This is a genomic window from Streptomyces sp. NPDC037271 (genome assembly GCF_055603605.1).
Genome location: NZ_JBVJVN010000004.1, coordinates 206,871 through 264,541 on the forward strand (window position 1 = coordinate 206,871; position 57,671 = coordinate 264,541).

The 57,671-nt window shown below is 71.1% G+C and carries 50 protein-coding genes (2 of these 50 cut by a window edge); 29 read left to right on the top strand and 21 right to left on the bottom strand.

All coding sequences use genetic code 11. From position 1 onward, the window contains the following. Positions 1–13, bottom strand: partial view of an anthrone oxygenase family protein gene (locus tag ACZ7G3_RS10765; RefSeq protein ID WP_470924741.1) — the 5' portion only. The gene continues 464 nt to the left of window position 1, outside the view; 13 of the gene's 477 nt are visible here — the first part of the coding sequence; the start codon lies at positions 11–13; the stop codon falls past the left edge of the window. 163 nt (positions 14–176) lie between these two features. On the opposite strand from ACZ7G3_RS10765, the gene ACZ7G3_RS10770 reads away from it, so the two are divergent. Beyond that, positions 177–809 carry a nucleoside/nucleotide kinase family protein gene (locus ACZ7G3_RS10770; RefSeq protein WP_470924743.1) on the top strand — a complete coding sequence of 211 codons (633 nt, stop codon included), beginning with the start codon at positions 177–179 and terminating at the stop codon, positions 807–809. Between the two features lie 269 nt (positions 810–1,078). Here the strand turns inward: ACZ7G3_RS10770 and ACZ7G3_RS10775 are convergent, their stop codons facing one another. Beyond that, complete coding sequence (locus ACZ7G3_RS10775; protein ID WP_470924745.1) at positions 1,079–2,206, bottom strand: magnesium and cobalt transport protein CorA; 1,128 nt, start codon at positions 2,204–2,206, stop codon at positions 1,079–1,081. 339 nt (positions 2,207–2,545) lie between these two features. On the opposite strand from ACZ7G3_RS10775, the gene ACZ7G3_RS10780 reads away from it, so the two are divergent. After that, positions 2,546–3,340 carry a methyltransferase domain-containing protein gene (locus ACZ7G3_RS10780; RefSeq protein WP_426598282.1) on the top strand — a complete coding sequence of 265 codons (795 nt, stop codon included), beginning with the start codon at positions 2,546–2,548 and terminating at the stop codon, positions 3,338–3,340. A gap of 180 nt (positions 3,341–3,520) precedes the next feature. On the opposite strand, the gene ACZ7G3_RS10785 is transcribed toward ACZ7G3_RS10780, so the two are convergent. Together ACZ7G3_RS10785 and ACZ7G3_RS10790 are read right to left on the bottom strand one after the other, a co-directional pair. Continuing rightward, positions 3,521–4,450, bottom strand: a complete 930-nt coding sequence (locus ACZ7G3_RS10785) for a carbohydrate kinase family protein (protein WP_470924746.1) — start codon at positions 4,448–4,450, stop codon at positions 3,521–3,523. Beyond that, positions 4,435–5,343: a pseudouridine-5'-phosphate glycosidase gene (locus ACZ7G3_RS10790; RefSeq protein WP_470924747.1), complete on the bottom strand. Its 909-nt coding sequence runs from the start codon at positions 5,341–5,343 to the stop codon at positions 4,435–4,437. Before ACZ7G3_RS10790 ends, ACZ7G3_RS10785 begins: the two co-directional genes overlap by 16 nt. A gap of 121 nt (positions 5,344–5,464) precedes the next feature. On the opposite strand from ACZ7G3_RS10790, the gene ACZ7G3_RS10795 reads away from it, so the two are divergent. After that, positions 5,465–5,893, top strand: coding sequence for a VOC family protein (locus ACZ7G3_RS10795; protein ID WP_426598279.1), 429 nt, complete (start codon positions 5,465–5,467; stop codon positions 5,891–5,893). 57 nt (positions 5,894–5,950) lie between these two features. Here the strand turns inward: ACZ7G3_RS10795 and ACZ7G3_RS10800 are convergent, their stop codons facing one another. Further along, positions 5,951–6,505, bottom strand: coding sequence for a methylated-DNA--[protein]-cysteine S-methyltransferase (locus ACZ7G3_RS10800; RefSeq protein ID WP_426598278.1), 555 nt, complete (start codon positions 6,503–6,505; stop codon positions 5,951–5,953). An 87-nt stretch (positions 6,506–6,592) separates the two neighbouring features. Continuing rightward, positions 6,593–7,477, bottom strand: coding sequence for a glycerophosphodiester phosphodiesterase (locus ACZ7G3_RS10805; RefSeq protein ID WP_426598277.1), 885 nt, complete (start codon positions 7,475–7,477; stop codon positions 6,593–6,595). A 290-nt stretch (positions 7,478–7,767) separates the two neighbouring features. On the opposite strand from ACZ7G3_RS10805, the gene ACZ7G3_RS10810 reads away from it, so the two are divergent. The 6 genes from ACZ7G3_RS10810 (at position 7,768) to ACZ7G3_RS10835 (ending at position 16,252) form a co-directional block, all read left to right on the top strand. Continuing rightward, positions 7,768–8,646, top strand: a complete 879-nt coding sequence (locus ACZ7G3_RS10810; RefSeq protein WP_470924954.1) for an MHYT domain-containing protein — start codon at positions 7,768–7,770, stop codon at positions 8,644–8,646. Positions 8,647–8,686: 40 nt separating this feature from the next. Then, positions 8,687–10,837 carry an excinuclease ABC subunit UvrB gene (gene uvrB / locus ACZ7G3_RS10815; protein ID WP_426598276.1) on the top strand — a complete coding sequence of 717 codons (2,151 nt, stop codon included), beginning with the start codon at positions 8,687–8,689 and terminating at the stop codon, positions 10,835–10,837. 141 nt (positions 10,838–10,978) lie between these two features. Then, entirely contained in the window at positions 10,979–11,557 is a 579-nt protein-coding gene (locus ACZ7G3_RS10820) for a TerD family protein (protein WP_426598275.1), read from the top strand. Between the two features lie 93 nt (positions 11,558–11,650). Next, positions 11,651–13,699 carry a TerD family protein gene (locus tag ACZ7G3_RS10825; RefSeq protein ID WP_470924751.1) on the top strand — a complete coding sequence of 683 codons (2,049 nt, stop codon included), beginning with the start codon at positions 11,651–11,653 and terminating at the stop codon, positions 13,697–13,699. A 253-nt stretch (positions 13,700–13,952) separates the two neighbouring features. Further along, a complete protein-coding gene (locus ACZ7G3_RS10830) occupies positions 13,953–14,954 on the top strand; it encodes a TerC family protein (RefSeq protein ID WP_426598273.1) in 1,002 nt (333 codons plus the stop codon). 197 nt (positions 14,955–15,151) lie between these two features. Then, positions 15,152–16,252 (top strand): calcium:cation antiporter, encoded by a 1,101-nt coding sequence (locus ACZ7G3_RS10835; protein WP_470924753.1) that lies wholly within the window; start codon positions 15,152–15,154, stop codon positions 16,250–16,252. 14 nt (positions 16,253–16,266) lie between these two features. On the opposite strand, the gene ACZ7G3_RS10840 is transcribed toward ACZ7G3_RS10835, so the two are convergent. After that, a complete protein-coding gene (locus ACZ7G3_RS10840; protein ID WP_470924754.1) occupies positions 16,267–17,313 on the bottom strand; it encodes a S66 family peptidase in 1,047 nt (348 codons plus the stop codon). 104 nt (positions 17,314–17,417) lie between these two features. Here ACZ7G3_RS10840 and aroQ point away from each other — a divergent pair, with 104 nt between their 5' ends. Next, complete coding sequence (aroQ, locus tag ACZ7G3_RS10845) at positions 17,418–17,891, top strand: type II 3-dehydroquinate dehydratase (RefSeq protein WP_426598270.1); 474 nt, start codon at positions 17,418–17,420, stop codon at positions 17,889–17,891. A 120-nt stretch (positions 17,892–18,011) separates the two neighbouring features. Here aroQ and ACZ7G3_RS10850 read toward each other — a convergent pair whose 3' ends face one another. Further along, complete coding sequence (locus ACZ7G3_RS10850; RefSeq protein ID WP_426598269.1) at positions 18,012–18,668, bottom strand: MBL fold metallo-hydrolase; 657 nt, start codon at positions 18,666–18,668, stop codon at positions 18,012–18,014. Between the two features lie 70 nt (positions 18,669–18,738). Continuing rightward, positions 18,739–19,425, bottom strand: coding sequence for a maleylpyruvate isomerase family mycothiol-dependent enzyme (locus ACZ7G3_RS10855; RefSeq protein ID WP_470924756.1), 687 nt, complete (start codon positions 19,423–19,425; stop codon positions 18,739–18,741). 223 nt (positions 19,426–19,648) lie between these two features. On the opposite strand from ACZ7G3_RS10855, the gene uvrA reads away from it, so the two are divergent. Continuing rightward, entirely contained in the window at positions 19,649–22,666 is a 3,018-nt protein-coding gene (uvrA, locus tag ACZ7G3_RS10860) for an excinuclease ABC subunit UvrA (RefSeq protein ID WP_470924758.1), read from the top strand. 134 nt (positions 22,667–22,800) lie between these two features. On the opposite strand, the gene ACZ7G3_RS10865 is transcribed toward uvrA, so the two are convergent. After that, positions 22,801–23,709: a carbohydrate kinase family protein gene (locus tag ACZ7G3_RS10865; protein WP_470924760.1), complete on the bottom strand. Its 909-nt coding sequence runs from the start codon at positions 23,707–23,709 to the stop codon at positions 22,801–22,803. Next, entirely contained in the window at positions 23,706–24,770 is a 1,065-nt protein-coding gene (locus tag ACZ7G3_RS10870; protein WP_470924762.1) for a LacI family DNA-binding transcriptional regulator, read from the bottom strand. The genes ACZ7G3_RS10865 and ACZ7G3_RS10870 overlap by 4 nt, the downstream gene beginning before the upstream one ends. Before the next feature lie 216 nt (positions 24,771–24,986). Between ACZ7G3_RS10870 and ACZ7G3_RS10875 the strand changes: the two genes are divergently transcribed. Continuing rightward, positions 24,987–25,412, top strand: coding sequence for a Rieske (2Fe-2S) protein (locus ACZ7G3_RS10875; protein ID WP_426598264.1), 426 nt, complete (start codon positions 24,987–24,989; stop codon positions 25,410–25,412). Between the two features lie 302 nt (positions 25,413–25,714). On the opposite strand, the gene ACZ7G3_RS10880 is transcribed toward ACZ7G3_RS10875, so the two are convergent. Then, positions 25,715–26,668 carry a hypothetical protein gene (locus ACZ7G3_RS10880; RefSeq protein ID WP_470924764.1) on the bottom strand — a complete coding sequence of 318 codons (954 nt, stop codon included), beginning with the start codon at positions 26,666–26,668 and terminating at the stop codon, positions 25,715–25,717. 419 nt (positions 26,669–27,087) lie between these two features. On the opposite strand from ACZ7G3_RS10880, the gene uvrC reads away from it, so the two are divergent. The 11 genes from uvrC (at position 27,088) to pgi (ending at position 41,816) form a co-directional block, all read left to right on the top strand. Further along, positions 27,088–29,451 carry an excinuclease ABC subunit UvrC gene (gene uvrC / locus ACZ7G3_RS10885; RefSeq protein ID WP_470924766.1) on the top strand — a complete coding sequence of 788 codons (2,364 nt, stop codon included), beginning with the start codon at positions 27,088–27,090 and terminating at the stop codon, positions 29,449–29,451. Further along, entirely contained in the window at positions 29,448–30,464 is a 1,017-nt protein-coding gene (gene rapZ / locus ACZ7G3_RS10890; protein WP_470924768.1) for an RNase adapter RapZ, read from the top strand. Before uvrC ends, rapZ begins: the two co-directional genes overlap by 4 nt. Then, positions 30,461–31,552 (top strand): gluconeogenesis factor YvcK family protein, encoded by a 1,092-nt coding sequence (locus ACZ7G3_RS10895; protein ID WP_426598260.1) that lies wholly within the window; start codon positions 30,461–30,463, stop codon positions 31,550–31,552. The genes rapZ and ACZ7G3_RS10895 overlap by 4 nt, the downstream gene beginning before the upstream one ends. Beyond that, the gene (gene whiA / locus ACZ7G3_RS10900; RefSeq protein WP_426598259.1) at positions 31,543–32,532 is read left to right on the top strand and encodes a DNA-binding protein WhiA; all 990 of its coding nucleotides are present in this window, start codon (positions 31,543–31,545) and stop codon (positions 32,530–32,532) included. The genes ACZ7G3_RS10895 and whiA overlap by 10 nt, the downstream gene beginning before the upstream one ends. A 211-nt stretch (positions 32,533–32,743) precedes the next feature. Further along, a complete protein-coding gene (locus ACZ7G3_RS10905; RefSeq protein ID WP_470924770.1) occupies positions 32,744–35,698 on the top strand; it encodes a M14 family metallopeptidase in 2,955 nt (984 codons plus the stop codon). A gap of 227 nt (positions 35,699–35,925) precedes the next feature. Next, a complete protein-coding gene (gene gap, locus ACZ7G3_RS10910; RefSeq protein WP_055416357.1) occupies positions 35,926–36,933 on the top strand; it encodes a type I glyceraldehyde-3-phosphate dehydrogenase in 1,008 nt (335 codons plus the stop codon). Between the two features lie 142 nt (positions 36,934–37,075). Then, positions 37,076–38,287, top strand: coding sequence for a phosphoglycerate kinase (locus ACZ7G3_RS10915; protein WP_470924773.1), 1,212 nt, complete (start codon positions 37,076–37,078; stop codon positions 38,285–38,287). Between the two features lie 5 nt (positions 38,288–38,292). Further along, on the top strand, positions 38,293–39,069 hold the full coding sequence (gene tpiA / locus ACZ7G3_RS10920; protein WP_426598256.1) for a triose-phosphate isomerase: 777 nt from the start codon (positions 38,293–38,295) through the stop codon (positions 39,067–39,069). A gap of 144 nt (positions 39,070–39,213) precedes the next feature. After that, positions 39,214–39,450, top strand: coding sequence for a preprotein translocase subunit SecG (secG, locus tag ACZ7G3_RS10925; protein WP_079160504.1), 237 nt, complete (start codon positions 39,214–39,216; stop codon positions 39,448–39,450). 238 nt (positions 39,451–39,688) lie between these two features. After that, complete coding sequence (locus ACZ7G3_RS10930) at positions 39,689–40,024, top strand: RNA polymerase-binding protein RbpA (protein ID WP_003976875.1); 336 nt, start codon at positions 39,689–39,691, stop codon at positions 40,022–40,024. Positions 40,025–40,163: 139 nt separating this feature from the next. Then, positions 40,164–41,816 carry a glucose-6-phosphate isomerase gene (pgi, locus tag ACZ7G3_RS10935; RefSeq protein WP_470924774.1) on the top strand — a complete coding sequence of 551 codons (1,653 nt, stop codon included), beginning with the start codon at positions 40,164–40,166 and terminating at the stop codon, positions 41,814–41,816. Between the two features lie 81 nt (positions 41,817–41,897). On the opposite strand, the gene pgl is transcribed toward pgi, so the two are convergent. From pgl to tkt, 5 genes are read right to left on the bottom strand one after another with little or no spacing between them, the layout of a single operon-like run. Beyond that, entirely contained in the window at positions 41,898–42,680 is a 783-nt protein-coding gene (gene pgl / locus ACZ7G3_RS10940) for a 6-phosphogluconolactonase (RefSeq protein WP_426598254.1), read from the bottom strand. Continuing rightward, a complete protein-coding gene (opcA, locus tag ACZ7G3_RS10945) occupies positions 42,677–43,738 on the bottom strand; it encodes a glucose-6-phosphate dehydrogenase assembly protein OpcA (protein WP_470924776.1) in 1,062 nt (353 codons plus the stop codon). Before opcA ends, pgl begins: the two co-directional genes overlap by 4 nt. Continuing rightward, on the bottom strand, positions 43,735–45,258 hold the full coding sequence (gene zwf, locus ACZ7G3_RS10950) for a glucose-6-phosphate dehydrogenase (protein WP_470924778.1): 1,524 nt from the start codon (positions 45,256–45,258) through the stop codon (positions 43,735–43,737). The genes opcA and zwf overlap by 4 nt, the downstream gene beginning before the upstream one ends. 3 nt (positions 45,259–45,261) lie before the next feature. Further along, complete coding sequence (gene tal, locus ACZ7G3_RS10955) at positions 45,262–46,380, bottom strand: transaldolase (protein ID WP_470924780.1); 1,119 nt, start codon at positions 46,378–46,380, stop codon at positions 45,262–45,264. 34 nt (positions 46,381–46,414) lie between these two features. Then, a complete protein-coding gene (tkt, locus tag ACZ7G3_RS10960) occupies positions 46,415–48,502 on the bottom strand; it encodes a transketolase (RefSeq protein ID WP_470924782.1) in 2,088 nt (695 codons plus the stop codon). Between the two features lie 360 nt (positions 48,503–48,862). On the opposite strand from tkt, the gene ACZ7G3_RS10965 reads away from it, so the two are divergent. From ACZ7G3_RS10965 to ACZ7G3_RS10980, 4 genes are all read left to right on the top strand, one after another. Further along, a complete protein-coding gene (locus ACZ7G3_RS10965; protein WP_470924784.1) occupies positions 48,863–49,831 on the top strand; it encodes a heme o synthase in 969 nt (322 codons plus the stop codon). Positions 49,832–49,917: 86 nt separating this feature from the next. Then, positions 49,918–50,271, top strand: a complete 354-nt coding sequence (locus ACZ7G3_RS10970) for a hypothetical protein (RefSeq protein WP_470924785.1) — start codon at positions 49,918–49,920, stop codon at positions 50,269–50,271. Between the two features lie 98 nt (positions 50,272–50,369). Continuing rightward, positions 50,370–51,476, top strand: a complete 1,107-nt coding sequence (locus ACZ7G3_RS10975) for an amidohydrolase family protein (RefSeq protein WP_470924787.1) — start codon at positions 50,370–50,372, stop codon at positions 51,474–51,476. An 18-nt stretch (positions 51,477–51,494) separates the two neighbouring features. Continuing rightward, the gene (locus ACZ7G3_RS10980) at positions 51,495–52,232 is read left to right on the top strand and encodes a nucleotidyltransferase domain-containing protein (protein ID WP_470924789.1); all 738 of its coding nucleotides are present in this window, start codon (positions 51,495–51,497) and stop codon (positions 52,230–52,232) included. On the opposite strand, the gene ACZ7G3_RS10985 is transcribed toward ACZ7G3_RS10980, so the two are convergent. The 4 genes from ACZ7G3_RS10985 to ACZ7G3_RS11000 form a co-directional block, all read right to left on the bottom strand. After that, the gene (locus tag ACZ7G3_RS10985) at positions 52,187–53,209 is read right to left on the bottom strand and encodes a COX15/CtaA family protein (protein WP_470924790.1); all 1,023 of its coding nucleotides are present in this window, start codon (positions 53,207–53,209) and stop codon (positions 52,187–52,189) included. The two genes, ACZ7G3_RS10980 and ACZ7G3_RS10985, sit on opposite strands and share 46 nt — an antisense overlap. 66 nt (positions 53,210–53,275) lie before the next feature. After that, complete coding sequence (locus tag ACZ7G3_RS10990) at positions 53,276–53,992, bottom strand: ABC transporter permease (RefSeq protein WP_470924956.1); 717 nt, start codon at positions 53,990–53,992, stop codon at positions 53,276–53,278. A gap of 53 nt (positions 53,993–54,045) precedes the next feature. Further along, the gene (locus ACZ7G3_RS10995) at positions 54,046–54,969 is read right to left on the bottom strand and encodes an ABC transporter ATP-binding protein (protein ID WP_470924792.1); all 924 of its coding nucleotides are present in this window, start codon (positions 54,967–54,969) and stop codon (positions 54,046–54,048) included. 181 nt (positions 54,970–55,150) lie between these two features. Then, positions 55,151–55,939, bottom strand: a complete 789-nt coding sequence (locus tag ACZ7G3_RS11000; protein ID WP_470924793.1) for an AAC(3) family N-acetyltransferase — start codon at positions 55,937–55,939, stop codon at positions 55,151–55,153. A gap of 160 nt (positions 55,940–56,099) precedes the next feature. Between ACZ7G3_RS11000 and ACZ7G3_RS11005 the strand changes: the two genes are divergently transcribed. Both ACZ7G3_RS11005 and sufB read left to right on the top strand, forming a co-directional pair. Further along, positions 56,100–56,858, top strand: coding sequence for a helix-turn-helix transcriptional regulator (locus ACZ7G3_RS11005; RefSeq protein WP_426519205.1), 759 nt, complete (start codon positions 56,100–56,102; stop codon positions 56,856–56,858). Further along, on the top strand, positions 56,855–57,671 hold the 5' portion of the coding sequence (gene sufB / locus ACZ7G3_RS11010; RefSeq protein WP_003976894.1) for a Fe-S cluster assembly protein SufB. The gene runs 605 nt beyond the window's last position; only the first 817 of its 1,422 coding nucleotides appear in the window; the start codon lies at positions 56,855–56,857; its stop codon lies off the right edge, out of view. The genes ACZ7G3_RS11005 and sufB overlap by 4 nt, the downstream gene beginning before the upstream one ends.

Consider the following 57,671-nt stretch of genomic DNA (forward strand, 5'->3'; position numbering starts at 1 on the left):
GTCCGTCGATCATGTCCTGTCAGCTCCCACCCGTCGAGTCGATGCCCGCTCGGCACCGACGGCCGTCGACCACCGCAAGTCAACATCCGTACGGGCACGGTGACCATGGCCGGTCGGCGCGAGCGCATACGCAGGCGTCCAGGCGGGTGGACCGGCGGCTGACGCATGATGGGCGGGTGCGACTGCAAGCGATCACCTGGGACAGGCTCGGCGACCTGCTCGCCGGGCGCCTGCTCGACCTCCGACCCGCCGACGGCAGCGCCTGGCCGCGCGTCGCCTTCGACGGCGCCCCGGCCGCCCGCCCCGGCGACCTCGCCGACCGGGTCTCCGAGGCGCTGCGCGTTCGCGGCAGGCCCTCCCTCACCGTCGGGACGGAGGGCTTCCTGCGTCCCGCCTCCCTCCGTCTCGAGTACGGGCATCAGGACGTCGAGTCCTACTACAACGGCTGGCACGACACCGGCACCCTGTGGCGCGAGGTCTTCGACCCCCTCGGACCCGGCGGCGACGGGCGGGTCCTGCCCGACTTGTGGGACCCGGTCACCGACCGGGCCACCCGCAGCCCCTACGTCCGTCTCCCGCCCGGCGGTGCGCTGCTGCTGCACGGCCCCTTCCTGCTGCGCCACTGGTTCCCCCTGGATCTGAGCATCCACCTCGCCCTCGGCCCCGGCGCACTGCGTCGCCGCACCCCCGAGGCCGAGCACTGGACCCTGCCCGCCTTCGAGCGCTACGAGGAGGAGACCGATCCCTCCGGTGCCGCCGACGTCCTGGTGCGCGCCGACGATCCGCGGCACCCCGCGTGGAACGGCTGACGGGCCGCGCGGGCGGCTGACTCTCCCGGCCCTTCCACACGCGTGCGCATGCGACTTCCCAGTCGCCTTGACGGTCTCCTCCGACGGTGGGTCCATGCCGCCCACGCCGGTGATGCCCGCACTTCGCGGTCTGCTTCGGCGGTTCTCCGGGAGCCGGGCGCGTCGACCCGTCCGCGGAGACGGGCGGCGAGGCCCGCCCGGCCTTCGTGTCGTGCCGCGCAGGGCGTGGGCATCTCGGCATCTCCGTCTGAACGGCTCGGGCCGTCGCGTCAGAGCCAGCCGTTGCGCCGGAAGCCCCGGTGCAGAGCCAGGCAGGACACGGCTATCACGCCTATGACCAGGCCGTAGCCGTACCGCCAGCGCAGTTCCGGCATGTGGTCGAAGTTCATGCCGTACATCCCGCAGACCATCGTGGGCACGGCGACGATCGCGGCCCAGGCGGTGATCTTCCGCATGTCCTCGTTCTGCGCCACCGTCACGCGGGCGAGGTGGGCCTGGAGAATGGAGTTGAGCAGCTCGTCGAACGCCGCGAGCTGCTCGGTGGCACGCAGCAGATGGTCGGCGACGTCGCGGAAGTAGGCCTGTATCTCCGGCTCGACCACCCGGGCCGGCCGTGTGGCCAGCTCTTCCAGCGGCCGGCCGAGCGGCACCACGGCCCGCCTCAGTTCGAGGAGTTCACGCTTGAGCTGGTAGATCCGCCCTGGATCGACCCGTGCGCCGTGCTCCGCGAACACCTCCGTCTCGACATGGTCGATGTCCGCCTGGACCGCTTCGATGACGCTCAGGAAGTCGTCCACCACGTGGTCCGCGATCGCGTGCAGCACGGCCGACGGCCCCTTGACGAGCTGGGCGGGGTCCGACTCCAGCCCCTCCCGCAGCGGTCCCAGTGAGCCGTGCCGCCCGTGCCGCACGGTGATCACGAAGTCCTGGCCGACGAACACCATGATCTCGCCGGTGCTCACCACCTCGCTCGTGGCCGTGAGTTCCTCGTGCTCCACGTAGCAAACCGTCTTGAACACGGCGAAGAGCGTGTCGCCGTACCGCTCCACCTTCGGGCGCTGATGGGCCTCGATCGCGTCCTCGACCGCCAGCGGGTGCAGGTCGAAGAGCTCCGCGACGCCCGCGAACTCCTGGTCCGTCGGCTCATGCAGGCCGAGCCAGACGAAACCGGTTCCCCGCTCCCGCATCCGCTTCACCACGTCGACCGGATCGCCGCCCTCCGGAGTGCGGACACCGTCCCGGTAGGTCACGCAGTTCACCACCGAGGAGCCCAGTGGGGAGCGGGCGGGGTGGCTCAGGTCCACGCGCGGGCGCCGTCGGGCCAGCCTTGCCACCTTGCGGAGGCCGCCGGCCTTTCCCAGGCCCGTGACCCTCCGTAGGTTCCCTGCCATCGTCATCCGTGTCTCCCCGCGTGGGTCCCCTCGCGCCGTGCTTCCCGCGCCTTCGCGCCAGTCTGCCAGGCCTGCTCGAGCGGCGGATCAGCCTGGGGAAATGAGGCGTTCCGCTTTGTTCCCGGCTGTGGACAGGGCGGTTGCGGTGGGACCCGGACCGGGCTCGGGCACGGACCGGGTTCGGCATGGATCGGGTTCGGCATGGACCGGACATGGCGTGGACCGGACACGGCGTGGACACCGGCCGGGCCGGTCACGCCCCCGGCCCGGCCGGTCGCTGCGAGGGGGTGTCGTGCCGGAGCGTCGTCAGCTTGGGACAAGCGGGACAACTGGGATGATCGCCGCATGACGCGAACCGACGGACACCTCCTCGACAACCGGCAGGCCGAGGTGGCGGAGCGCTTCGACGCCTTCGCCGCGCTCTTCGACCCCACGACGTTCCGGTACCTCCAGACGCTCGGTGTCGGACCCGGCTGGCGCTGCTGGGAGGTCGGAGCCGGCGGCACCTCCGTGGTGTCCTGGCTGGCCAAGAGGGTGGGTCCGACCGGCAAGGTCCTCGCGACCGACATCGACACCTCATGGGTCGCTCCGGCCGGCCGGCCTCCGGTCGAAGTCCGCGTGCACGACGTGGGCGCGGAGGAAGCTCCGGGGGAGGGCTTCGACCTGGTGCACGCACGGCTGGTTCTCGTCCATGTCCCGGACCGGGAGCGGGCGTTGCGTTCGATGGTCAAAGCCCTGCGCCCAGGGGGCCGTCTCCTGGTCGAGGACGCCGATCCCGCGCTGCAGCCCCTGCTCTGCCCCGACGAGCACGGTCCCGAGCAGCGACTGGCGAACCGGGTGCGGCACGGCTACCGCCAACTGCTGGCTCACCGCGGTGCCGACCTCTCCTGCGGCCGCCGGCTCCCGCGTCTCCTCCGGGAGGCCGGGCTGCGGCGCGTGGAGGCCGACGCCTACTTCCCGGTCACCTCACCCGCGTGCGCCGTCCTGGAGTCCGCGACGGTCCGTCAGGTCCGCGACCAACTGGTCGGCGCGGGGGTGGCCACGCACGAGGACATCGACCGCCACCTCGCGAACGTCGCGTCCGGCAGCATGGACCTCGTGACGGCTCCGATGATCTCGGCGTGGGGGCGCAAGGCGTAGGGGAGTTGGGGTTTCGGCGCTCCCGGTGCTCCCGGTGCTCCCGTCGCTCCCGGGCCGCTGCCCTTGACCGGCGTGCCGCAGGGCGCGAAAGCAGTCGTTGAGGGTCTGCACCACCGCCGACCACCACCGCCGCCAACCACCACCACCGGCGCCCTCCCATCCGCACTGGCCGACCGGCGGTCAGTCGGTTGCCGTCGGAGGTCTCGCACCCACCCGTTCGACCGCCCTCGCCCCCGCCCGGCACCCCGCGGCCGCCGCCGCCTCGGGCCCCGCGTCCGCGAGCAGCGCGGCGAGGAACGCGCCGGTGAAGGCGTCACCGGCGCCCGTACTGTCCCGCGGCGACGCCGGGGCGGCGGGCACACGCGCGCACACGGCACCGGACCGGGCCACCAAGGCCCCCTCCGCGCCCTGCTTGGCGATCACCAGCGGGACGTGCCGGCTCAGCTTCGCCGCCGCGTCCACGGGGTCGGACAACCCGGTGAGCAGGCACGCCTCGTCACGGCTGGGCAGCAGGACGTCCACTCCCGCGACCAGGTCCAGGAAACGGCCGACGCCCAGCCCGGTGAGGAACCCCGCCGACGCCGGGTCCAGACTGACCGGCACCCCACGCGCGTGAGCCGCGGCCAGCGCGACCTGCGCCAGAGCACGGCTCGGCTCCGAGAACAGGAGGTAGCCCGACAGGTGCAACCGGGCGACGCCGTCGAGCAGGGTGTCCGACCAGTCGCCGGGCCCGGTCCGCAGCGACGCCCCGCTGTCCGTCAGAAACGTCCGCTCGGCCGAGTCACCCGTGTCGACCAGGCAGATCACCGTCCCCGTCGGCGCCACTGGGTCGACGACGAGGAGAGGGCGCACTCCACGGGCCACGAGTTCCCGCTCGTGCCAGGCAGCCGCGTCGGCGCCGACCCGCCCCAGCAGCCGCACGTCACCGCACCCTGCGTACGCGGCCCAGCAGGCCACGTTGGCACCAGCCCCACCGGGCAGTCGGCGGATCGAGGCCGCCGTGTCCGTGCCGGCGGCCAGCGGTCCCCGGTGCCGGGCGACGACGTCGGTGATGACGTCCCCGACGACCAGCAGTGCGGCGCCCGGCCCGGCGGTCACGCCGCGGTCCATGCCGCCGCGACGCGTGCCGCCAGCCGCACGTTCCCCCGCACCGCCGCCAGGTTGGCGCTCAGCGAGGCACCGTCGGTGTGCCGTACCAGGTAGTCGAGCAGGAACGGTGTGACCGCCTGCCCCGTGACCCCCTCCTCCTCGCACGCCTGCAGCGCGTCGGCGAGCACCCGCGCGTGGAGCGCGGGATCGAGCTGCTCCTCCTCCGGGACGGGGTTGGCGACGACGAGCGCGGACCGCGGCCCGCCGAGCGTGTCCTGTGCCCGCATCACCGCGGCCACCTGCTGCGGGGTGTCCAGCGTCCAGTCCACCGCGTGCCCGGAGTCGGACAGGTAGAAGCCGGGGAAGCGGTCCGTACCGTAACCGGCCACCGCGACGCCCAGTGTCTCCAGGCGTTGCAGGGTCGCCGGCACGTCCAGGATGGATTTCACGCCCGCGCAGACGACCGTTATCCGGGTGCGTGCCAACAGGCCGAGGTCGGCCGACTCGTCCTGCGTCACCGTCCACTCCCGGTGCACGCCGCCGAGCCCGCCGGTCGCGAACACCCGTACGCCCGCCTGGGCCGCCAGCTGGGCGGTCGCCGACACGGTGGTCGCTCCGCTCGCTCCGGCGGCCACCGCGAGCGGCAGGTCGCGGTGGCCCAGCTTGCGGATGCCGTCCTCGTTCGCGACCCGCTCCAGTTGTTGCTTGTCCAGGCCGACATGGGGCCGTCCGTCCAGCACGGCGATGGTCGCCGGTACGGCGCCCTCCCGCCGTACCGCCTCTTCCAGCTCCCGCGCCACCAGCAGGTTGCGCGGGCGCGGCAGCCCGTGCGCGATGATCGTCGACTCCAGCGCCACCACGGGGTGACGCGCCTCGACCGCCGCCCGTACCTCTTCCGACACCATCAGCATCACGCGCCTGCCTCCTGTCCGTCGGTCCTCCCTCATCCCTGGCGGGCGGGGCACCGGGCCAAACCCTCGCGGAGGCCCTGCCGGGCTCTTGCGGTGCTCGGGGGAAACCGCGAGGCTGACAGTCATGACGGACAACACGACACGTCTCGACCATGTCGTCCTCTGGGTGCGGGACCCGGTCGCAGCGGCCGACTTCTACGAGAAGACGCTCGGGATGGAGCCCCTGAGAGTGAGCGAGTACGTCGCGGGCAGCGTGAGCTTCCCCTCCGTGCGCCTCAATGAGGAGACCATCTTCGACCTGGCGCCGCACTCCCTGGCAGAGCGCATGCGCGTGGTCCCCGGTGCCGACGGCAGCGCGGGCCACCCCGTCAACCACGTCTGCCTGTCCCTTTCCACGCACGACTTCGACGCACTGCGCAGTCGCCTGGAAGAGCAGGCCATTCCGGTATCGGAGCTGTCGTACGACTCCTACGGTGCCCGTGGCCTGGCCCGGCGCAGCTTCTACTTCGGTGACCCCGACGGCAACATCTTCGAAGCGCGGCACTACGCATAACCCCTGCCCCGCACTCCACATGACCCCTGCCCGGCACCACCCGGGCGGCCGGACCCCTCAGAACAGCGGCTCGGGCAGCACGCCCTCCAGGGCGAGCAACTGCCGCTTGGTGTCCACGCCGCCCCCGAACCCGCCGATGCCGCCGTCTCTCTCGACGACCCGGTGGCACGGCACGACGACCGGCAGCGGGTTGGCCCCCATGGCCATGCCCACCGCCTGTGCGGCGCCCGGCTGGCCGACCCGGTCGGCGAGGTCGCCGTAGCCGACGACCGAGCCGAAGGGGACGCCCGAGGCCAGCTCGCGCAGCACCTGCCGGTTGAAGCCCGAGATCAGCGACCAGTCCAGCGGCAGGTCGAAGTCACGCCGCCTGCCCGCGAAGTAGGCCTCCACCTGCCGTATCGCCTCGGTCAGCAGCGGGGAGCCGGGCGCCTCGACGGGCTCCGAGCCCAGTCGGGCCGCGAGCCTCTCGAGCGCCCGGTCGCGCGCGGCGTCGGTGGCGTGGAACACGACGTTGACCAGGCCGTCGCGGGTGGCGGCCAGCAGCAGCGGACCGATGCCGGTGCCGACGACGGTCCACACGACCTGCTGCTCGTACTGCCCATGGCTCTCCATGCGCCCACGGTACGGGCAGCCACTGACAACGCCGGGGCAGCGGGACAGCGGTGCACGCGGCCGTCCCGTGCTCCCGGCACGACGGGATCACCGTTCGGCCGAGTCCTCGCCCACGGCGTCCCGCACCACGTCGGGCTTGTTGGTGATGATGCCGTCGACGTCGTACCCGGCGACCCGCCGGGCGGTGTCCGCGTCGTCGACCGTCCAGGTGAAGACCTCCAGCGGCCTGCCGTGCGCTCCCGTGAAGGCGTGCACCGAGGCCACGTAGCCGGTGGAGAGGGAACCGTGCGACGGATTGATCTGGTCGGTGAACTCGGCGTACGCGGGCAGGTCCGCCACGGACGGTGTGCCGAGGAACCCGGTCCTGACGGCCGGCTTTAGTTCGTGGACGGTCCGGACGCTGTCCGCGCTGAAACTCTGCACGACCAGGCGGCCGGCCACATGCCGCCGGTCGAGCCAGCCCTCGTTGGCGAGGACCTTGAGGGTCTGCTGTTCGATGCCCGGATACAGCTGGGGGTTCTTCAGCTCCAGCAGCAGCTTCTGGTGATTGTGCTCCACACGGTCCACGTACTGCTTGAGCGTCGGCACACGCGCGCCCGCGTACTGGGACCCGAACCAGCTCCCCGCGTCCAGCCGGGCGATCTCCGCGGCGGTGAAGTCCTTCACCTTCCAGGGCGACCGGTCGGGGAAGACCTCCTCCACGTTCGTCGTACGGCGAAGGTTGTCGTCGTGGAGGACGACGAGTTCGCCGTCCCTGGTGCGCTGGACGTCGTTCTCCACCCAGCGGATGCCCAGCTCTGCGGCCTTGTCGACGGCGGCCAGCGTGTTCTCCGGCGCATAACCGGAAGCGCCCCTGTGGGCGACGACCGAGGGCCCTTCGTCGGTCTGGGCGCCCCGGGCGTGTGAGAGCGGAGCGAGCAGGGCGACTCCCAGAAGCGCGGTGGTCGTGACGGCAACTGCGCGCACGTGCATGCGTACTCCTCGCGTCGAGCGATCACGGACAGCACCACTGTGGCACCAGAGAGTCAATAGAAGAGGGGTGCAGAATGGCCGCAGACTGAACGGAGTTGCTCAACTCCACTCACCGGGGCCGCACAAGTGGGGCAAACCCGTGATTCTTTGCCGGAGAATCGTTCGACCATTCCGGTGGGAGTCATACTCTCTGCCTCGACCCTGACCGTTGACGCGGTCCCGGGAGGGGCGCACATCAGGGGAAATTCCGGCACATGACCGGGCGCGAGAAGGCGGAAGGGCAGCCGCACATGCAAGGCACGGTCGAGGGATTCAGCTATGGACTCGTCACACCGCTGGTGGCCTACCTCATGGCCTGTCTCGGCGGTGCCCTCGGCCTGCGCTGCACCACCAGGTCCATGCGGGTCACCCGGTCCTGGCGCCCCGGATGGCTCGCCCTGGGCTCGGCGGCGATCGGCTCCGGCATCTGGACCATGCACTTCGTCGCCATGATGGGGTTCACGATCGAACACACGCCGATCCGCTACGACTGGCTGATGACCTTCGCCAGCCTGGCCGTCGCCATCGTCATGGTGGGCATCGGGATCTTCATCGTCGGCTACCGGGGCGCGCGGGGAGCGGCCCTGTTCACCGGCGGCACCATCACCGGTCTGGGCATCGCCTCGATGCACTACCTGGGCATGGCCGGGATGCGTCTGGACGGGCAGCTGACGTACAACACGTTCACCGTGGCCGTGTCCGTCGTCATAGCCATGGCCGCCGCCACCGCGGCCCTGTGGGCGGCCGGGCAGGTCCGCGGTTTCCTGTGGAGCGTGGGCGCCAGCCTGATCATGGGGCTGGCCGTCACCGGCATGCACTACACGGGCATGGCCGCCCTCGAGGTCCATCTCCACGGCACGGCCGACCCCTCCACCGGAGGCTCGCCCGCCGAACTGCTCGCCCCCATGCTGATCGGCCCCCTCGCCTTCCTCCTCCTGGCCGGCGTGGTGGTCATGTTCGACCCGCTGATGGTCACGGGGAAGCCCGCCGGAATCCCCGTCGAGAGGAAGCCGGGCGTCCCCGCCCGCGCCGAGGCCCCGCACACGGTCCGCGGTCCGGCACGCCACCTCGCGCACGACAGGCGCCGCCCCCTCGTCCACCGGTGCTCCCGGACCCCGCAGAACCGCTGATCCGGACCGGTTGTCAGTGCGGGGTCGTACGGTGGAACCCATGCGGCCCGTTTCCCAGATCGAACGCACGGTGGCGCCCTTCGAGGTCGTCAGCCCCTACCAGCCGAACGGCGACCAGCCGGCGGCCATCGCCGAGCTCGCCCGGCGCGTCGAAGCAGGCGAGAAGGACGTCGTCCTCCTCGGCGCCACCGGCACCGGCAAGTCCGCCACCACCGCGTGGATGATCGAGAAGCTCCAGCGCCCCACCCTCGTGATGGCGCCGAACAAGACCCTGGCCGCCCAGCTGGCGAACGAGTTCCGCGAGCTGCTGCCGAACAACGCCGTCGAGTACTTCGTCTCGTACTACGACTACTACCAGCCCGAGGCCTACGTCCCGCAGTCGGACACCTACATCGAGAAGGACTCCTCGATCAACGAGGAGGTGGAGCGCCTGCGCCACTCCGCGACCAACTCACTGCTCACCCGCCGTGACGTCGTCGTGGTCGCCTCCGTCTCCTGCATCTACGGTCTCGGCACCCCGCAGGAGTACGTGGACCGCATGGTTCCGCTCCGGGTCGGCGAAGAACACGACCGGGACGAGCTGCTGCGCCGCTTCGTGGACATCCAGTACACGCGCAACGACATGGCCTTCGCCCGCGGCACCTTCCGGGTGCGCGGCGACACCATCGAGATCTTCCCGGTCTACGAGGAGCTCGCGGTCCGCATCGAGATGTTCGGTGACGAGATCGAGGCCCTGTCCACCCTCCACCCGGTCACCGGCGAGATCATCAGCGACGACCAGCAGCTGTACGTCTTCCCGGCCTCCCACTACGTCGCGGGCCCCGAGCGCCTGGAGCGGGCGGTCAACGACATCGAGAAGGAGCTGGCGGAGCGCCTGGCCGAGCTGGAGAAGCAGGGCAAGCTCCTGGAGGCCCAGCGGCTGCGGATGCGTACGACGTACGACCTGGAGATGCTCCGCCAGATCGGCTCCTGCTCCGGCGTCGAGAACTACTCCATGCACTTCGACGGCCGCCTGCCCGGTTCCCCGCCGAACACCCTGCTGGACTACTTCCCGGACGACTTCCTGCTGGTCATCGACGAGTCGCACGTCACCGTGCCGCAGATCGGCGCCATGTACGAGGGCGACGCCTCCCGCAAGCGGACCCTGGTCGACCACGGCTTCCGGCTGCCCTCCGCGCTCGACAACCGCCCGCTGAAGTGGGAGGAGTTCCAGGGACGCATCGGGCAGACCGTGTACCTGTCGGCGACCCCGGGCACCTACGAGCTCTCCCGCTCGGACGGCGCCGTCGAGCAGATCATCCGTCCCACCGGCCTCGTCGACCCCGAGGTCGTCGTCAAGCCCACCGAGGGCCAGATCGACGACCTGGTGCACGAGATCCGCAAGCGGACCGAGAAGGACGAACGCGTCCTGGTCACCACGCTCACCAAGAAGATGGCCGAGGACCTCACCGACTACTTCCTGGAACTCGGCATCCAGGTCCGCTACCTGCACAGCGACGTCGACACCCTGCGCCGCGTCGAACTGCTCCGTGAGCTGCGGGCCGGCGAGTACGACGTCCTGGTCGGCATCAACCTGCTCCGGGAGGGCCTCGACCTGCCGGAGGTGTCCCTGGTGGCCATCCTCGACGCCGACAAGGAGGGCTTCCTGCGCTCCGGCACCTCCCTGATCCAGACCATCGGCCGGGCGGCGCGCAATGTCTCCGGTCAGGTCCACATGTACGCCGACAAGATCACGCCGGCGATGGAGAAGGCCATCGACGAGACCAATCGCCGCCGCGAGAAGCAGGTCGCGTTCAACAAGGCGAACGGCATCGATCCCCAGCCGCTCCGCAAGAAGATCAACGACATCGTGGCGCAGATCGCCCGCGAGGACGTCGACACCGAGCAGCTGCTCGGCTCGGGCTACCGCCAGACGAAGGAGGGCAAGGGCACCAAGGCCCCCGTGCCCTCCCTGGGCGGCCAGGCGACGGGCGGCGGTGCCAAGGCGGCCAAGGCGGCCAAGGGCAGGCCCAAGGAGACGGCGGTGACCGACCGCCCGGCGGCGGAACTCGCCGAACAGATCGAGGAGCTCACCACCCGTATGCGGGCGGCAGCCGCGGACCTCCAGTTCGAGATCGCCGCCCGGCTGCGCGACGAGGTCTCCGAGATGAAGAAGGAACTGCGCCAGATGAAGGAGGCCGGCCTGGCCTGACGGCCCGCCCGGGTACGCGCTGTGTTGCAAGAACGACACAAAGTGCGGACTCGGGTGGGGCACCGTCAGTGCCCCTGCGTAGGGTTCTGGACAACCGCGGGGACCGCGGCAACAGGGGACCGCTCGAGAGGGGATCAGCGCGTGACCGTCAACATGACCAAGGGTCAGGCCATCAGTCTGCAGAAGAACGACGGCGGCAGCCTGACGTCGGTGCGCATGGGTCTCGGCTGGCAGGCGGCTCCCCGGCGTGGCCTGTTCGGCTCGCGCACCCGGGAGGTCGACCTGGACGCCTCCGCCGTCCTGTTCGCGGACAAGCAGCCGGTCGACGTCGTCTTCTTCCGCCACCTGGTGAGCGACGACGGCTCGGTGCGCCACACGGGGGACAACCTCGTCGGCGGTGTCGGCCAGGGCGGCGACGACGAAGCCATCCTCGTCGACCTGCAGCGCATCCCGGTCCACATCGACCAGATCGTCTTCACCGTGAACTCCTTCACGGGTCAGACCTTCCAGGAAGTGCAGAACGCGTTCTGCCGCCTGGTCGACGAGACCAACGGCCAGGAGCTCGCCCGCTACACGCTGGCGGGCGGTGGCGCCTACACGGCCCAGATCATGGCGAAGGTCCACCGGGCGGGCCAGGGCTGGGCGATGACCGCCATCGGATCCCCGGCCAACGGCCGCACCTTCCAGGACCTGATGCCGGCGATCCTGCCGGTCCTGTAGCGGGCCGACACGACCTGCCGGCCCCGTGTTCGGGACGGGCGGGCGCCGCACGGCACATCACGAGCGACGCACGAGTGACACAGGGGGAAGGCGATGACGGCCGAGCTGACGCGGGGGCAGAACCTCCCGCTTCCCCGGGCCCGTCTCGAGATCCGGGTCTCGGCCGGCACGCCGATCGTGGCCGGAGCCACGCTCGGCGACGAGAACGGCACGGTCCAGGGCGTCGAATGGGTGGCCCACCCGGGCAGACCCACCCTCCCGGGTCTGGAGGTCTCCCGGCAGGCAGCCGCCGACCATCGCCTCGCGGTGGACCTGGAAGCGGTGCCGGACGCCGTGCACCGCGTCAGTGTGCTGCTCGCCCTGCCCGCCGGCGGAACGGGCCCGGCCCGTTTCGGGGCCGTCGCCGCACCCTTCGTCGCCGTCACGGGCCTCGACGGCGACGAGGTCGCCGGCTACACCATCACCGGTCTGGAGGCCGAGTCCGCCGTCGTGGCTCTGGAGCTCTACCGGCGCCAGGGTGCCTGGAAGGTGCGCGCCGTCGGCCAGGGTTACGCGGGAGGCCTCGCCGAGCTCCTCACCGACCAGAACCTGCCCCAGGCCCACGAGCTCGCCGGGAACATCCAGGACGCGGTGGCCGGTGGCCTGGCCCGTTCGGTGCCGGCACCACCGGCTCCTCCGGCCAGGACGGCCGACGGCAACCGCTCACGGCAGGCCGCCGCCCCGGCACACGGCGAGGACCACGGCGCCGCCGCACCCCAGGGCGCCACCGGCCCCGTGCCCCCGGCCTCCCCGTACGGCCCCCCGGGCGTGCCTGAGCCGCAGACGCCCGGTGTCCCAGGGCAGCACGGCACACAGCAGCCGTACTCGGGAGGACCGGGGGACTCCGGCACCACCGGCCGGTCGGCCGCGCCCGCCGGCGGCCCGATCGACTACAGCCACCCGCGTCGGCAGAACGCCGCTCCGCCTCCGCCCCCGCCGGCCGCGCAGCCGGCCGCACCCGGGCAGCCCGCCCGGCCCGTCGCGGGCGATGCCACCGGCTGGTCCATGGAGGAGCGGCTCTACAACCAGGTGTGGGGCATGTTCGAGGACCTGGCACGCACCACGGCCGCGTACCGAAGCGCCGTCGACTTCGCCGACTCGCGCATGGAGAAGGAACTCGACCAGGTCCTGTCCGACCCGCGCGGCCGGATCGGAGGTCAGGGCGACGCCGCCCGGGAGGCGGCGCGCGCCCGGCACGCCCAGCTGGTGTCCCAGGCCCAGGAGGTCCTGGACCGGGACGTCGCTCAGCTCGCCGCCGAGGCCGAGGTGGTCGAGCCCGCCCTGCCGGCGGCCTACGCACGATGGGACAACCCCGTCTGGCACGCCTACCGCGTGCCCATGGAGATGCCCATGGCCCTGCGGCTGGGCGATCTCCACCTGCCCGAGTCGCCCCGCATCAGCATCCCGCTGCTGGTCCGGCTGCCGCTGGAGCGCGGCCTGTGGATCGACAGCGGGCGTTCCACCTCGCTCGACGGTTCGTTCGCGGACGCCCACGAGATACGGCGCCTGGGCCTGGAGACAGCTGTCGCGCACGCGGCCAGGCTGCTCGCCGTCCATCCGGCGGGCGAGTTCACCGTGCACGTCATCGATCCGGCCGGATCAGGGACGCAGGCACTGGCCCCGCTGGTGCGGACCGGAGTGCTCGCGGCCCCGCCCGCCGCGGGGGCCGCCGGGACGGCGGACGTGCTCACCCGCCTCACCCAGCGCGTCGACCTGGTGCAGATGGCGTTGCGCGGCGGAGCCCCCGACGCGCTTCCGCCCGGTCTCGACACCTCCCAGCAACTCCTGATCGTCAACGACTTCCCGCACGGCTTCGACGACCGGGCTGTGAACCAGCTGCGCTATCTCGCCGACGAGGGACCGGTCGTGGGCGTTCACCTGATGATGGTCGCCGACCGTGAGGACTCCGCCGGGTACGGGCCGCTGCTCGACCCCCTGTGGCGCTCGTTGCTCCGGCTGACGCCGGTGGCCGACGACCATCTCGCCGACCCGTGGGTCGGGCATGCCTGGACGTACGAGCCCTCGCTCGTGCCGCCCGGCAGCCAGGTGCTCCAGCAGGTGCTCACCCAGGTCGCCGCGGCCCGCCGTCCGTGGGACCGGTGACGGCCTCCGAACTGGGCTTTTGAGCTTTATTTGCGAATCTCTTTACCATTCCTTGGTAATGGGCTACTGTCGTTCGTACGGAGGGGAGTACTCCCTGTCTGTGCGGCGTACCCGTCAATACGGATCAGGCCAGATCCCGGGGCGTCGGCCCGTGGGTTCGAGCGCGTCACGCGTTCCGAACCCGGGGTGGAAGAGACCTCCGGCAGCGACGACGCTGACATTTGCCGTGTGACGTACTGCCGGAGGCGTAGTAGTGGAAGTTTCTGTGGCCCTGTGGGTCCTGACCGTCGTGGGCCTCGCTGCCCTGATCGGCGCCGATTTCTTCATCGGCCGCAAGCCGCACGACGTATCGATCAAGGAAGCGGGGATCTGGACGGCCGTCTGGATCGCCCTGGCGGCCCTCTTCGGAATCGGCCTGTTCATCTTCGGTGGCGGACAGCCCGCCGGCGAGTTCTTCGCGGGCTACATCACCGAGAAGTCCCTGAGCGTGGACAATCTCTTCGTCTTCATCCTGATCATGGCGAAGTTCGCGGTGCCCTCGCAGTACCAGCAGCGAGTGCTCCTCATAGGTGTCCTCGTCGCCCTGGTCCTCAGGACCATCTTCATCGCGGCGGGTGCCGCGATCATCGCCAACTTCTCCTGGGTCTTCTACATCTTCGGCGCCTTCCTCATCTACACCGCCTGGAAGCTCATCCAGGAGGCCCGGGCCGACGAGGACGACGAGGAGTTCGAAGAGAACAAGCTGCTCAAGGCGGCCGAGCGCCGCTTCGGTGTCGCCGACCGATACCACGGCACCAAGCTGTGGATCGAGGAGAACGGCAAGCGCATCATGACCCCGATGCTGGTCGTGATGCTCGCGATCGGCACCACCGACGTGCTCTTCGCCCTCGACTCCATCCCGGCGATCTTCGGCCTGACCCAGGACCCGTACATCGTGTTCACGGCCAACGCGTTCGCCCTGATGGGTCTGCGACAGCTGTACTTCCTCCTCGGCGGACTGCTGAGGAAGCTGGTGCACCTCTCCTACGGCCTGTCGGTCATCCTGGGCTTCATCGGCGTCAAGCTGGTGCTCCACGCCCTGCACGAGTCCGGTGTCCACGTCCCCGAGATCAGCATCCCGGTCTCGCTCGGTGTGATCTGCACCGTCCTGGTCGTCACCACGATCACCAGCCTCCGCGCCTCCAAGAAGCAGGCCGAGGCGGAAGCGGCGGCCACCGAGGGCGACGACGCTCCGAAGGACAGCGTCGAGGCCTGAGCACGTACGACCCCAAGTCGGACGTGGGAGACCACCACCGGGAGCGGCGAGGCGGCGAAGAGCCGCCCGCCGCTCCCGGCGTACGCCGTGGGGAAGGGCCCTGAGCCTGCCCCGAATACGCGGTGGCCGGTCGAAGGGGTTCGCCGGTCCGCGTGACAGAGAATGCGGCGCCCGTCGCCCCCTGCGACGATCACCGCATGGTCACTGGTCCCCGGGCGCTCATCACGCAGTGGACGACCGTCATGCCCGTGGTCGCGGTCCTGCTGCTGGCCCTCACCTGGGGGCGCGATCTGCCCGGTGCGGTCGTCGCGCTGCTGACGATCGTCCTCGCGTCGGCCGTACTGGCCGCCGTGCACCACGCCGAGGTGGTCGCCCACCGGGTCGGGGAACCCTTCGGTTCCCTGGTCCTCGCCGTCGCCGTCACGGTCATCGAGGTCGCGCTCATCGTGACCCTCATGGCGGACGGCGGCGACAAGAGCGCGACGCTGGCCAGGGACACGGTCTTCGCGGCCGTGATGATCACCTGCAACGGGGTGGTCGGCCTCAGCCTCCTGGTCGCCTCCCTGCGGCACGGCACCGCCGTGTTCAACCCGGAGGGCACCGGCGCCGCCCTCGCGACGGTAGCGACCCTGGCCACGCTCAGTCTGGTACTGCCGACGTTCACCACCAGCGCGCCCGGCCCCGAGTTCTCCACCGTCCAGCTGACCTTCGCCGCACTCTCCTCGCTGGTCCTCTACGGCCTGTTCATCGCGACCCTCACGGTGCGGCACCGCGACTACTTCCTCCCGATCACCCGCCAGGGCGACGTGATCACCGTGGAGGACCACGCGGACGCGCCGTCCACCCGCACCGCCCTGACCAGCCTGGGGCTGCTGGCCCTGGCCCTGATCGGCGTGGTCGGCCTGGCGAAGGGGGTGTCGCCCACCATCGAGGACGGAGTGGCGGGGGCCGGACTGCCCCACGCCGTCGTCGGCGTCATCATCGCCCTGCTGGTACTGCTCCCCGAGACCATCGCCGCCCTGCGCACCGCGCGCCGCGACCGCGTGCAGACCAGCCTGAACCTCGCGCTCGGCTCGGCGATGGCCAGCATCGGCCTGACCATCCCGGCGGTCGCCCTGGCCTCCGTATGGCTCTCCGGACCCCTGGTCCTCGGCCTCGGCTCCACCCACATGGTGCTGCTCGCCCTGACCGTGGTGGTGGCCTCGCTGACGGTCGTGCCCGGCCGTGCCACACCTCTGCAGGGAGGCGTCCACCTGGTGCTGTTCGCGGCGTATCTGGAACTCGCCGTCAACCCGTAGACGACGGCGGAGCGTCAGTACGTGACGGTGATGCGCCGGGCCGGCCCGTCGACCCGTACGGTGCCCCCGTACGGGATGACGACCTGCGGATCGGTGTGGCCGAAGTCCACGTCGAAGACGACCATGGCGTCGGGGGCGTAGCTCCGCATCACCCGCAGTACCGCCTCACGCTGCTCCGCCGCGTACCGGGCGCCCTCCTCGGGGCTGTTGGGGCGCTCGAAGGTCCAGGTCTTCGGGCGGGCCATCAGCAGCGCGGAGAAGTGCCGGAGCAGGCCGCGCTCGCCCATGTTGCGCAGGGTGCGGAAGACCTCCGTGGCGCTCGGCATCTCCTCGGAGGTCTCCAGGATCAGCACGCCGCCGTCGTACTCCGCCGGGTCCCGCGCGATCTCGCGGTCGGCCATCAGCAGCCCGCCGAGGATCTCCAGGCAGCCGCCCCACGTGCGCCCCTCGGTCACCCGGTCGGCGTTCACCCAGGACCAGCCCGACCCGGGCCGGGACCCCGGCTCCTCGTCGAAGGTCGCCGGGTCGGCCCAGTCGCGGTCGACGTCGTTCCAGCGCTCGGCCGGCCGCAGCTCGTACGGGCCCGAGGTGAACAGCGCCGCACGCAGGGAGTCGGCGGTCTGCGGGTGCATGGCACCGGGACGCCCCAGCTCGACCATGACGCTCGTGCCGTGGTAGCCGACGATTCCGGTATTGCGCAGGTAGGCGAGGAGATTCGTGTTGTCGCTCATGCCGAAGAACGGCTTCGGGTTGGCCCGGATCAGCTCCCGGTCCAGCAGCGGCAGCACGGTGATCTGGTCGTCTCCGCCGATCGACGCGATCACGGCCTTGATCCCGGGGTCGGCGAAGGCCGCGTGGATGTCGGCGGCCCGCTCATCGGGCGTGGAGCCCATCTTCCGGGTGGCGGGATACTCGACCGGCTCCAGGCCGTACTCCTTGCGCAGCCGTTCCAGCCCCAACTCGTAGGGGACCGGGAAGAGTCCCGGCAGCCCCGAGGCGGGGGAGATCACTGCGACACGGTCGCCCGGCGAGGGCTTGGGCGGGTACACGATCGTCGTCATGGGCGGAGGGTACGGCCGGCCGGGTTGTCGGCGCACCGTGATAAACCGGGGTCCGAGCGGCGGTCACGCAAGGGCCGCCGCACCCCGAACGGACCGGAGGAACCGTGCCCCGCACCCTGGCCAACGCCCCGATCATGATCCTCAACGGCCCCAACCTGAACCTGCTGGGTCAGCGCCAGCCGGAGATCTACGGCTCCGACACGCTGGCCGACGTCGAGGCCCTCTGCGTGAAGGCGGCGGCGGCGCACGGCGGCACGGTCGACTTCCGGCAGTCCAACCACGAGGGCGAACTGGTCGACTGGATCCACGAAGCCCGGCTGAAGCACTGCGGAATCGTGATCAACCCCGCCGCCTACTCGCACACGTCCGTCGCCGTCCTGGACGCGCTCAACACCTGCGACGGGCTGCCGGTGGTGGAGGTCCACATCTCCAACATCCACCAGCGCGAGCCGTTCCGGCACCACTCCTACGTGTCGCAGCGCGCCGACGGGGTCATCGCCGGGTGCGGTGTGCAGGGGTACGTGTTCGGGGTGGAGCGGATCGCGGCGCTGGCCGGGGTGGGGCGGGCCCAGGCCTGAGGGGCCCGGGTTCCGGGACCGCCGGCGGGGAGCGCGCACTGCGCACCGGTGGGTGGGAACGCCTCGCGCGGGCGCGCGGAGAACGACGGGCGGCACGCGCCCGCCGCACGCGCCCGGCGTTCACCAGCCGCGTTCGCGCCACTCCGGCAGGTGGGGCCGTTCCGCCCCGAGTGTGGTGTCCTTGCCGTGCCCCGGGTAGACCCACGTCTCGTCCGGGAGTACGTCGAAGACCTTGGTCTCCACGTCGTGCATCAGGCTCGCGAACGCCTTCGGATCGTCATGGGTGTTGCCCACACCGCCCGGGAAGAGACAGTCCCCGGTGAACACATGGGGATGCCCGTGCGGGTCGTCGTACACCAGGACGATGGAGCCCGGTGTGTGCCCGACCAGGTGGCGTGCGGTGAGCTCCACCTGCCCCACCCGGATCGTGTCGCCGTCGTCGACGAGGACGTCGGTCGGCACGGGGATGCCCTCCGCGTCGTGCCGGCCCGCGTAGGTGCGGGCGCCGGTGGCCGCGACGACGTCGGCGAGCGCCTGCCAGTGGTCGCCGTGCCGGTGGGTGGTGACGACGGACGCGATGCCGCCGTCACCGATCGTGCCGAGCAGCGAGTGCGCCTCGTTCGCGGCGTCGATCAGCAGCTGCTCGTCGGTGGCCCGGCAGCGCAGCAGATAGGCGTTGTTGTCCATCGGGCCGACCGCGACCTTGGTGATCATCAGGTCCTTGAGCTCGTGCACGTCGGCGGGGCCGCCGACCCGCACCTCTCCGCTGTACGTCATGACCGCCAGCCTAGCGCCGGGAGGCGGTCCGCGGACCGCCTCCCGGCTGCAGCGGAACCGCCGTCCACGGCTACAGCGGGGGCAGCGACGGCAGCGGGCCGCCCTCCACCGTCAGCGCGGACCCCTCGCGGCGCCCGGCGAGCCAGCCGAGCAGGTCGGCCGGGGGACCGGTGACGGTCACCTCGGGGGCGCCCGCCTCCCGGCCCGTGCTCCACGCGCGCGTGCCGTCCGTGAGCCGGGTGGGCGGCACGTCCGGGTGCCCGGCGAAGCGGGCGGCGAGGAAGTCGGTCTCGCGCTCGGTGAATTCCGCCGGAAGGTCCTCCAGCTCGTATCCGATGCCCAGGTCCACGTGGTGCAGCTCCACCTCGACCCACCGCCGGAACGGCAGCCGGGAGGCCGAGTCGGTGACCCCTCCCCGCAGCTCCACGGTGCGCGACCAGTCCGCGGGCGCGGCCGAGACGTCCTGGAACCGGGCCGCGCTCTCGCGCACGTCGGCGAGCTGGGCGTCGAGGGGGCGCGGGGCGTCCCGCTCGATGTCGGCGTCCCGGGCCTCGCCGGAGACGTACATGGGGCGTCCTTCGAGGACGTTCACGAGGGCGTCCGCGTTGCGGGCGAGGTGGGCGAGGACGTGGCCGCGGGTCCAGCCCGGCAGCCGTGACGACTCCGTCACGGACGTGTTGTCCAGTTTCCCGACCGCGGTGAGCAGCCGCTCGGTAGCGTCACGTACAGACGCCAGGTCATGCGCGTGATCAATCATGGTGCTGACCCTAGACCGCGTCACACCTTCGGGTGAAGGTGGCGGACGACGCCCGCAAATCGAATGCACGTGCTATATGGTCGGACGCGGCGTCGGGCATGCTGGGGAGTCGGGGTTTGTTGACAACCGGTGAATCCGACCGGCGTTGTCAGTGGCTCCCCCTAGTCTGAGAAAGACGGGGGCCTCGCCCCTGTCACTTCTCTCAAGAAAGGTGCGGACCGGCGTGGCCGACCGTCTCATCGTCCGTGGCGCGCGCGAGCACAACCTGAAGAACGTCTCGCTCGACCTGCCTCGTGACTCGCTCATCGTCTTCACGGGCCTGTCCGGGTCGGGCAAGTCCTCCCTGGCCTTCGACACCATCTTCGCCGAGGGCCAGCGGCGCTACGTGGAGTCGCTCTCCTCCTACGCCCGGCAGTTCCTCGGCCAGATGGACAAGCCGGACGTCGACTTCATCGAGGGCCTCTCCCCGGCGGTCTCCATCGACCAGAAGTCGACCTCCCGCAACCCGCGCTCCACGGTCGGCACCATCACCGAGGTGTACGACTACCTGCGCCTGCTCTTCGCGCGCATCGGCAAGCCGCACTGCCCGGAGTGCTCCCGGCCGATCTCGCGCCAGTCGCCGCAGGCCATCGTCGACAAGGTCCTGGAGCTGCCGGAGGGCAGCCGCTTCCAGGTGCTGTCGCCGCTGGTGCGCGAGCGCAAGGGCGAGTTCGTCGACCTCTTCGCCGACCTCCAGACCAAGGGCTACTCCCGCGCGCGGGTCGACGGCGAGACCATCCAGCTCTCCAACCCGCCCACGCTGAAGAAGCAGGAGAAGCACACCATCGAGGTGGTCGTCGACCGCCTCACGGTCAAGGACACCGCCAAGCGCCGTCTCACCGACTCCGTGGAGACCGCCCTCGGCCTCTCCGGCGGCATGGTCGTGCTCGACTTCGTCGACCTCCCCGAGGACGACCCCGAGCGCGAGCGCATGTACTCCGAGCACCTGTACTGCCCGTACGACGACCTGTCCTTCGAGGAGCTGGAGCCCCGCTCCTTCTCGTTCAACTCGCCCTTCGGCGCCTGCCCCGACTGCTCCGGCATCGGCACGCGCATGGAGGTCGACCCCGAGCTGATCGTCCCCGACGAGGACAAGTCCCTCGACGAGGGCGCCATCCACCCCTGGTCGCACGGGCACACCAAGGACTACTTCGGCCGCCTCATCGGGGCCCTCGCGGACGCGCTCGGCTTCCGCACGGACATCCCCTTCGCAGGCCTGCCGCTGCGCGCCCGCAAGGCCCTGCTGAACGGCCACAAGACCCAGGTCGAGGTCCGCTACCGCAACCGGTACGGGCGTGAGCGCCGGTACACCACGGCCTTCGAGGGCGCCATCCCCTTCGTCAAGCGCCGGCACAGCGAGGCCGAGAGCGACGCCAGCCGCGAGCGCTTCGAGGGCTACATGCGCGAGGTGCCCTGCCCCACCTGTGAGGGCACCCGCCTCAAGCCGCTCGTCCTCGCGGTCACGGTCATGGGCAAGTCGATCGCCGAGGTCTCGGCGATGTCCATCAGCGACTGCGCGGACTTCCTGGGCGAGCTGAAGCTCAACGCCCGCGACAAGAAGATCGCCGAGCGCGTGCTGAAGGAGGTCAACGAGCGGCTGCGCTTCCTGGTCGACGTCGGCCTGGACTACCTCTCGCTGAACCGCGCGGCCGGCACCCTCTCCGGCGGCGAGGCCCAGCGCATCCGCCTGGCCACCCAGATCGGCTCCGGACTCGTCGGCGTGCTGTACGTCCTCGACGAGCCCTCCATCGGCCTGCACCAGCGCGACAACCACCGGCTGATCGAGACCCTCGTCCGGCTCCGCGACATGGGCAACACGCTCATCGTCGTCGAGCACGACGAGGACACCATCAAGGTGGCCGACTGGATCGTGGACATCGGCCCCGGTGCCGGCGAGCACGGCGGCAAGGTGGTGCACAGCGGCTCCTTCAAGGAACTGCTCGACAACGCCGAGTCGCAGACCGGTCTGTACCTGTCCGGCAAGAAGGCCATCCCGCTGCCCGACATCCGGCGGCCGCGCGACCCCTCCCGGCAGCTCACCGTGCACGGCGCCCGCGAGAACAACCTCCAGGACATCGACGTGTCCTTCCCGCTGGGCGTCTTCACGGCCGTCACCGGCGTCTCCGGCTCCGGCAAGTCGACCCTGGTCAACGACATCCTGTACACGCACCTGGCGCGCGAGCTGAACGGCGCACGGAGCGTGCCCGGCCGCCACACGCGTGTGGACGGCGACGACCTCGTCGACAAGGTCGTCCACGTCGACCAGTCGCCCATCGGCCGCACCCCGCGGTCGAACCCGGCGACGTACACCGGCGTCTTCGACCACATCCGCAAGCTGTTCGCCGAGACGACCGAGGCGAAGGTCCGCGGCTACATGCCCGGCCGGTTCTCCTTCAACGTCAAGGGCGGCCGCTGCGAGAACTGCTCGGGCGACGGCACGATCAAGATCGAGATGAACTTCCTCCCGGACGTCTACGTCCCGTGCGAGGTCTGCCACGGCGCCCGGTACAACCGGGAGACCCTGGAGGTCCACTACAAGGGCAAGTCCATCGCCGACGTCCTGAACATGCCGATCGAGGAGGCGACCGACTTCTTCGAGGCGGTCCCCGCCATCTCCCGGCACATGAAGACGCTGAAGGACGTCGGCCTCGGCTACGTCCGGCTCGGCCAGTCCGCGACCACCCTGTCCGGCGGTGAGGCCCAGCGCGTCAAGCTCGCCAGCGAGCTGCAGCGCCGCTCCACCGGACGCACGGTCTACGTACTGGACGAGCCGACCACCGGTCTGCACTTCGAGGACATCAGCAAGCTGCTGACGGTCCTGTCCGGCCTGGTCGACAAGGGCAACACGGTCATCGTCATCGAGCACAACCTCGACGTGATCAAGACCGCCGACTGGGTCGTCGACATGGGCCCCGAGGGCGGTGCCGGCGGTGGCCTGGTGGTCGCCGAGGGCACGCCCGAGCAGGTCGCGGCCGTTCCCACCAGCCACACCGGCAAGTTCCTGCAGGACATCCTCGGCGCCGACCGGATCAGCGACGCGGCCACGGTGAAGACCCCGCGCAAGGCGGCGAAGGCGGTGGCGGCCAAGGCCACCGCCAAGAAGACCGCCACCAAGGCGGTCACCGGCACGGCCGCGAAGAAGACGGCCAAGAAGGCCACCAAGCCCGCCGCGAAGAAGACGACGCGGACGAGCAAGGCCTGAAACGGAGCCGTGCCGGGCCCCACGGGATCATCCGTGGGGCCCGGCACGTCGTCCGGGCGGCCTGGGGGCCGTACGGCCGGCAGACCGACCACCCAGCCGGGAGCCGGTGCCGTCGGGCGTTCAGCCGTTGGTGGTCAGAAGGTGACCTCGTGGGCGTACGGCGGTTCCGCGCCCGCGCGTGAGCAGGTGACCGCCGCGGCGCGGGCGGCGAAGCCCAGCAGCTCCGCCCAGCCCTCCGCCCCCAGACCGGCCACCGCCTCGTCACCGAGGGCGTCCCGCACCGCGAGGCCGTGCAGCAGCGCCGCGTTCACCGTGTCGCCCGCGCCGATCGTGTCCACCACGTCGACCGCCTCGCCCGGCACCGCGTACTCGCCCCCCTCACGGGTGTACGCCGTCAGCCCCGCACCGCCCCGGGTGACCACGACCGCCGCCGGGCCCGCCGCCAGCCACTCTCCGGGCGTGCCGCCGAGCCACTCGGCGTCCTCGGCCGACAGCTTCAGCAGCGACACCGACGGCAGCCAGCTCCGGAACCGGGCCCGGTAGGCCTCCGGGTCCGGGATCAGCCCGGCCCGGATGTTGGGGTCGAGCGCCGTGAACACACCCCGCGCCGCCGTCTCGCGCAGCAGCTGCTCGTACGCGCTCGCACCCGGCTCCAGCACCAGCGAGCACGTCCCGAAGGAGACCGCCCGGGTGCGGGGCGGCAGCGCGGCGGGCACCGAGAACAGCCGGTCCGCGGTCCCGTCCACGTAGAAGGAGTACGCGGCCGAGCCGTCCGCGTCCACCGAGGCCACGGCGAGCGTCGTCGGCTCGGCCCCGCGCTGCACCGGGGAGACGTCCACGCCGGTCCCGCGCAGCCGGTCGAGCAGCGCCTCGCCGAACGCGTCGTACGACACCCGGGAGCAGAAGGCGGCGGGGGAGCCGAGGCGGCCCAGGGCGACGGCCGTGTTGTACGGGCCGCCGCCGAGCGCCGGCCGCAGCGCGGCGAGGGCACCCGTGCCCTGCGGTACCAGGTCGATCAGTGCCTCACCGGCGACGACGATCACGGGAGGGTCCTTTCGAAGGCCTGTGCGGAAGCTTGCCGGGGCTGCTCGGGGCAGCCGCAGGAGGTGCGGTGGACGAAGGCGCAGGGCAGCCGCACGGTCCGCTCGGGCCGGTCCGGGACGGCGAGGCGTTCCAGCAGCAGTCGGACGGCCTGGTCACCGAGTTCCCTGCTGGGCTGCGCGACGGCGGTGAGTCCGGGGGAGAAGAGGTCCGCCCAGGCGAAGTCGTCGAAGCAGCACAGCGCGAGGTCACCGGGCACGGACAGGTTCCGGTCCCGCAGGGCGCGCAGCGCACCGATGGTCATCGCGTTGTTGGCGGTGACCAGCGCGGTGGGCGGCACCGCCAGGGACAGCAGGGCCGCCGTGGCCCGTTCGCCGCCGCCCGCCTCGGAGTCGCCGTGGACCAGGAGCCGTTCGTCGCAGGGCAGCCCGGCGGCGGCGAGGCCGTGCCGGTACCCGGTGATCCGCTCGCGCGTCGTGCTGAGCCCCGGTCGGCCCGCGACCAGACCGATCCGGCGGTGTCCGAGCCCGGCGAGATGGGTGACCAGCCAGGTCGTCGGCTCGGCGCCCTCGGCGCACACCTGGTCGAAGCGCGGGTTCCCGTCGCCCTTCGGCGTGTCGACGACCCGGTCGAGGAAGACGGTCGGCACGCGGTGGCGTCCCAGATAGGCGACGAGGTCGCGCGGGTCGGCCGAGGGCGCGACGATCATGCCGTCCACGCGCCGCTCGTGCAGCAGCTGGACGACCTTGCGCTCGTGTCCGGGATCGTCGTGCGGGTCGGCGATGAGCAGGCCGTAGCCGTGCTCCAGGGCGGCGGCCTCGACGCCCTGGAGGATCTCCGTGAAGTACGGGTTGCTGATCGCCGACACCGCGAGCCCGATGGAGCGGGTGCGGGAGGTCACCAGGGAGCGGGCGAGGGTGTTCGGGGTGTAGCCGAGCTCCTCGACGGCGTCCAGTACCGCCTGGCGGGTGCGCGGCAGTACCGGACGGGTGTCGTTGAGCACGTGCGAGACGGTCGCCACGGAGACGCCGGCGCTCCGTGCGACATCGGCCATGGTCGCCATCGGCGTGCCCCCTTTCCCCATGCTGCCGCGCATCGCTCCGCGCGCACTGGCCGGGACCGTATCTCATTCGGAAGCGGACGTAAACGTTTGCGCAAGCGTTTACGTCCCTCCTACGCGTTCTCAACCCCGGCTGTCCGACTCTCGACCCACTCGGCCGGGCGCCCACGGCCGCCGGATATCGTCGCCCTGCACATCCCCTGACCAGTGGAGACCCCCATGCCCGGCCGTCCTGTCCCGAGCCGCCGTACCGTCCTGCGCTCGGCGGCACTCACGCCCGTCGTCGGACTCGGGCTGGCCGCCTGCTCACCGGGCGACGACGGTGCCGCGCCCGCCAGGCCGACCGGTCCCGTCGACCTCGGCGCGGACGGCGAGGTCGCCAAGGGCGCGGCCAAGCTCTACCGGGACCAGAACGTGGTGGTCAGCCGGGCCGAGGACGGCTCCCTGAAGGCGTTCAGCACGGTGTGCACACACGCGCGCTGCCCCATCAACAAGCTGGAGGGGGCGAAGCTGGTGTGTCCCTGCCACGGCAGCGAGTTCGACGCCCGGACCGGCGAGGTGCTGCACGCCCCGGCGAGCGTGCCGCTCATGGAACTGGCGGTCGAGGTGAAGCAGGGCAGGATCATCGCGAGCCCCGACATCTGACCCGCCCGCGACGCCGGGAGCCCGCCCCGCAGTCACCGGCGGCCCCGTCCGCAACCACCGGCGGCCCTTCTCCGCCCCTCGGTGACCCGCCCGCAGCCCCGGGCGGTCCACCTACGGCCCTGGCGACTGTTGCTTCCCCGGGCGATCCGCCTACGGCCCCGGCGACTGCTTGCTCCCCGGGCGATCCGTCCGCGCCCCCGAGCGATCCGTCCGCGCCCCCCGAGCGATCTGTCCGCGACGCCTGGCCATCAGCCTGCGGCGCCCGTCAGGGGCGCGTCCCGCTCACTCCCAGTCCCACCCGCTCACTCCCAGTCCCACTCGATCCCCAGCGTCCCCGACCGCACCCGCGGCTCCACGAGGTGCACCGAGTGGTGCCGCCCGCTGAGGGGCAGCTCCTGCCGGCCGCCGCGGGGTGCCGCCGGTGAGTGCTGCGTGAACCGGTGGCAGCGCACCGGCAGGGCCGCGGCGTCGAACCGCACCTGGAGCGCGTACTGCCCGCCCGGCGCGCCGAACCCGCGGACGTACTCGCGCGACACCCCCGCCGTGCCGTCCTCGACGCCGTAGCGGAAGAGGTGGGTGTCCCCGGCCCGCAGACGCGTGTCGAAGAGCAGCTCGGTCACGAGCACGCCGGTGTCGTGGTGGACGCGGACGCGCCCCGTGCTGCAGTTCTCCAGTGCGTGGACGGTCATCCGCGCGGGAGCGCATCCCGGGTCGCCGTGGTGGACGGCGACGAAGCGGTCGACACCGTCGCGGTGGGCGCGGACGATGTGCTGCGACTCGCGGCCCGCGACCTCGCGGCGTGGTCCGATCCGGATCCGTTCGTGGTGCCCGAGGGTGTGCACCCCGCCGTCCGGCGACGGATGGTCCAGCTCGGCCAGCAGCCGGTCCAGGACACCGCAGGCCTCCGCGTGGGCGCGGTAGGAGCGGGACGCGGTCCGGCGACGGTCCGTGGTGTCCTCGTCGGCCTCCGCGAGCAGGCGTATCAGTGACTCCTCGGGCAGCTGGAGTATCTCCTCCAGCGCCCGCACGGCCCGCAGCGACTCCGGGCGCTGGGGGCGCCGGGCTCCCTGCTGCCAGTAGCTCAGACTCGTGACGCCCACCTTCACCCCGCGCCGCGACAGATGGTGCTGCACACGCTGCAGCGGCAGTCCGCGAGCGGCGATCGCGGCGCGCAGGGCCACGTGGAAGGGGCCACCGCGCAGGGCGGAGTCGAGTTCCTCCGCGGCGGCGTCCAGGCGTTGGGTGGCGTGCGGCATGCAGGGGCCTTCCTGTGAAGTTCAAGACGGCTGGTCAGACCGTTCGAAGCGGATCACCCGGGGCCGCCCCCGGTCGCGGCCCAGAGGTCTGCACATCGGTGCGCCGCGTTTCAAGGCCCCCGAGCCCCCGCATTGAAGCGTGTTGACCAAGCCCCGACAACACCGGAAGCCCGGCCGTGACGCGTTCCTGGCCGAGAACGCACCGGCTCGCCGTCTCGTGGGCACCCGGTGTGGCCGTCCTGCCCCGGACCGTTTCCCCGGGCCTCCGCGGCGGATCGGCCACGCGACCCCGCGGCGGGTCGTCCACGCGACCCCGCGTGGGTTGTCCACGTGACCCCGCGGTGGGGTTGTCCACAGGGTCACCGGCCCGTCGTCCACAGCCCGCCGCAGTGTCGGTCCCCGCCAGTAGGGTGTGAGACATGGCCGACCCCTCCAGCTACCGCCCCAGGCCGGGAGAGATCCCGGACTCCCCGGGGGTGTACAGGTTCCGTGACGAGCACCGCCGGGTGATCTACGTCGGAAAGGCGAAGAGCCTGCGCCAGCGCCTGGCGAACTACTTCCAGGACCTGGCGAACCTGCACCCCCGCACCCGCACGATGGTCACCACGGCCGCGTCCGTGGAGTGGACGGTGGTGTCCACGGAGGTCGAGGCGCTGCAGCTGGAGTACTCCTGGATCAAGGAGTACGACCCCCGGTTCAACGTCAAGTACCGCGACGACAAGAGCTACCCGTACCTCGCGGTGACGATGAACGAGGAGTTCCCGCGCGTGCAGGTGATGCGCGGGCAGAAGAAGAAGGGCGTGCGCTACTTCGGGCCGTACGGGCACGCCTGGGCGATCCGCGACACGGTCGACCTCCTGCTGCGCGTCTTCCCGGTGCGCACCTGCTCCGCCGGCGTCTTCAAGAACGCCGCACGCACCGGCCGCCCCTGCCTGCTCGGCTACATCGGCAAGTGCTCGGCGCCCTGCGTCGGCCGCATCTCCCCCGACGACCACTGGGACCTGGCCGACGAGTTCTGCGACTTCATGGCCGGCCGCACCGGCACCTATCTGCGTCGCCTTGAGACGCGGATGGCAGAGGCGGCCGAGGAAATGGAGTACGAGCGGGCGGCGCGCCTGCGCGACGACATCGGCGCCCTGAAGAAGGCCATGGAGAAGAGCGCGGTCGTTCTCGCCGACGCGACCGACGCCGACCTGTTCGCGGTCGCCGAGGACGAGCTGGAGGCGGCCGTCCAGATCTTCCACGTGCGCGGCGGACGGGTGCGCGGCCAGCGGGGCTGGGTCACGGACAAGGTGGAGGAGATCACCACCGGCGCCCTCGTCGAGCACGCCCTCCAGCAGTTGTACGGCGAGGAGAGCGGGGACGCCGTCCCCAAGGAGGTCCTGGTCCCCGCCCTGCCCGAGCCGGTGGAGCCGGTCCAGCAGTGGCTGACGGAGCGCCGCGGGTCGGGCGTGTCGCTGCGCATCCCGCAGCGCGGCGACAAGAAGGCGCTGATGGAGACCGTCCAGCGCAACGCCCAGCAGGCGCTCGTCCTGCACAAGACCAAGCGGGCCTCCGACCTGACGACGCGTTCGCGCGCGCTGGAGGAGATCGCCGACGCCCTCGGCCTGGACAGCGCTCCGCTGCGGATCGAGTGCTACGACATCTCGCACCTCCAGGGCGACGACGTAGTGGCCTCCATGGTCGTCTTCGAGGACGGACTGGCCCGGAAGAGCGAATACCGCCGGTTCCAGATCAAGGGTTTCAGGGGACAGGACGACGTCCGTTCCATGCACGAGGTCATCACCCGCCGCTTCCGCCGCTACCTCGCCGAGAAGGAGAAGACCGGCGAGTGGGCGGACGGGGAGGAGCTGGACGCCGGCGAGCAGCCCACGACCGGCCGAGCCACGGCGACCGGCCAGGCTGCCTCGGACGGGCTGACCGCGACGGGGGGCCGAGCCGCCCCGGACGGGCTGACCGCGATGGATGGCCGAACCGCGGCGGACGGCCAAGACGCGACGACCGGCCAGACTGCCTCGGGCGACTGGACCCCCACGGACGAGCCGGCCACCTCGGACGGCCGAGCCTCCGCGGGCGACCGGGCCCTCACGGACGGCCGAGCCTCCGCGGGCGACCGGGCCCTCACGGACGGCCGAGCCTCCGCGGAAGACCGGGCCCTCACGGACGGCCCGCCCCTGAAGGACGACGACGGCCGCCCCAAGCGTTTCGCCTACCCGCCTCAGCTCGTCGTCGTCGACGGCGGGCAGCCGCAGGTCGCGGCGGCCCAGCGGGCCCTGGACGAGCTGGGCATCGACGACATCGCCGTATGCGGACTCGCCAAGCGCCTGGAGGAGGTCTGGCTGCCCGGAGAGGACGACCCGGTCGTGCTGCCCCGCACCAGCGAGGGCCTGTACCTGCTGCAGCGGGTCCGCGACGAGGCGCACCGCTTCGCGATCACCTACCAGCGTGCCAAGCGTGCCAAGCGCTTCCGCTCCGGTCCGCTGGACGAGGTGCCCGGTCTGGGGGAGACCCGCAAGCAGGCGCTGATCAAGCACTTCGGTTCGGTGCGGAAGCTGCGGTCGGCGACGATCGACCAGATCTGCGAGGTGCCGGGCATAGGCCGCAAGACGGCCGAGACCGTCGCCGTGGCCCTCGCCCGGGCCACCCCGGCCGCGCCCGCCGTGAACACGGCGACCGGAGAGATCATGGATGACGACGACGGGGCACCCGAGACGACGACGGATGCCCCGGGGGAGCCCGTGTCCGCGGGCCCCCCGGACGAACAACGGGGGCAGGAGAGATGAGCGAGTACGAGACACGGCCCACAGCGGGCCGAGAACAGGCCCACGGCGCGACCGGCGCGGACGCGCACCCGCGGACGGCCGGCGTCGCGCAGGGCCAGGACAACGGAGCACAGGTGAGTACGGGCAAGGAAGCAGCCGGGGCGCAGGAGGCGGCCATCCCCGAGCTGGTGATCATCTCCGGCATGTCCGGGGCAGGCCGTTCGACGGCCGCCAAGTGTCTGGAGGACCTGGGCTGGTTCGTCGTCGACAACCTCCCGCCCGCGCTGATCCCCACCATGGTGGAGCTCGGCGCCCGCTCGCAGGGCAACGTGGCGCGGATCGCGGTCGTCGTCGACGTCCGCGGCCGGCGCTTCTTCGACAACCTGCGCGAGTCCCTGGCAGACCTCGACGCCCGCGGTGTCACCCGTCGGATCGTCTTCCTGGAGTCCTCCGACGACGCACTGGTGCGCCGCTTCGAGTCGGTGCGCCGCCCGCACCCCCTCCAGGGCGACGGCCGGATCGTCGACGGCATAGCGGCCGAGCGGGAACTGCTGCGCGAGCTGCGCGGCGACGCCGACCTGGTGATCGACACCTCCAGCCTCAACGTGCACGAGCTGCGCGCCAAGATGGACGCCCAGTTCGCCGGCGAGGAGGAGCCCGAGCTGCGGGCCACCGTCATGTCCTTCGGCTTCAAGTACGGCCTCCCGGTCGACGCCGACCTGGTCGTGGACATGCGCTTCCTGCCCAACCCGCACTGGGTCCCGGAGCTGCGCCCGTTCACCGGCCTGAACGAGGAGGTGTCCGCGTACGTGCTCAACCAGCCCGGGGCCAAGGAGTTCCTCGACCGCTACACCGAGCTGCTCCAGATGATCGCCGCGGGCTACCGTCGGGAGGGCAAGCGCTATGTGACCGTCGCCGTCGGCTGCACCGGTGGCAAGCACCGGTCCGTGGCCATGTCGGAGAGGCTCGCCGCCCGGCTCGTCGCCGAGGGCGTGGAGACGGTGGTCGTCCACCGGGACATGGGACGGGAATGACAGGACGTACTCCGCGGCTGAGCAGGCTGCGCCGGGTGGTGCCCGAAGCGCGCGGCGGCAGACCCGCCGAAGCCCGTGCCGCCCGGCCCGAACAGGCGCGCGGCGGCAAGCCGCGCCGCCGGGGCGCCCAGCCCAAGGTCGTCGCCCTCGGCGGCGGCATGGGCCTGTCCGCCTCGCTCGCCGCGCTGCGCCGGATCACCGGCGACCTCACCGCCGTCGTCACCGTGGCCGACGACGGCGGCTCCAGCGGGCGCCTGCGCGACGAGCTGGGTGTCCTGCCGCCCGGCGACCTGCGCAAGGCGCTGGCCGCGCTGTGCGGCGACGACGACTGGGGCCAGACCTGGGCCCGCGTCATCCAGCACCGCTTCCAGTCCCAGGGCGACCTGCACGAACACGCGGTCGGCAATCTGCTGATCGTCGCCCTGTGGGAGCAGCTGGGCGACCACGTCCAGGCGCTGGACCTGGTCGGCAAGCTGCTCGGCGCGCACGGCCGTGTGCTGCCCATGTCCGCCGTGCCGCTGGAGCTCCAGGCCCTGGTCCGGGGCCACGACCCGGACCGCCCCGACGAGGTGGACACCGTACGCGGGCAGGCGACCGTGGCGCTCACGCCAGGCGAGGTGCAGTCCGTGCACCTGGTGCCGAACGACCCGCCCGCCGTTCCCGAGGCGGTCGAGGCCGTGCTGGACGCGGACTGGGTGGTGCTCGGCCCCGGCTCCTGGTTCTCCTCGGTCATCCCGCACCTGCTCGTGCCCGATCTGCTGGACGCGCTCGTCGAGACGAAGGCCCGCCGGGTGCTGTCCCTGAACCTCGCCCCGCAACCGGGAGAAACCGAGGGCTTCTCCCCGCAGCGTCATTTGGAGGTTTTGGGACGACACGCCCCTAAACTCGCCCTGGACGTGGTGCTGGCCGACGAGGCCGCCGTGCCCGACCGTGACTCGCTCGCCGACGCCGCGAAACGGTTCGGCGCCGCGGTCGAACTGGCTCCGGTCGCCCGGACCGACGGGACCCCGAGGCACGACCCGGAGCTGTTGGCCGCCGCGTACGACCGTATTTTTCGGATGCATGGAAGGATCGGCCCATGGCGATGACGGCAGCGGTGAAGGACGAAGTTTCCCGGCTCCCCGTCACCCGTACCTGCTGCAGAAAGGCGGAGGTCTCCGCCCTTCTGCGGTTCGCCGGCGGCCTCCACCTGGTGAGCGGGCGCATCGTGATCGAGGCCGAACTGGACACCGCGAGGGCGGCCCGGCGGCTCAAGCAGGACATCCTGGAGATCTTCGGGCACAGTTCCGAGCTGATCGTGATGGCGCCGGGCGGACTGCGCCGAGGCTCGCGTTTCGTGGTCCGGGTGGTCGCGGGCGGTGACCAGCTGGCCCGTCAGACCGGCCTGGTGGACGGCCGGGGCCGCCCGATCCGAGGTCTGCCGCCGCAGGTGGTCTCGGGGGCCACCTGCGACGCCGAGGCCGCCTGGCGCGGAGCCTTCCTGGCGCACGGCTCGCTCACCGAGCCCGGCCGGTCCTCCTCCCTGGAGGTGACCTGCCCGGGCCCCGAGGCCGCGCTCGCCCTGGTCGGCGCGGCCCGCAGGCTGTCCATCCCCGCCAAGGCGCGCGAGGTGCGCGGCGTGGACCGGGTCGTCGTCCGCGACGGTGACGCGATCGGCGCCCTGCTCACCCGGCTCGGCGCCCACGACTCGGTGCTGGCCTGGGAGGAGCGGCGGTTGCGGCGCGAGGTCCGCGCCACCGCCAACCGCCTCGCCAACTTCGACGACGCCAACCTGCGCCGTTCGGCCCGTGCGGCCGTCGCGGCCGGTGCCCGGGTCCAGCGCGCCCTGGAGATCCTCGCCGACGACGTTCCCGAGCACCTGGCCGCCGCGGGCCGGCTCCGCATGGAGCACAAGCAGGCCTCGCTGGAGGAGCTGGGCGCCCTCGCCGACCCGCCGCTGACCAAGGACGCCGTCGCCGGCCGCATCCGCCGCCTGCTGGCCATGGCCGACAAGCGGGCCTCGGACCTCGGCATCCCCGGCACGGACGCCAATCTCAGCGATGAGCTGACGGACAACCTCGTCGGCTGACCGAACACGCTCCGGCCCGTCGCACATGGCTCGGCCCGTCGCACACGGGCCGTCAGGAAGCCGGTGCCGGGCACCCACCCGGGTGACCGGCACCGGCTTCCGCGTGTCCTTCCGGTGCTCTTGACTCGATCATGAGCTGTCATGAGCCTGGCATCTGTTCGCTGCTGTGGCGAACCCAGGCCTGTCGGACAGGCCCCATCTAGGGGGGTTCATGAGACGAAGAGCGAGATCGATCCTCGCCGTCGGCGCGCTCCTGATCGGCGGAGCGAGCTTCGCACCCATCGCCCAGGCACAACCCGCGGGCTCCGCCACCGCGGAGGCCGACGAGGTGAAGGTCTTCCGCACCGACGTCACCCAGGAGCAGGTGCCCCTGCTGCTGGCCGCCGGCCAGGACGGCCACGAACTCGGTGAGCAGGTCCCCGACAAGGGCACGGCCACCGTCGAGGTCTACCTCACCGAGCAGCAGGCCGACAAGCTGGAGAAACAGGGACTCGACCTCATCGAGCACACCCTCTCCACCCGGGCCGAGAAACGCGTCAGGGACGCCGCCGACGGCGTCTTCCGCCCGTACAGCGGCAAAGGCGGCCTGCGGGAGGAGATCCTCCGGACCGCGCAGGAGAACCCCCGCCTCACCAAGGTCGTCTCCATCGGCAAGTCGGTGAACGGCCAGGACATCCTCGCGCTCAAGCTCACCAAGAACGCGAAGAGGACGAAGGACGGCTCCAAGCCCGCGGTCCTCTACATGTCCAACCAGCACGCGCGCGAGTGGATCACCCCCGAGATGACCCGGCGGCTGATGCACCACTACCTGGACAAGTACGACGAGGACCGGCGGATCAGGAAGCTGGTCGACTCCACCGAACTGTGGTTCCTGCTGTCGGCCAACCCCGACGGCTACGACTACACGTTCGAGGACACCGACAACCGCCTGTGGCGCAAGAACCTGCGCGACGTCAACGGCGACGGCACCATCAGCACCGGCGACGGCGTCGACCTCAACCGCAACTTCGCCTACAAGTGGGGCTACGACGACGAGGGCTCGTCACCCAACCCCACCAGCCAGACCTACCGGGGCGCCGGCCCGAACTCCGAGCCCGAGACCAAGGCCCTGGACGCCTTCCAGAAGCGGATCGGCTTCACGTACGGGATCAACTACCACTCCGCCGCCGAGCTCCTCCTCTACGGTGTCGGCTGGCAGGTGGCCACGAACACCCCGGACGACGTCCTCTACGAGGCGCTCGCCGGCACGCCGGAGAACTCCGCGATCCCCGGGTACCACCCGCAGGTCTCCTCCGAGCTCTACACCACCAACGGCGAGGCGGACGGCCACGCGGCCAACGTCAACGGCATGGCCATGTTCACACCGGAGATGTCGACCTGCCAGACCATCTCCGAACAGGACCCCGACGACGAGTGGAACGCGGGCGACTGCCAGTCGGGCTTCAACTTCCCCGACGACGAGGAACTGATCCAGCAGGAGTTCGCGAAGAACATCCCCTTCGCGCTCTCCGTCGCCGAGACCGCCGCCCACCCCGACCGGCCGTCCTCCGCGGTCGGCCTGGAGGCCGCCGACTTCACCCCGGCCGAGTTCGACACCTCCTACGCGCGCGGCGGTGACCAGGAGGTCTCCGTCGTCGTGCGCAAGTCGGTGCGCGACAAGGAACTGAAGTACCGCGTCAACGGCGGACGCGTCCACGACATGGCCCTGAAGCCCTGGCGGGGCGGCGAGACGTACGGCGGCGAGGACAACCTCTACTTCGACGAGTACCGCGCCGAGGTCAAGGACGGCGACCGCGGCGACAAGGTCGAGGTCTGGTTCACCGGCGAGACGAAGCAGGGCAGGCGGACCGAGAGCGAGCACTTCACGTACACGATCGCCGAGCGGCCCCGCGCCGACGTCCTCGTCGTCGCCGAGGAGGGCGCGAAGGCCACGCAGACGAAGACCTACGTGGACGCCCTCAAGGCCAACGGGAAGCGGGCGGCCGTCTGGGACGTCGCCACACAGGGCGCGCCCGACGCGCTCGGCGTCCTCGGCCACTTCGACACCGTCGTCCACTACACCGGCGCGGCGAACCCGGGCAACGCCACCCAGCTCCAGCTGCGCGCCCACCTCAACGAGGGCGGCAGGCTGATCGAGGCGGGGGAACGGGCCGGCGGCAGCGTCGACCTCGGCGGCGGCACCATGTCGGACGACTTCAGCCAGTACTACCTGGGCGCCTACACCCGTACGTCGACCCCCGGAGCCACCGGATTCACCGGCTCCGGAAAGCTCGGCGGAGCCGCCGGCCCGCTCGGTGACGCCCCGGGCAATCCGCTGGACGCCGCCGGGACCTACAGCGTCACCTCGGACCAGCTGCCCGCCGCCACCTACCCGCAGTTCGCGAGCGCGGGCGCCGGGAAGTTCGCCGGGACGGTCAACCCGTACGGGCCCTACGCGGGCGAGTGGATGGCCGCCGCCGTCCACACCGACGACGCCTACAAGCGCCTCACCCGCACCGTCGACCTCACCGGTGTCACCGCCGCCGACCGGCCCACGCTCCGCACCCAGCTGCTGTGGGACACCGAGCGCGGCTACGACCACGCCCTCGTCGAGGCGCACACCACCGGCGCCGACGACTGGACGACGCTCCCCGAGGCGGGCGGTGCCACCGGCACGGCCGTGCCCGCGGAGTGCTCGGCCGGGTTCTACGTGGGCGAGCACCCCTGGCTGGAGCGCTACCTGACCCTGTCCGACGACGGCTGCACCGCGGCCGGCACGACCGGGCGGTGGAACAGCCTCACCGGCTCCTCCGGAGGCTGGCGGCAGGTCGAGTTCGACCTGAGCGCCTACGCCGGGAAGTCGGTCGAGGTGTCGATCGCCTACGTCACCGACCCCGGCAGCGGCGGGCGCGGCGTCCTCGCCGACGAGACCTCGCTCGTCGTCGGCGGCACGGCCACCGCGACCGAGGGCTTCGAGACCGCGCTCGGCGACTGGCGGGTCTCCGGGCCGCCCGCGGGCAGCCCCGCCGTGCTGAAGGACTGGACCCGTACCGGGACCCTGTTCCAGACGTACGGCGCGGTCACCACGGACGACACCGTGCTGCTGGGCTTCGGTCTGGAACACCTCACCGGACCGGCGGCCCGGACGGCGCTGGTCCGGCAGGCGCTGCGTGCCCTGGGCGAGTGAAATCCGGGATGCGGGGGACTGGCACGGTGTAGCGAAATCGGGTGACCGGTCCCCGTGATCCCGGGCGGTCCGTACCCCTACTGGCGGGTACGGACCGCCCTGCCGGGTATGGGGCGTCTCGATGTCACCCCCGAGGCCCCGGAGAGGTAGGGTCGGAGGTGGTCGGGGACATCCCAAATACAGCTCGCCGGCACATCGGGCCGGCGTACCAACGAGGAGATCGGTTCGTGACGATCCGCGTAGGCATCAACGGCTTTGGCCGCATCGGTCGTAACTACTTCCGCGCGCTGCTGGAGCAGGGTGCAGACATCGAGATCGTGGCTGTCAACGACCTGGGTGACACCGCGACCACCGCCCACCTGCTCAAGTACGACACCATCCTCGGCCGCCTCAAGCAGGAGGTCTCGCACACCGAGGACACCATCACCGTCGGCGACAAGACCATCAAGGTCCTCGCCGAGCGCAACCCCGCGGACATCCCGTGGGGCGAGCTGGGTGTCGACATCGTCATCGAGTCGACCGGCATCTTCACCAAGAAGGCCGACGCCGAGAAGCACATCGCGGGCGGCGCGAAGAAGGTCCTCATCTCGGCCCCGGCCAAGGACGAGGACGTCACCATCGTGATGGGCGTCAACCAGGACAAGTACGACCCGGCGAACCACCACGTCATCTCCAACGCCTCCTGCACCACCAACTGCGTGGCGCCGATGGCGAAGGTCCTCGACGAGAACTTCGGCATCGTCAAGGGCCTGATGACGACGGTGCACGCGTACACGAACGACCAGCGCATCCTGGACTTCCCGCACAAGGACCTGCGCCGCGCCCGTGCCGCCGCGGAGAACATCATCCCGACCACCACGGGTGCCGCCAAGGCCACCGCGCTGGTCCTCCCGCAGCTCAAGGGCAAGCTGGACGGCATGGCGATGCGCGTCCCGGTCCCGACCGGCTCGGTCACCGACCTGGTCCTGGAGCTCGGCCGCGAGGTCACCAAGGAAGAGGTCAACGCCGCCTTCCAGAAGGCCGCCGAGGGCGAGCTCAAGGGCATCCTCGAGTACACCGAGGACGCGATCGTCTCCTCCGACATCGTCAACGCCCCGGCGTCCTGCACCTTCGACTCGTCCCTGACCATGGTCCAGGACGGCAAGAACGTGAAGGTCATCGGCTGGTACGACAACGAGTGGGGCTACTCCAACCGCCTCGTCGACCTCACGGTCTTCGTCGGCAACCAGCTCTGATCGACTCGGACTCAGCAGGCACCGCGATGCGGTGGCAGGGCTCGGACAGCGCAAGGCCGCGCTGCCCGAGCCCTGCGTCGCGTCCGCAGCGACCAGCCCTCGTAGGATCACGAGCGATCACGAGAACCCAGGAGCCCTCTGCATGAAGACGATCGACGAACTGCTCTCCGAAGGCGTCGCGGGCAAGCGCGTCTTCGTCCGCGCCGACCTGAACGTGCCGCTGGACGGCACCACCATCACCGACGACGGCCGCATCCGCGCCGTGGTGCCCACCGTCAAGGCCCTGGCCGACGCGGGCGCGCGCGTGATCGTCGCCTCACACCTGGGCCGCCCCAAGGGCGCCCCGGACCCGGTCTTCTCCCTGGCCCCGGCCGCCGCCCGCCTCGGTGAGCTGCTCGGCGCCGACGTCGCCTTCGCCGAGGACACGGTCGGCACCGCCGCCGAGTCCACGGTGGCCGGCCTCGATGACGGCCGGGTGGCCGTCATCGAGAACCTGCGCTTCAACGCCGGCGAGACCAGCAAGGACGACACCGAGCGCGCCGCCTTCGCCGACAAGCTGGCCGGCCTCGCGGACGTCTACGTCGGCGACGGCTTCGGCGCCGTGCACCGCAAGCACGCCTCCGTCTTCGACCTCCCGAAGCGGCTGCCGCACTACGCCGGCTACCTCATCGCCACCGAGGTCGGCGTCCTGAAGAAGCTCACCGACGACGTCCAGCGCCCCTACGTCGTCGCCCTCGGCGGCGCCAAGGTCTCCGACAAGCTCGCCGTCATCGACCAGCTGCTCGGCAAGGCCGACCGGCTCCTCATCGGCGGCGGCATGGCGTACACCTTCCTCAAGGCCCAGGGCCACGAGGTCGGCATCTCCCTCCTCCAGGAGGACCAGATCCCGGTCGTCAAGGAGTACATGGAGCGCGCGGAGAGGAACGGCGTCGAGCTGGTCCTCCCCGTCGACGTCCTGGTCTCCTCCGAGTTCCCGGACCTGAAGACCAAGGCCCCGGCCAACCCCGCCACCGTCGCCGCGGACGCCATCCCGGCCGACCAGGAGGGTCTGGACATCGGTCCCGAGACCCGCAAGCTGTACGCCTCGAAGCTCGCCGACGCCGCCACCGTCTTCTGGAACGGCCCCATGGGCGTCTTCGAGCACCCCGACTACGCCGAGGGCACCAAAGCGGTCGCCCAGGCCCTCGTCGACGCCCCGGGCTTCACCGTGGTCGGCGGCGGCGACTCCGCCGCGGCCGTCCGCACGCTCGGCTTCGACGAGAACGCATTCGGCCACATCTCGACCGGTGGCGGCGCCTCCCTCGAATACCTCGAGGGCAAGACGCTCCCCGGCCTCGCCGCACTGGAGGACTGACCTCAATGACCACCCGCACGCCGCTGATGGCGGGCAACTGGAAGATGAACCTCAACCACCTCGAGGCCATCGCCCAGGTCCAGAAGCTCGCCTTCGCCCTCGCGGACAAGGACTACGACGCCGTCGAGGTCGCCGTCCTGGTCCCCTTCACCGACCTGCGCTCGGTGCAGACCCTGGTCGAGCACGACAAGCTCAGGATCAAGTACGGCGCCCAGGACATCTCGGCCCACGACGGCGGCGCCTACACCGGTGAGATCTCCGGCCCGATGCTGGCCAAGCTGCGCTGCGCTTACGTCGCGATCGGCCACTCCGAGCGCCGGCAGTACCACGCCGAGACCGACGAGCTGGTCAACGCCAAGGTCAAGGCCGCCTACAAGCACGGCCTGACCCCGATCCTGTGCGTCGGCGAGGAGCTGGACGTCCGCGAGGCGGGCAACCACGTCGCCCACACCCTCGCCCAAGTCGAGGGCGGTCTGAAGGACCTCCCGGCCGAGCAGGCCGAGAGCGTCGTGATCGCCTACGAGCCCGTGTGGGCCATCGGCACCGGCAAGGTCTGCGGCGCCGAGGACGCCCAGGAGGTCTGCGCGGCCATCCGGGGCAAGCTCGCCGACCTGTACTCGCAGGAGCTGGCCGACAAGGTCCGCATCCAGTACGGCGGCTCGGTCAAGTCCGGCAACGTCGCCGAGATCATGGCGCAGGCCGACATCGACGGCGCCCTGGTCGGCGGTGCCTCGCTGGACTCGGACGAGTTCGTCAAGATCGTGCGCTTCCGCGACCAGTAGGCCGGACGGGCGATCACCGGTCGACCGGCAGATCGACCGGTGAGTATGCCGTAGCGGCGATACGTCGTACCCTTGCGGGGGCATGGTGGCCTGCTGTCACCGTGCCCCCGTCGTTCATCCGAATCCGAGGAAGTTGGTCCAGCCGTGGTTTTGGGGTTCTCGATCGCCCTGATCGTCTTCAGCCTGCTGCTGATGCTGCTGGTGCTGATGCACAAGGGGAAGGGCGGCGGCCTCTCCGACATGTTCGGTGGCGGCATGCAGTCGTCCGTCGGCGGCTCCTCGGTCGCCGAGCGCAACCTCGACCGGATCACCGTGGTGGTCGGTCTGCTGTGGTTCGCGTGCATCATGGTGCTCGGCCTGCTGATGAAGGCGAACAACTGATCGCGTACAACTGATCAGCGACGCCCGGGCGATACGCACTTCCGCACGTCTCCCCCACGTAAGGCCCCATGTCCGGTACGCGCTTCACGGCGCGGCCTATCATGGGGCCTGCGTCTTGGCGTTTGGGCTTGTAACTCCAATCACTGGACGCGCGTTGGGCCTTACGTAGACTGAGGCGCTCGCAGCGGAGCGAAACGCCGACTCGCTTCGCGGCACCATCACGCAGGGAGTTACGACCGTGGCAAGTGGCAACGCGATCCGGGGAAGCCGGGTCGGGGCGGGGCCGATGGGCGAGGCCGAGCGTGGCGAGTCCGCGCCGCGTCTGCGCATCTCCTTCTGGTGCTCCAACGGACACGAGACACAGCCGAGCTTCGCGAGCGACGCACAGGTCCCGGAGACCTGGGACTGCCCGCGCTGCGGCTTCCCCGCCGGACAGGACCGGGACAACCCACCGGACCCGCCGCGCACCGAGCCCTACAAGACCCACCTCGCGTATGTGCGCGAGCGCCGCAGCGACGCGGACGGCGAGGCGATCCTCGCCGAGGCGCTCGCCAAACTGCGGGGCGAGATCTAGCCCGGATCCGGTTCAGGTCCGGTTCAGATCCGGTTCAGCCTCCTTCAGTCTTCTCCGGCCAGTCTTCTTCAGCGCTGATCAATTAGGTTGGAACAGCCGGGACAGCTGGGACACCTAAGGAAGAAGGCTGAAGTCCGACATGAACGAAGACGGCCGTACCAGGCTCAACCAGATGCCCGAATGGGCCGCGCTGGCCAAGCACCGCGAGGAGCTCGGCGAGGTGCGGCTGCGTGAGCTGTTCGCCGCCGACCCGGGTCGCGGCACCGGCTGCACGCTCCGGGTGGGAGACCTGTACGTCGACTGCTCCAAGCACCTCGTCACCGACGAGACCCTGCGGCTGCTGCGCGATCTGGCCGCCGCCACCGACGTGTTCGGGCTGCGCGACGCCATGTTCCGCGGCGAGAGGATCAACACCACCGAGGACCGGGCGGTGCTGCACACCGCGCTGCGCGCCCCGCGGGACGCGGTGATCGAGGTCGACGGCGAGAACGTCGTGCCCAAGGTGCACGCGGTACTCGACAAGATGGCCGACTTCGCCGGCCGGGTCCGCTCCGGGGAGTGGACGGGCCACACCGGCAAGCGCATCAGAAACGTCGTCAACGTCGGCATCGGCGGCTCCGACCTGGGCCCCGCCATGGCCTACGAGGCGCTGCGCGCCTTCACCGACCGGGAGCTGACGGTCCGTTTCGTCTCCAACGTCGACGGCGCCGACCTCCACGAGGCCACCCGCGACCTCGACCCGGCCGAGACGCTGTTCGTCATCGCCTCCAAGACCTTCACCACCATCGAGACGGTCACCAACGCCACCTCCGCCCGGACCTGGCTGCTGGACGCGCTCGGTGACCAGGCCGCCGTCGCCAGGCACTTCGTCGCCCTGTCGACGAACGCGGAGCGGGTCGCCGACTTCGGCATCGACACGGCCAACATGTTCGAGTTCTGGGACTGGGTCGGCGGCCGCTACTCGTACGACTCGGCGATCGGGCTCTCCCTGATGATCGCCATCGGCCCGGACCGCTTCCGCGAGATGCTCGACGGCTTCCACCTCGTCGACGAGCACTTCCGGACCGCCCCCGCCGAGTCCAACGTCCCCCTGCTCATGGGCCTGCTGGGCATCTGGTACGGCAACTTCCTGGGCGCCCAGTCGCATGCGGTGCTGCCGTACTCGCACTACCTGTCGAAGTTCACCGCGTACCTCCAGCAGCTCGACATGGAGTCCAACGGCAAGTACGTCGGCCGGGACGGGCGCGAGGTCGACTGGCAGACCGGTCCGGTCGTGTGGGGCACGCCCGGCACCAACGGGCAGCACGCCTACTACCAGCTGATCCACCAGGGCACCAAGCTCGTCCCGGCGGACTTCATCGGCTTCGCCGAGCCGGTCGCCGAACTGAGCGACGAACTGAAGGCCCAGCACGACCTGCTGATGGCCAACTTCTTCGCGCAGACGCAGGCGCTCGCCTTCGGCAAGACCCCGGACGAGGTGCGGGCCGAGGGCGTCCCGGAGGAGCTGGTCCCGCACAAGACGTTCCGCGGCAACCACCCGACGACGACGATCCTCGCCCGCGAGCTGACCCCGTCCGTGCTCGGCCAGCTCGTCGCCCTCTACGAGCACAAGGTGTTCGTCCAGGGCGCGGTGTGGAACATCGACTCCTTCGACCAGTGGGGTGTCGAACTCGGCAAGGTGCTCGCCAAGCGCGTCGAACCCGCCCTCACCGAGGGCGCCGAGGTCCCCGGCCTGGACACCTCCACCAAGGCGCTGGTCGCCGCCTACCGAGAGCTGCGCGGGCGGGAGTGAGCCGGCGGGAGTGAGCCGACGGGAGGGGGAGGGGGCGGTGAGGGCTTGTCGCCCCGCCGCCCCCTCCCGTCTACAGGATGATCAGGCCGACGCCGACGGGTACAGCGACCTCGGCAACTGCGAAGCCGCCGCCGAGTCCAGCAGCCACAGCGTCCGGGCACGGCCGCGTGCCCCCGCTGCCGGAGCCTGGATCTCGCCCGCGCCCGACAACGCGATGGCCGCCGCCTCCGCCTTGTCCTCGCCGGCCGCGAGGAGCCACACCTCGCGGGCGGCGCGGATCGCCGGGAGGGTGAGCGTCACCCGGGTCGGCGGCGGCTTGGGCGCGCCGCGGACGCCGACCACGGTACGGTCCGTCTCCCGTACTCCCGGGTGCTCCGGGAAGAGCGACGCCACGTGCGTGTCCGGCCCGACGCCCAGCAGCAGGACGTCGAAGGACGGCACCGCGGCGTGGTTCTCGGGGACGGACGCCGTGGCCAGCTCCTGCGCGTACGCGGCGGCGGCGGCCTCCACGTCCGAGCCGTGCGGGCCGTCGGACGCCGGCATCGCGTGCACCCGCTTCGGGTCCAGCGGCACCGAGTCGAGCAGCGCCTCGCGCGCCTGGGTGACGTTGCGCTCCGGGTCGCCCTCCGGCAGGAAGCGCTCGTCGCCCCACCACAGGTCCAGGCGGGCCCAGTCGACGGCGTCCCGGGCGGGGGACCCGGCGAGCGCCGCGAGCAGGCCGTTGCCGTTGCGGCCGCCGGTCAGGACCACGGACGCGCTGCCCCGGGAGGCCTGCGCGTCCACGATCTTCGTGATCAGCCGGGCCGCCGCGGCCTCGGCCATCAGCTCCTTGTCGCGGTGCACGACCAGCTGGGGAGTGCTCACTTCGCCGCCGCCTTCTTCACCGGTGTCTTCTCCTGCGCCGCGTCCTTCGCGGGAGCTTTCGCAGCCGCCCCCACGGGAGCGGCGACCGCGACGGCCCCGGCGTCCCCTTTGGCCGGCGTGCCCGAGGCGGTCGGCGCGTTCAGCCGGTCCACCCCGTACCGCAGCGCCGAGGCGTACGTGTCGTCAGGGTCGAGGCGCCGCAGTTCCTCCGCGATCAGCTCGGCCGTCTCGCGGCGCTTGAGCGCCACCGCGCGGGCCGGCTGGCCCTGGATGGACAGGTTCGCCAGCGAGCCGTCGGCCCGGTCCAGGACGACAGGACCGCAGTCGGTGTCCATCCGGACCGCCGTGAGACCCGGACCGTTCGACGCCGAGCGCTGCACCGGCACGTCCAGCCGGTCCGCCAGCCACATGGCCAGTAGTTCGCAGCTCGGGTTGTACTCCTCGCCCTCCACCTCGACCGCCTGCACCTTGCAGTCGACCTGGTCGAGGGCCGCCGCCAGCATCGAGCGCCACGGCGTGATGCGGGTCCAGGACAGGTCGGTGTCGCCCGGCGTGTAGGCGTCGGCGCGGGCGGCCAGCTCCCGTACCGGGTCCTCGCAGGCGTAGGTGTCGGTGACCCGGCGCTGGGCCAGCGCGCCCAGCGGGTCCCCGGCCGGGTCCAGCGGCGCGTTCACCGGCCACCACACCACGACCGGCGCGTCCGGCAGCAGCAGCGGCAGGACCACCGACTGGGCGTGCTCGACGACGTCGCCGTACAGCCGCAGCACGATCGTCTCGCCGGTGCCCGCGTCGGCGCCGAGGCGGACCTCGGCGTCCAGCCGGGACTTCGTGCGGTCCCGCGGCGAACGCGAGACGCGCTTGATGACGACGAGCGTGCGCGACGGGTGCTCGTGCGCGGCGTCGCTCGCGGCCTTCAGCGCGTCGTAGGCGTTCTCCTCGTCGGTGACGATGACCAGCGTGAGCACCATGCCGATGGCCGGGGTGCCGATCGCCCGGCGGCCCAGCACCAACGCCTTGTTGATCTGGCTGGCCGTGGTGTCCGTGAGGTCTGTCTTCATGGGCGGCGCCAGCTCCGTCCGTCTCGTTCGAGCATGTGGTCCGCCTCGACGGGTCCCCAGGTGCCGGCCGGGTACCGGGCCGGGGTGCAGTGCTCGTCCCAGTACTCCTCGATCGGGTCGAGGATCTTCCAGGACAGCTCGACCTCCTCGGTCCGCGGGAAGAGGTTCGCGTCGCCGAGCAGCACGTCCAGGATGAGGCGCTCGTACGCCTCCGGGCTGGACTCCGTGAAGGACTCGCCGTAAGCGAAGTCCATGGACACGTCCCGGATCTCCATCGACGTGCCCGGCACCTTGGAGCCGAAGCGGACGGTGACGCCCTCGTCGGGCTGGACGCGGATGACGATCGCGTTCGAGCCGAGTTCCTCGGTGGCCGTGGAGTCGAAGGGGGAGTGCGGGGCGCGCTGGAAGACGACCGCGATCTCGGTGACGCGGCGGCCGAGCCGCTTGCCGGTGCGCAGGTAGAAGGGGACGCCCGCCCAGCGCCGGTTGTCGATACCGACCTTGATCGCGGCGTAGGTGTCGGTCTTCGACCTGGGGTCGATGCCCTCTTCCTCCAGGTAGCCGACGGCCTTGGCGCCACCCTGCCACCCGGCCGTGTACTGGGCGTGCACGGTGTCCCGGCCCAGGTCCTTGGGCAGCCGCACCGCGCCGAGCACCTTGGTCTTCTCCGCGGCCAGCGCGTCCGCGTCGAAGGAGGCGGGCTCCTCCATCGCGGTCAGCGCGAGCAGCTGGAGGAGGTGGTTCTGGATGACGTCGCGGGCGGCGCCGATGCCGTCGTAGTAGCCGGCCCGGCCGCCGATGCCGATGTCCTCGGCCATGGTGATCTGCACGTGGTCCACGTAGGACCGGTTCCAGATCGGCTCGAACATCGTGTTGGCGAAGCGCAGCGCCAGGATGTTCTGGACGGTCTCCTTGCCCAGGTAGTGGTCGATGCGGAAGACCTGGTCCGGGGCGAAGACCTCGTGGACGATCCGGTTGAGCTCCTCGGCGGACTCCAGGTCGTGGCCGAACGGCTTCTCGATCACCGCGCGGCGCCAGGAACCGCTCGACTGGTCGGCCAGCTGGTGCTTCTTCAGCTGCTGGATGACCACGGGGAACGACTTCGGGGGCACCGAGAGGTAGAAGGCGAAGTTGCCGCCCGTGCCCTGCGCCTTGTCCAGCTCCTCGATGGTGCCGCGCAGGCGCTCGAACGCCTCGTCGTCGTCGAAGGTGCCCTGGACGAAACGCATGCCCTGGCTGAGCTGCTGCCAGACCTCCTCGCGGAACGGGGTGCGGGAGTGCTCCTTGACGGCGTCGTGCACCACCTGGGCGAAGTCCTCGTGCTCCCAGTCGCGGCGGGCGAAACCGACGAGCGAGAAGCCCGGCGGCAGCAGACCCCGGTTGGCGAGGTCGTACACGGCGGGCATGAGCTTCTTGCGGGAGAGGTCACCGGTGACGCCGAAAATGACCAGACCCGACGGCCCCGCGATACGCGGGAGCCGTCGGTCTGCGGGGTCACGCAGCGGGTTGCTGCTTGACAATTTCTAGCCCTCCGAGGGGGCGAGGCGCTTCAGCTCCGCCTCGGTCGACTTCAGCAGGTCGTTCCAGGAGTCCTCGAACTTGTCGACGCCCTCCTTCTCCAGCAGCTGGACCACCTCGTCGTAGCCGATCCCGAGCTTCTCGACCGCGTCGAGGTCGGCGCGGGCCTGCTCGTAGGTGCCGGCGACCGTGTTGCCGGTGATCTCGCCGTGGTCCTCGGTGGCGAACAGGGTCGCCTCCGGCATGGTGTTCACCGTGTTGGGCGCGACCAGGTCGGTGACGTACATGGTGTCGCTGTACGCCTTGTCCTTCACGCCGGTCGACGCCCACAGCGGACGCTGCTTGTTGGCGCCGGCCTTCTCCAGGGCGCTCCAGCGGTCGGAGGAGAAGATCTCCTCGTACGCCTGGTAGGCGAGCCGGGCGTTGGCGACGGCGGCCTTGCCGCGCAGGGCCTTGGCCTCGTCGGTGCCGAGCGCGTCGATCCGCTTGTCGATCTCGGTGTCCACGCGGGACACGAAGAAGGACGCCACCGAGTGGATCTGCGACAGGTCCAGGCCGCGCTCCTTGGCCTTCTCCAGACCGGTCAGGAAGGCGTCCATGACCAGGCGGTAGCGCTCCAGCGAGAAGATCAGCGTGACGTTGACGCTGATGCCCAGGCCGATGACCTCGGCGATCGCCGGGATACCGGCCTCGGTGGCCGGGATCTTGATCAGCGTGTTGGGCCGGTCCACCAGCCAGGCGAGCTGCTTGGCCTCGGCGACCGTCGCCTTCGTGTTGTGCGCGAGGCGCGGGTCCACCTCGATGGAGACCCGGCCGTCCTTGCCGCCGGTGGCGTCGAAGACGGGGCGCAGGATGTCGGCGGCGTCGCGGACGTCCGCCGTGGTGATCATGCGAATGGCCTCTTCGACCGTGACCTTGCGGAAGGCGAGGTCGGACAGCTGCTGGTCGTAGCCGTGGCCCTGCGAGATCGCCTTCTGGAAGATCGACGGGTTGGTGGTGACGCCCACGACGTGCTGCTGGTCGATCAGCTCGGCGAGGTTGCCGGACGTGATCCGCTTGCGCGACAGGTCGTCCAGCCAGATCGCGACGCCTTCATCGGAGAGGCGCTTGAGTGCGTCTGTCATGGAAAATGCATCTCCTACGTGTCGTGTACGAGCGTCAGCGCTGGGCTGCGGCGATCGATTCCCGGGCGGCGGATGCGACGTTCTCGGCAGTGAAGCCGAACTCGCGGAAGAGCACCTTGCCGTCCGCCGAAGCACCGAAGTGCTCCAGGGAAACGATGCGGCCGGCGTCCCCCACGTACTTGTGCCAGGTCAGGCCGATCCCGGCCTCCACCGCGACGCGGGCCTTCACGGACGGGGGCAGGACGCTGTCCCGGTACCCCTGGTCCTGCTGCTCGAACCACTCGACGCACGGCACGGACACCACACGGGTCGGCACACCGTCGGCCTGGAGCGCCTGACGGGCCTCGACGGCGACGTGCACCTCGGAACCGGTGGCGATCAGGACGACCTCGGGCTCGCCGCCCTCGGCCTCGAACAGGACGTAGCCGCCCTTGGCCGCGTCCTCGTTCGGCTCGTACGTCGGCACGCCCTGGCGGGTCAGCGCCAGACCGTGCGGCTGGCCCTTGCCGAACTCCTTCGTCCAGCGGCGCAGGATCTCGCGCCAGGCGATCGCCGTCTCGTTGGCGTCCGCCGGGCGGACCACGTTCAGGCCCGGGATGGCGCGCAGCGAGGCGAGGTGCTCGACGGGCTGGTGGGTCGGGCCGTCCTCGCCCAGGCCGATGGAGTCGTGCGTCCACACGTACGTCACCGGCAGGTGCATCAGCGCCGACAGCCGCACCGCGTTGCGCATGTAGTCGGAGAACACCAGGAAGGTGCCGCCGTAGATGCGGGTGTTGCCGTGCAGGGCGATGCCGTTCATCTCCGCGGCCATCGCGTGCTCGCGGATGCCGAAGTGGATGGTGCGGCCGTACGGGTCCGCCTCCGGCAGCGGGTTGCCCGCCGGGAGGAAGGACGACGTCTTGTCGATCGTCGTGTTGTTCGAGCCGGCCAGGTCGGCCGAGCCGCCCCACAGCTCGGGGACGACCGCGCCGAGCGCCTGGAGCACCTTGCCGGACGCGGCACGGGTGGCGACACCCTTGCCCGTCTCGAAGACCGGGATCTTCTCCTCCCAGCCCTTGGGGAGCTCGCCCTTGGCGACGCGGTCGTACTCGGCGGCGCGCTCCGGGTTGTTGTCCCGCCACTGCTGGAAGGACTTCTCCCACACCGCGCGGGCCGCCTGGCCCTTCTCCAGCGCCTTGCGGGTGTGGCCGATGACCTCGTCGGAGACCTCGAAGGTCTTCTCCGGGTCGAAGCCCAGGACCCGCTTGGTCGCCGCGACCTCGTCGTCGCCGAGCGCCGAGCCGTGCGCGGCCTCGGTGTTCTGCGCGTTCGGGGCGGGCCAGGCGATGATCGAGCGCATGGCGATGAAGGACGGCCGGTCGGTGACCTTCTTCGCCGCCTCGATCGCGTCGTAGAGCGCGTTCGGGTCCAGGTCGCCGTCCGGCTTCGGGGCGACGCGCTGCACGTGCCAGCCGTACGCCTCGTACCGCTTGCAGGTGTCCTCGGAGACGGCGGTCTCGGTGTCGCCCTCGATCGAGATGTGGTTGTCGTCCCACAGCAGGACCAGGTTGCCGAGCTTCTGGTGCCCCGCGAGGGAGGAGGCCTCGGCGGAGATGCCCTCCTGGAGGCAGCCGTCACCGGCGATGCAGTAGACGAAGTGGTCGAACGGGGAGGCGCCCTCGGCGGCCTCCGGGTCGAACAGGCCGCGCTCGTAGCGGGCGGCCATCGCCATGCCCACCGCGTTGGCGACACCCTGGCCCAGCGGGCCGGTCGTCGTCTCCACACCCGTGGTGTGGCCGTACTCCGGGTGTCCGGGGGTCTTGGAGCCCCACGTCCGGAAGGACTCGAGGTCCGCCAGCTCCAGGCCGAAGCCGGCCAGGTACAGCTGGGTGTAGAGAGTCAGGGACGAATGGCCGGCGGACAGGACGAAACGGTCGCGTCCGACCCAGTCCGCGTCGGCCGGGTCGTGCCGCATCACCTTCTGGAAGAGGGTGTAGGCGGCGGGTGCCAGGCTCATCGCCGTACCCGGATGGCCGTTGCCAACCTTCTGTACGGCATCGGCGGCCAGGACGCGGGCGGTGTCCACGGCCCGCTGGTCCAGTTCGGTCCACTCGAGGTCTGTGGTGGTCGGCTTGGTGCTCACCCTGAGTCAGGGCTCCTCTCCACATGTCGGATGCCGGTGCACGTGGGCGCCCACCGGCTGCCGGCGCGTCCGTGAGTCGGCCGGCCGTTGTCGAGCCTACCCCCGTAAGTACGTGCGTTTTTCCCCTGGAAACAAGACTGCCGGGACTCCTTGGGATCCGCCTGTCGACTGGGCGAAACCCCATTCGGCATGTGAATACGGGCCCGCTCATCTGACCGCTCAATCGACTCTCCGAACGCACGTCGGAGCACCCCTCTCAACACGACCCCACCCCCGCGAGGGCCGAGGTATGGGCAACGTCTAAAGTGGCGTGGTACGCGCGAGCCTTTACCGCCACTTCACACGGTGGGGCTTGCTGGGATGTCTCTGTCAGGGGTGTGCGTGACGGCCGTTGAATCCCGTCCTGCGGGGGTTATCGGGACGAACCAGAGCCCGAGTCACCGGCCGTTCGGGGCCCGTGTCAAGGCGTTCGTGGCACTGACCAAGCCGCGGATCATCGAGCTTCTGCTGATCACCACCGTTCCGGTGATGTTCCTCGCCGAGCAGGGTGTTCCTGATCTGAAGCTGGTGCTGCTGACCTGCGTCGGCGGTTATCTGTCCGCGGGCGGCGCCAACGCGCTGAACATGTACATCGACCGCGACATCGACGCGCTGATGGACCGGACCTCGCAGCGCCCGCTGGTGACCGGCATGGTCAGTCCGGCCGAATGCCTCGTCTTCGGCATCACCCTGGCCATCGTCTCGACGCTGCTGTTCGGCTTCACCGTCAACTGGCTGTCGGCCTGGCTCTCGCTCGGCGCGCTCCTCTTCTACGTCGTGGTCTACACGATGATCCTCAAGCGCCGCACCGCGCAGAACATCGTCTGGGGCGGCATCGCCGGCTGCCTTCCGGTCCTCATCGGCTGGTCGTCCGTGACCAACTCGATGTCCTGGGCGCCGATCATCCTGTTCGGGGTGATGTTCTTCTGGACGCCGCCGCACTACTGGCCGCTTTCCATGAAGGTCAAGGAGGACTACGCGCGCGTCGGCGTGCCGATGCTCCCGGTCATCGCCTCGAACAAGGTCGTCGCCCGGCAGATCGTCATCTACAGCTGGGTGATGGTCGCCGTGTCCCTGCTGCTGCAGCCGCTGGGCTACACCGGCTGGTTCTACACGGCGGTCGCCCTGGCGGCCGGCGGCATGTGGCTGTGGGAGGCGCACGGGCTGCAGAACCGTGCCAAGGCCGAGGTGACGGGCGGCAAGCTCAAGGAGATGCGGCTCTTCCACTGGTCGATCACCTATGTGTCGGTGCTGTTCCTGGCGGTCGCGGTGGATCCCTTCCTGCGCTGAGCGCTCGTGAGGCGGGCGGGATGCGTGGCCGAGGCCACGCACCCCGCCCGTCGCCGTTCGGTCTACCCGTCGGTAGCATCCTGGTCATGGCAGACACGCAGCAGGTTGACACGAAGGCCGGGTGGGCCGAGCGGTGGGCCGAACACCGGCTGACCCGGATGGCCGGGCGGATCGACGCCTTCGCCAAGGCGCACGGCGGCGCCGAGGCCCAGGTCGCCTACCTCGGTGAGCGCGGCGCCCGGATCGTGCTCGTCGGCGAGGACGGCGCCTGGGGCGACCTCGTCGCGCGCTCGTACGACGGTGCCCGGAAGGCCGTCGAGAAGTCCGGGATCACCGTCCACGACGACTTCGACGGCGAGTTCGCGGCCAAGGTGACGACCGGCCCCTACGAGTGGTCGCGCATGGCGGGCATCCAGGTGGGCGGGCCGAGCAACACCTGAGACCGGGTTCACCCGTTAGGACCGTAGGAAGCCGTACGGCGCACGGGCCGCGAGGCGCGCGAGCCGTACGGCACACGGTCCCAGCAGGGGGAGTCCGGATGATCGAAACGCCGTCCCTGGTGGACCAGTACTGCCACGGCGTTCTGAGAACGGAGCTGGGCCTCGGCACCTTCGAGGCCCAGCTGGCACGCACCGAGGGTCCGCCCGCCCCGGGCACCACCCTGTTCGACACCCAGACCGGCTTCGCGGTACGCCGCTGGTGCCCGCCCCTGCTCGGCCTGGAACCGCACTGCCCGCCCGCCCGTTACCTGGCCCGGCGCCGCGAGCTCGGCGTCCTGGAGGCGGACCGCAGGCTGCTGCGCGGCAGCGGCATCACCACCTACCTGGTCGACGCGGGCCTGCCCGGCGACCTCACGGGACCCGCGGAGATGGCCACCGCCGGGAACGCCGACGCCCACGAGATCGTGCGCCTGGAACTGCTGGCCGAGCAGGTCGCCGACACCTCCGGCACCGTCGACTCCTTCCTCGCCAACCTCGCCGAGGCGGTGCACGGCGCCGCCGCGAACGCGGTCGCCTTCACCTCCGTCGCGGGCGTACGGCACGGTCTGGCGCTGGCGCCGGAACCGCCCGGGCCGGGCGAGGTGCGCGGCGCCGCCGCCCGCTGGCTGACGGGGCGCGAGGTCGGCGGCGAGCTGAGCGACCCGGTGCTGCTGCGGCACCTGCTGTGGAGCGCCGTCGCCTCGGGCCTGCCGATCCAGCTGCACGCGGGGCTCGGCGAGCCGGGCCTGCGCATCGACCGCACCGACCCGGTCCTGCTGACGGACTTCGTGCGGGCCACCGCGGGCCTCGGCACCGACCTGGTCCTGCTGCACAGCTACCCGTACCACCGCCACGCCGCCCACCTCGCCGGAGTCTTCCCGCACGTCTACGCCGACTCGGGCGCCGCCCTGGTACGTACCGGCGCCCGGGCCGCGACGGTCCTCGCGGAGATCCTGGAGCTGGCGCCCTTCGGCAAGGTCCTCTTCTCCAGCGGCGCCCAGGCACTGCCCGAACTGCACGTGGTCGCCGCCCGCCTCTTCCGCGAGGCCCTGGGACGGGTGCTGGGCACCTGGGTGGCCGAGGAGGCGTGGGCACCGGGGGACGCGCAGCGGGTGGCGGGGATGATCGCGTCAGGGAACGCGGGGCGGGTGTACGGCCTGGAGTGAATCGCGGACAATGCGCGGATGCCGACCGACACGCTGCTCGATCGCTTCCTCCAGGGACTCGGACCTCTCGCCCCCGTCGCCGTCTGGGCCCACGGCTCACTGGCCGGCGGCGACTACCGGGAAGGCCGGAGCGACCTCGACCTGATCGCGGTCCTGGACCGCCCGGTCACCGCCCGCACGGCCTGGCGGCTGGGACTGCTCCACGCCCGACTGCGCGCCGCGCCGCTCGCGGCACAGCTGCACTGCACCTACCTGTCGCCCGACTCCGTCGCGGGCTCCGCACGGCGCCACCTGACCTGGGCCCACGGGCGGCTGTTCAAACGGCCGGTCACCCCGGTCACCCGGCGCGAGCTGCACACCTTCGGGCGCGTCCTGTACGGGGAGTCACCGGGGACCGTGCTGCCGCCCGTCTCCGACACCGAACTGGCCGGGTTCGTCGTCCGGGACCAGCGGGACTTCTGGCGGCCGGCCGTGCGCCGGGGCGGGCTGTGGCGGCAGGACGTCTGGGTCGACCTGGGTCTGCTCACCTTCGCCCGCGCCACCGTCACGCTGCGGGACGGCAGCCTGATCTCCAAGCGGCAGGCCCTCACGGAACTCCGCGGCCTGGGAGCGCCCGGTGAGGTCGTCGGGGACATCGAACGACGCCGCTACGGGAACCCCGTGCCGTCCACCGCCGATTGGACCGTCCGCCGCGGTGAACTGACCCGGGACTACCTGGGGCCGGCCATCGACACGCTGGTCGCCTCGTACTCCTGAACCGGCGCCCCGGGCAGCGCCGCCTCCGGCCGCTCGCGCAGCGCCAGCAGCACCCTCAGCGCCGCGATCCACATCACGCACGAGCCGAACATGTGCAGCCCGACCAGGACCTCGGGAAGATCGGTGAAGTACTGCACGTAGCCGATGGCGCCCTGGGCGAGCACCACCAGGAACAGGTCACGGGTGCGGGCCAGCGGGCCCTTGGGCGCGTCGACCGCCTTCAGCACGAACCACAGGGCGAACGTCAGCGTCACCACGATCCACGCCAGGACGGCGTGCAGCTTGCTCACCGTCTCCCAGTCGACCGGCATCCGCGGCACGTCACTGGAGTCACCCGCGTGCGGTCCGGCCCCGGTGACCACCGTGCCGACCGCGATCAGCAGCACGGAGACGCCGATCATCGCCCACACCAGCTGCTGGACCGCCTTGCCGACCAGGGGGCGCGGTGCCGCGTCGCCCTCCCGGGTGCGCTGCCACATCACGGTCGCGACCGCGATCAGCGCGGTCGACAGCAAGAAGTGGGACGCGACGGTGTACGGGTTGAGGCCGACCAGGACCACGATGCCGCCGAGGACCGCGTTGCCCATCACGATCCAGAACTGCAGCCAGCCCAGCCGCGTCAGTCCGCGCCGGTACGGCTTCTGCGACCGCGCGGCGATGATCGCCCAGCCGACCGCGGCGCACAGCACGTAGGTCAGCAGGCGGTTGCCGAACTCGATGACGCCGTGCAGGCCCATCTCGCTGGTGGTGGTCAGCGAGTCGTCGGTGCACTTGGGCCAGGTCGGGCAGCCCAGGCCCGAGCCGGTCAGGCGTACGGCACCGCCGGTGACGACGATGACCACCGCCATGACGAGCGCGGCGAGGGCCGCCCGCTGGACCGTCCGGGGCTCCGGGGTCCAGCGCGCGGCGATGAAGGCGAGCGGGTTGCGCACGGCGGCTGCGGCGTCGGCACGGGTCACGTTTGGCACGCCGTCCATCGTAGGCGCCCGCTTGTGCACGCTTTCACGAGGGTCCGTCTCCGGCGTGCGCGGCCACTTTGGTGCCTACTCCCAGCGGAAGAACTTCCCGGCCGCCGCGAGTCCCACGACCGCCCACACGGCGAGGATCCCCAGGTCGCCCCACGGCATCCGCGCCCCGTGCTGGAGGACGTCCCGCAGCCCGTCCGACAGAGCGGAGATCGGCAGCAGCCCGAGCACGCTCTGTGCCGCGTCCGGGAACCTGTCCAGCGGCACGATCACCCCGCCGCCCACGAGGAGCAGCAGGAAGACCAGGTTGGCGGCGGCCAGCGTGGCCTCCGCCTTCAGCGTGCCCGCCATGAGCAGCCCGAGCCCGGAGAAGGCGGCCGTGCCGAGGACCAGGAGCAGCAGCACGGCGAACGGATCGCCGTGCGGCGACCAGCCCAGCGCGAAGGCGATCACCGTCAGCAGGACGATCTGGAGCACCTCGGTGACCAGGACGGACACCGTCTTCGCGGTCATCAGGGCCCAGCGCGGCAGCGGCGAGGCGGCCAGCCGCTTCAGCACCCCGTACCGGCGCTCGAAGCCGGTGCCGATGGCCTGCCCGGTGAACGCCGTCGACATCACGGCGAGCGCCAGGACGCCGGGCGCGAGGAAGTCGACGGCCTTCCCGGCGCCGGTGTCGATGATGTCCACGGAGCTGAACAGGACGAGCAGCAGCGTCGGGATGACCACGGTCAGCAGCAGCTGCTCGCCGTTGCGCAGCAGCATCTTCGTCTCGAGCGCGGCCTGCGCCGCGATCATGCGGCCGAGCGGCGCGGCGCCGGGCTTCGGCGTGTAGGTGCCGGTGGTGGTGGTCACGAGCGCAGCTCCTTGCCGGTCAGCTCCAGGAAGACGTCCTCCAGGGTGTGCCGCTCCACCGAGATCCGGTCCGGCATCACCCCGTGCTGGGCGCACCAGGAGGTCACGGTGGCGAGCAGCTGCGGGTCGATCTTGCCGTTGACGCGGTAGGTGCCGGGGGTCAGCTCGGCGGCCGCGGAGTCCGCGGGGAGAGCCTTGAGCAGGGACACCACGTCCAGTCCGGGCCGGCCGGAGAACCGCAGGGTGTTCTCGGCGCCGCCGCGGCACAGTTCCTCGGGCGAGCCCTGCGCGATGACCCGGCCGGCGTCGATGATGGCGACGTCGTCGGCCAGCTGCTCGGCCTCGTCCATGTGGTGGGTGGTGAGGATCACCGAGACGCCGTCGCCGCGCAGGTCCCGTACGAGGTCCCAGGTGGCACGCCGGGCCTGCGGGTCGAGGCCGGCGGTCGGCTCGTCCAGAAACACCAGCTCGGGCCGGCCGACCACGGCCATCGCGAGGGCGAGCCGCTGCTGCTGCCCACCGGAGAGCCTGCGGTACGTCGTCCGGCCGCACGAACCCAGCCCGAGCCGCTCGATCAGCGCGTCGACGTCCAGCGGGTGGGCGTGCAGCTTCGCCACGTGGCGCAGCATCTCGTCCGCGCGGGCGCCGGAGTAGACGCCGCCGGACTGGAGCATCACGCCGATCCGGGGCCGCAGCTCGGAGCCCTCCCGCACCGGGTCGAGGCCCAGCACGCGCACCGTGCCGGAGTCCGGCCTCCGGTATCCCTCACAGGTCTCGACCGTGGTCGTCTTGCCCGCCCCGTTGGGGCCGAGCACGGCGGTGACACCCGCCCGGGCCGCCAGGTCGAGGCCGTCCACCGCGGTCTTCGTGCCGTACCGCTTCACCAGGGCCTGGACCTGGACCACGGGCTCGCTTCGCATGGGTCACGAGTCTAGGTAGGCGGGCCGGGACTCCGGCGCGCGGGTGCGGGGATCTCCTCCGCAGGGGTGGGCGTACGCGGCGCGGCCGTGGGCCGGTGGGTACCGGCGCACCGGGTCGGTGTGCGGCGCTCACGCGGGCCCGTGCGTGGTCGCACCCGGCGCTCGCCGGTCGCTCGCGCCGCTACTCGCGGGGCCGGTGCAGCGGCAGCCACCGTTCCGCGTAGGCGACCGCGTCCGCCAGCGGGAACAGCCGTGCGGTGGCCGCTCCGACCCTCCCGCGTACGACGGGCCGGTCCCGCTCGAAGTCGTGCCCCAGCTCGTCGAAACGGTCCGAGGTGATCGACACCTCGGTGACCCGCTCCCAGCCCACCGGCCCCGGCCGCCCCACCTCCACCAGCGGGGACGGGGTCCGGTACTCGGCGAGGTGGAAGGCCGTGCAGGCCTCGTAGCCCGCGCCGAGCAGCAGCACCCGGGCGCCCAGCCGCTCCAGGGTCGCCAGCGGGCTGCGCTCGCCCAGCCGGCAGTCCGTCGCGTGCCCGGCGACCACCTCGGCGGCGCGGGGCCCGACGGCCGCGAAGGACGTCTGCGGATGCGCGCTGCGCAGGGCACCCGGCCAGGTGCGCACGGTCTCGGGGAGCACCCCGATCCCGACCGAGGGCGTGATCAGCGGGTCGTAGGCCGGCATCGCGGCGCGGATGGTGTCCCACCACTCCTCGGGCACCGGCGGGCTGCGCCACAGGGCCGGGTCGGAGAGGTCGCCGGTCTGGGCGGGGACCACCAGGGTGCCGTCCGGACCGAGCGCGTCGAGCAGTCCCTGGACGACCGCGACGGGACCTCCGCAGACCCAGCCGAGGGAGCTGAGGGAGGAGTGCACGAGGAGGGTGTCGTCGGTCCGCACGCCCAGCTCGCGCAGTCCGCCGGCGATCGTGCCGCGGGTGACGAGTGGGCCGGTGGGAGGGGGTGCAGGCATGCCGGGGAGTGTCCCGCAGGCCCGCCCGGGACGCCACCGGATTGATCGGCCGGAGATCGTTTCCGCAGGTCAGATTAGGTATGCCTAAGTGACGCAGGGCACCGTCGGATGATCCGGACGCGGCTTGCCCGCCTCGGAGGAATTACGCAACAATGGCGTTGTGAAAAACGTTGGCGAGGCTCCGCAGGAGGAACTCGCGACCGGTGAGCGGTCCACCCGCAACCGCGTCGCGCGCTCCATCCTGGACCACGGGCCGTCGACCGTCGCGGAGCTCGCCGGGCGTCTGGGCCTGACCCAGGCCGCCGTCCGGCGCCACCTCGACGCGCTGGTCGCCGACGACGTGGTCGAAGCCCGTGAGCAGCGGGTCTACGGCACGCGCACGCGCGGACGGCCCGCGAAGGTCTTCGCGCTCACCGACTGCGGTCGGGACGCCTTCGACCAGTCGTACGACAAGCTGGCCGCGGACGCCCTGCGCTGGATCGCCGAGCAGGAGGGCGGGGAGCAGGCGATCGCCGCCTTCGCCCGTGCCCGGATCGCCGGCCAGGCGGGCGCGTACCGCAAGGCGGTGGAGTCCGCGGCCCCGGACAAGCGCGCCGAAGCACTGGCCAAGGCCCTCAGCGCGGACGGGTACGCTGCTACCGCGCGGAGCGCACCCCACCCCCAGCAGGGCGAGCAGCTGTGCCAGCACCACTGCCCGGTCGCCCACGTCGCAGAGCAGTTTCCGCAGCTGTGCGAGGCGGAGACGGAATTTTTCGCCGAGCTGCTCGGTACTCATGTACAGCGGCTCGCGACCATCGCACATGGCGACGGGGTCTGCACCACGTTCATTCCGAAGACTTCGCACGCGCCGCCCACGGCGCGCGCGCCCAAGAACACCGCTAACGCATCTGCAAGCACGGCCGGGAGGAACCCCGCATGACTCTCCCCACGGAGACTGCTCACCCTGAGCTCGAGGGCCTGGGCAAGTACGAATACGGCTGGGCCGACTCCGACACGGCCGGCGCCTCTGCCAAGCGCGGCATCAACGAGGACGTCGTCCGCGACATCTCCGCGAAGAAGAACGAGCCGGAGTGGATGACCAAGCTCCGCCTCAAGGGCCTGCGCCTCTTCGAGAAGAAGCCCATGCCGAACTGGGGCTCGGACCTGTCGGGCATCGACTTCGACAACATCAAGTACTTCGTGCGCTCCACGGAGAAGCAGGCGGAGTCCTGGGAGGACCTGCCCGAGGACATCAAGAACACGTACGACAAGCTCGGCATCCCCGAGGCGGAGAAGCAGCGCCTCGTCGCCGGTGTCGCGGCCCAGTACGAGTCCGAGGTCGTCTACCACCAGATCCGCGAGGACCTGGAGGAGCAGGGCGTCATCTTCCTCGACACCGACACGGCGCTGAAGGAGCACCCGGAGCTCTTCAAGGAGTACTTCGGGACCGTCATCCCCGTCGGCGACAACAAGTTCGCCTCGCTGAACAGCGCGGTGTGGTCCGGCGGCTCCTTCATCTACGTGCCGAAGGGCGTGCACGTCGAGATCCCGCTCCAGGCCTACTTCCGTATCAACACGGAGAACATGGGCCAGTTCGAGCGGACCCTGATCATCGTCGACGAGGGTGCCTACGTGCACTACGTCGAGGGCTGCACCGCCCCGATCTACAAGTCGGACTCGCTGCACTCCGCCGTGGTCGAGATCATCGTCAAGAAGAACGCCCGCTGCCGTTACACGACCATCCAGAACTGGT

Bases quoted from the DNA above. Each gene is read 5' to 3' on its own strand.
- ACZ7G3_RS10980 (WP_470924789.1), top strand. From the start codon at position 51,495: ATGCCGACCGACACGCTGCTCGATCGCTTCCTCCAGGGACTCGGACCT.
- ACZ7G3_RS10895 (WP_426598260.1), top strand. From the start codon at position 30,461: ATGACAGGACGTACTCCGCGGCTGAGCAGGCTGCGCCGGGTGGTGCCC.
- ACZ7G3_RS10970 (WP_470924785.1), top strand. From the start codon at position 49,918: ATGGCAGACACGCAGCAGGTTGACACGAAGGCCGGGTGGGCCGAGCGG.
- ACZ7G3_RS10835 (WP_470924753.1), top strand. From the start codon at position 15,152: ATGGTCACTGGTCCCCGGGCGCTCATCACGCAGTGGACGACCGTCATG.
- rapZ (WP_470924768.1), top strand. From the start codon at position 29,448: ATGAGCGAGTACGAGACACGGCCCACAGCGGGCCGAGAACAGGCCCAC.
- pgi (WP_470924774.1), top strand. From the start codon at position 40,164: ATGAACGAAGACGGCCGTACCAGGCTCAACCAGATGCCCGAATGGGCC.
- ACZ7G3_RS10915 (WP_470924773.1), top strand. From the start codon at position 37,076: ATGAAGACGATCGACGAACTGCTCTCCGAAGGCGTCGCGGGCAAGCGC.
- ACZ7G3_RS10975 (WP_470924787.1), top strand. From the start codon at position 50,370: ATGATCGAAACGCCGTCCCTGGTGGACCAGTACTGCCACGGCGTTCTG.
- ACZ7G3_RS10875 (WP_426598264.1), top strand. From the start codon at position 24,987: ATGCCCGGCCGTCCTGTCCCGAGCCGCCGTACCGTCCTGCGCTCGGCG.
- ACZ7G3_RS10780 (WP_426598282.1), top strand. From the start codon at position 2,546: ATGACGCGAACCGACGGACACCTCCTCGACAACCGGCAGGCCGAGGTG.
- ACZ7G3_RS10805 (WP_426598277.1), bottom strand. From the start codon at position 7,477: ATGCACGTGCGCGCAGTTGCCGTCACGACCACCGCGCTTCTGGGAGTC.
- ACZ7G3_RS10800 (WP_426598278.1), bottom strand. From the start codon at position 6,505: ATGGAGAGCCATGGGCAGTACGAGCAGCAGGTCGTGTGGACCGTCGTC.
- ACZ7G3_RS11000 (WP_470924793.1), bottom strand. From the start codon at position 55,939: ATGCCTGCACCCCCTCCCACCGGCCCACTCGTCACCCGCGGCACGATC.
- tpiA (WP_426598256.1), top strand. From the start codon at position 38,293: ATGACCACCCGCACGCCGCTGATGGCGGGCAACTGGAAGATGAACCTC.
- ACZ7G3_RS10785 (WP_470924746.1), bottom strand. From the start codon at position 4,450: ATGGACCGCGGCGTGACCGCCGGGCCGGGCGCCGCACTGCTGGTCGTC.
- ACZ7G3_RS10795 (WP_426598279.1), top strand. From the start codon at position 5,465: ATGACGGACAACACGACACGTCTCGACCATGTCGTCCTCTGGGTGCGG.
- ACZ7G3_RS10905 (WP_470924770.1), top strand. From the start codon at position 32,744: ATGAGACGAAGAGCGAGATCGATCCTCGCCGTCGGCGCGCTCCTGATC.
- whiA (WP_426598259.1), top strand. From the start codon at position 31,543: ATGGCGATGACGGCAGCGGTGAAGGACGAAGTTTCCCGGCTCCCCGTC.
- ACZ7G3_RS10810 (WP_470924954.1), top strand. From the start codon at position 7,768: ATGCAAGGCACGGTCGAGGGATTCAGCTATGGACTCGTCACACCGCTG.
- ACZ7G3_RS10965 (WP_470924784.1), top strand. From the start codon at position 48,863: ATGTCTCTGTCAGGGGTGTGCGTGACGGCCGTTGAATCCCGTCCTGCG.
- ACZ7G3_RS10990 (WP_470924956.1), bottom strand. From the start codon at position 53,992: ATGATCGCGGCGCAGGCCGCGCTCGAGACGAAGATGCTGCTGCGCAAC.
- ACZ7G3_RS10855 (WP_470924756.1), bottom strand. From the start codon at position 19,425: ATGATTGATCACGCGCATGACCTGGCGTCTGTACGTGACGCTACCGAG.
- ACZ7G3_RS10985 (WP_470924790.1), bottom strand. From the start codon at position 53,209: ATGGACGGCGTGCCAAACGTGACCCGTGCCGACGCCGCAGCCGCCGTG.
- ACZ7G3_RS10880 (WP_470924764.1), bottom strand. From the start codon at position 26,668: ATGCCGCACGCCACCCAACGCCTGGACGCCGCCGCGGAGGAACTCGAC.
- ACZ7G3_RS10775 (WP_470924745.1), bottom strand. From the start codon at position 2,206: ATGACGATGGCAGGGAACCTACGGAGGGTCACGGGCCTGGGAAAGGCC.
- opcA (WP_470924776.1), bottom strand. From the start codon at position 43,738: ATGAAGACAGACCTCACGGACACCACGGCCAGCCAGATCAACAAGGCG.
- tal (WP_470924780.1), bottom strand. From the start codon at position 46,380: ATGACAGACGCACTCAAGCGCCTCTCCGATGAAGGCGTCGCGATCTGG.
- ACZ7G3_RS10825 (WP_470924751.1), top strand. From the start codon at position 11,651: ATGACGGCCGAGCTGACGCGGGGGCAGAACCTCCCGCTTCCCCGGGCC.
- ACZ7G3_RS10840 (WP_470924754.1), bottom strand. From the start codon at position 17,313: ATGACGACGATCGTGTACCCGCCCAAGCCCTCGCCGGGCGACCGTGTC.
- uvrB (WP_426598276.1), top strand. From the start codon at position 8,687: ATGCGGCCCGTTTCCCAGATCGAACGCACGGTGGCGCCCTTCGAGGTC.
- ACZ7G3_RS10995 (WP_470924792.1), bottom strand. From the start codon at position 54,969: ATGCGAAGCGAGCCCGTGGTCCAGGTCCAGGCCCTGGTGAAGCGGTAC.
- uvrC (WP_470924766.1), top strand. From the start codon at position 27,088: ATGGCCGACCCCTCCAGCTACCGCCCCAGGCCGGGAGAGATCCCGGAC.
- ACZ7G3_RS10850 (WP_426598269.1), bottom strand. From the start codon at position 18,668: ATGACGTACAGCGGAGAGGTGCGGGTCGGCGGCCCCGCCGACGTGCAC.
- ACZ7G3_RS10870 (WP_470924762.1), bottom strand. From the start codon at position 24,770: ATGGCGACCATGGCCGATGTCGCACGGAGCGCCGGCGTCTCCGTGGCG.